Here is a 57,376-nt window from a genome sequence, read left to right as displayed (position 1 = left end):
ATACGAACATTTCAGTCGCATCGGAAAAGCCGAATCGCGCCGGAATCCAGAGCGTCCACCAGTTCCAGGGAACGTGGGCGATATAGATGATGAACATCCCGATCCCGCGGAAAAAGTCGAGCCGCGGGTCACGGGGGCGTTTGGTATGAGGCTGGGAAGTCACGTTTGTCACATGGCAAGTGTAAATGAAATCGCCCGCCGGATCATTGGCGAACCGTCAGTAACTGTTCGTTGCACGCAGGCTGTCGGCCTGCATCACCTTTTCTGCACGCCGCATTTTCTGGCAAGTTTCAAGGCGTTGTTCCGCGAACCGATCAAGCGCACCGCGTTTGCGGGATCGGTCCTTGATAAGGGTCTCTGCTTCTACAGGCAATCCGGCACGCAAGGCGGCATCAATGGTAATCCGCTCGAAAACATCGCGTTGGGCGTGCGACCCGCCAATCCGGGGCATGTTGCTTCTGGCCGATGTGAGCAGTGTAAACGCCGATGCGTAATTGCCTTTTCTATATTGTTCCAAGCCGAGCCCGGCGGGCAGACCAGCTTCAGATGACACGTGCCCGATATCGGTTTCCTGGTCAGCGCGCTGCTTCAGTCCGGCGATGAGCCGGTCGGCCCCCATGCGGCGTCCTCCGTTCAATAGAGCCATCAAGTAATGCAAGTCCGCGAAAACGTTGCAGCCATCTTCTGCGCGTTTGTCCGAAATCAGCGCAAGCTCATCCCAGCGGCTGCCAATGTCGATCCCCTCCAGCTCAAGGCGCGCCAGCAGCGATGCGGCGTTCGAAATGTCGCGATAGTCGTCGGTCTTGTCTTTGCGAATGTCGCGGTCATACAGCATCAAGGCCTTCTCGGCTTGCCCCTGATCGAGATACATGAGCGCCAGATGCCACCAAACGTGATAGCCGAAGTTGTTGCAATGCGCCCACCCGTCCGGATGGTTTTCGAGCCAGCCGGCGCCTTCTTCCGTACGGCCTGTCATGTCATGAACATGCGCGACAGCGTGAAGTCCCCATGCATCGTCGCGGGCGTGTTCGAGACCGAGTCGGCCGGCAGCTTCAGCGAACCGGTATTCGCCCGTTTCTTCTAGAGAAAAGGCGCGGCATCCAAGAACGTAGCCATATGCCGGATTTTGCGGGTCATAGGCATCAAAAACGCCGTCGATTGAGGACCTCATTCCGGTGGCATCGCCGAGCACAAACCGGATTGCATGCACGAGTTTCAGGAGCAGCGCATCGCGCGGTGTCTTCAAAAGGGCCGCGTCCAGGAGATCTGCAGACCGGCTCGGGAATCCGTTGAGCCAGGCGGCCAGCGCTTCGACCATCGCGGTTTCGCGCTCGGTCACGGAACTGTTTGCAGCAGACGATCGGGCGATCGACAGGCACTCCCGCGCAGTCTCAACCAATTCCTTGCGGCCCAGCAGAAGGCAAAACAGTCCGCGTGTCGCATGACCAAGGGCAAAATTGGGCTCTTCGGTCAAACAGGTTTCCAAATGGGCTGGGGTTGTCTTGCCGTGGGCCAGAAACGCCAGCACCGTCTTGTCCCACGCTTCTGCGGCTGCAGGGCTGGTCAAGGTGAGATCGTATCCAAATTGATCGCTAAGACGCATGCTGAGCCTTTGTTGCTGTTCCGTTGAACGCGCTGACGTTTGCAAGAAAACGTGGCAGCACTGAGCCTCAACGAAGGTTACCGCTATTGCGCCCAAGATCCGCAGCTGCGTCCTGAACTGCAAAACACAAAATGGTGTTGGCGGCGTGTTGCCATGGTGGGGCTTTCCTTGAGCGTTTTTGGAAGATAGTGAGTGTGTGCTTGGTTTTGACCGAGTACCCTGATTTTTGAAGAGATAGCGACCATGGCCGTGTCACTGAAAAGTCCTCAAACTGCGATTGCAGTCGTCGCGTTTGGTATCATCGGGCTGATCTCGGTAGGTGCGTATGCAGCTGCGGGGCCCCGTCAGGGCATGGCTGTCCTGATTGGCGGGCTTGCCGGCATTTCGCTGTATCATGCGAGCTTCGGGTTTACCGCCGCCTGGCGGCGCATTGTGACGGAAAAACGGGGCGGCGGTTTGCGGGCGCAGTTCGTCCTCATCCTGCTTACAAGCGCTGTTTCCTATCCGCTGATCGCATGGGGCGATACTCTTGGATGGCCGGCGGGCGGTTTCGTCTTTCCGTTCGGCATCGCCGCTGCCATTGGAGCCTTCATGTTTGGCGCAGGTATGCAGCTCGGAGGCGGATGCGGCTCAGGGACACTCTTTACCGCTGGCGGTGGGTCCACGCGGATGATGATCACATTGGCCGCTTTCATTCTCGGGTCCGTGTTTGCGACGGCGCATCTTCATTTGTGGGGGCAATTGCCAAAATTGCAGCCGGTTTCGCTGATCCGCGAGTTTGGTCCACAAGGGGCATTCTTGCTGACCGCTTTGGTGCTCGGGTTCATTGCACTTCTGACCGTCTGGCTGGAGCGGCGCTCCCACGGCGATATCGCGCCTGCACGTAAAACAGAATCCGTTCTGCAAGGCCCATGGTCTCCGATGTTCGGTGCGGTCATGTTGGCGGTTGTCGGCATTGCAACATTTATCGTGGTTGGCCGCCCTTGGGGCATCACGTCAGCGTTTGCCCTTTGGGGCGCGAAAGCATTTCATTTCGTCGGGATCCCAGTGGAAACCTGGCCATATTGGACCTGGCAGAAAGGTGCGCTCGAAAACAGTGTCTTGAGAGACACGACATCGGTCATGAATTTCGGGATCATTTTCGGGGCGATGGCCGCGGCCGCACTGGCTGGAAAATATGCGCCGCTCTGGAAGCTTACCCGCCGCGACGTCTTGACGGCGATCGCCGGTGGTTTGTTGATGGGATATGGGGCAAGGCTCGCCTATGGCTGTAACATTGGAGCCTATCTTGGGGGGCTGGTATCTGGCTCATTGCACGGTTGGCTCTGGCTGTTGTTTGGCTTTTTGGGGTCGATGGTGGGGGTCCGGCTGCGCCTGAAACTTGGGATGGGTTGAGGGTCAGACCGCAAGCGGCACACCTGATTGTGAGACGTGTGTGAAAGAGCACTGGCTATTGTGCGCTCCACTCGATGTTTTCCAGTGGAGGATGAGCCCTTGCGTTTTATGTTTCCTATCTTGCTAACGGTTTTCCTGGGGCTCGGTCCCGTTCAAGCTGACAGCATTGCACCTCGTGAGGGGTGGCAGGTTCGACCAACATCCCAGTCCTACCAAGAGCTGGTTGACGGCCTTAAAGCAGCAGTGAAAGAGGCCGGAATGCTGCTTGTGACACAGGCAAGCGCCTCCGCCGGTGCAAAGGGCAGGGGGCTGACAATCCCGGGCAATCGTGTTCTCGGCGTGTATCGGAATGATTATGCGGTTCGAATGTTGGAGGCGTCCATCGCGGCTGGAATTGAGGCCCCAATCCGGTTTTATGTGACCGAGAATGCGGACAAGACAGCGACCTTGTCCTGGAAAACGCCGAGTTTAGTCTTCGCGCCGTACATGGATGAGGGCGGCGAAAAACTGTCCGGTTTGGCGGCGGAGCTCGATGGCGTCTTCCAAAGCATTGCTGACGCGGCTGTTGCACCTCAGTAACGGTCTGTGAATTTGCGTGTTTAGAAGGCAGGTGTGATCAGTTTTTGAGCTTGTGTCGCCGCTGATTCTCAAGAAAACTACAGGGTGTCTTCAACGTGAGAAAGGAGGTGTGCCCATGTCTAGTGAGTATCGGAATTTGGCCCTTGTATCTGGGCGAGATGAAGCGGTGCGAGAGCAGCCTCTGGTATCGAACAGTTTCGCCGGGATATAATCCGGAACAAAGGTCAAACGATCTCATGGGAGGGCCGCTCAGCGGCCCTCTTTTGATTCCAAAGACTTAAATCAAGCCAACAGCCTTGCGCACATCTTCATCGCGCAAGGAACAGTCAATACCGCGATACGTGTCGCCTGCCGGGGTGCAGAGCCAGCAAATCGTTTCACCAACCCATTCTGCGGGAATGTGAACGGACGGATCGAGCTGACTGACAGGATTTATCCCCGATGCCTTGATGTCGACTTGCATTTTTGTGGCAACGGTTCCAGGGCTAAGGCCGACAACCCGGACGCCCTTTTCTCCAAATTCTTTGTCGCTGCATCGGGTCAAGGAGAGTGCAGCGGCCTTGGACGAGCAGTACTGGCTCCAGCCTTCCAACGCGCTAACCGCGGCGCCGGAGCTGATGTTGACGATCGTGCCGGATCCTTTTGCGAGCATATGCGGGGCGACCGCGCGAATGCCGTGGTAGACACCTTTGACATTGATGTCGATTACTTGGCCCCACGCCTCTGGATCGGAGCTTTCGATGCGACTGATCGGCTCGATTATGCCAGCGTTGTTCACCAGGATGTCGATTCCGCCGAACGTGTCGATCGCGGTTTGGACCGCTTTTTCAACGTCTGCGTAAACTGCAACGTCGCAAGTTACCGCGACAGCCTCACCGCCATCTGAGCAGATTTCTTCAGCGATCTTTGTGATGCTGCCACTGGAGCGCGCCGCGAGAACAACCTTCGCGCCATATTTGGCAAGGTTGCGGGCGCCGGCTTCACCGATTCCGCGGCTTGCACCGGTCACCAGGGCAACTTGGCCTTTCAGATCGAACATTCATGAACCTCATTCTTGTCGCCGCATTGGGCAGGTTTTGTTGACGCGACCCTACTGCGCAGCGAGCGCAGAATAAACCGTCTCCCGTCATGGATGCCGTGCAATTTCTTCATGACTTGGGAAAAAGCAGCGTTGCACCAGCCAGTCAATTGACATTTCATCTGCGCTCTTGTCGGGTGAAAATGTGTCTTGGAATAGGTTGGCGGGCTTAAGGAATGGCAGAAAAATCGGATCTGCAATCGCGATTGCGTCAACTCTATTTTGGCCATTCCTATAGCGCGCGGATCTTTCGATATGTCCTATTGGCCTTCGATCTCATCACAATTGCGTATTTCATTGTATCCGCGATTGCCGACCCGGATCGCCATCACCACGAAGTCGATTACGCCATCGCTGCCGTATTGGCGCTTGACTATGTGGCCCGCCTGATCGCAGCAGGCTCCCGCTGGCGGTATATGGCGAGCTTCACATCCCTGGCGGATGTTGTTGTTGTTATCTCGCTGATCATTCCAGCGTTCTTTGAGAATTTTGCATTCCTGAGGGTCATTCGCATGCTGCGGTTGCTGCGCTCCTATCACCTTTTGAAGGAGCTGCGGGACACTTCGAAATGGTTCCGACGGAACGAAGAAATCCTCCAGTCGACAGTCAATTTGTTTGTTTTTATTTTCGTCATAACAGCGATCGTATTTGTGCTGGAGCACGATCGGAACGAGAACATCAACAACTATCTTGATGCGCTCTACTTTACCGTGACAACGCTGACGACGACCGGGTTCGGCGACATTACCATGACCGACACGGTCGGACGCCTGCTGACGGTCCTGATCATGATTTTTGGTGTGGCTTTGTTTCTGCGGCTCGTCCAGACTATTTTCCGTCCCTCGAAGGTCAATCTGCCATGCCCGGATTGCGGGCTGAGCCGTCACGATCCGGATGCCGTGCATTGCAAGCATTGCGGGCGGACACTGAACATCCCGACGGAAGGAACCTGGGACTAGGTCTCCGCAATCGCGCGCTTGTGATCCGGAAGGTGCTGGAAATCTGCGCGCGTTTGGTCACTCTCCAATTGGCAACGTCCAATATCGCCGGGAGCGCATTCATGACGCAAAAACGAAACTGGGTCCTTGGCTTTGCTGTCGCTGCAGCCATGATCCCACCTGCTTATGCCTTAGAGACGAGCTGCGGCGGCGAAACGCCCTGCACGTTGAGTGATGGTGCCTATTACGTCCATGTGCCGGAAGAGCGCGATCCGTCAAAACCGCTCGGTGCAATCCTTTATCTCCACGGACATCGCGGCAAGGCCGTCAACGCTCTGAAAAACGAGAGCTTCAAGCGCATGGCGGATGAGTTGGGTGTGGCGTTTGTGGCTGTGCAGGGCGTCAACGGGACTTGGTCTTTTCCAACGGCCCCCCGAAATCTCAGGGACGAACCGGTGTTTTTCGACAGCGTCCTTGAAGATCTGTCGGAGCGATTTGGAGTTGATCGTGAGCGCACCATGCTCACCGGCTTTTCCTCCGGCGGTTTCATGACCTGGTATTTGGCCTGCGAACAATCGGAGCGATTTTCAGGCTATGCGCCAATTGCTGGCGCCTTTTGGGAGCCGCTTCCGAAAGACTGCCCAACCGAGCCCCCGTACCTGTTTCATGTCCATGGTACCACCGACACTGTTGTTCCCCTGGAAGGGCGTTGGCTCGGCGGCGGGCAATGGAAACAGGGGGATGTTTTTGAAAGTTTCGATATCTGGCGCAATCAGACTGGCCTATCCGAGACCGCACCGGAGACCTTCACAGATGGGGCCTTGTCTTGTGAAAGATGGAAACCAGTCACCGGACTGCTGGAGTTGTGTCTTCATGATGGCGGCCACAGTGTGCGTGCGGAATGGATCGAGCGTGCATGGTCACTCTTGTCAAATATGCGCGGATGGGAAAGCTAAGATGAGCTGATCGCATCACTTTGCGGTGACAGGAAATTGAGACAAAGCGATCTGATCACAGGACCACCGGAGTTGACGGCGGCATGGCACTCATGCCCTTTTCCCGAAGTATCAGCAACAAGGTGATCCGTGCAGCAGACCGTTCCTTCCAAAGGAGCTCTTTCCGGGCTTCTGGTCCTCGACTTATCTCGCATTTTGGCGGGGCCGACTTGCACACAGATCCTCGGAGATCTTGGGGCCGAAGTCATCAAGATAGAGCGGCCCGTGCGCGGCGACGATACCCGTGGCTGGGGCCCGCCATTCTTAAAAAATGCGGATGGCGAAGAAACCTCTGAAAGTGCTTACTACCTCTCTTCCAACCGCAACAAGGACTCGGTGGCCATAGATCTGGCAAGCGAGGAAGGTCAGGATCTGATCCGGAAGCTGGCTGAAAAGGCCGATATTCTGGTCGAGAACTTCAAGGTTGGCGATCTCAAGCGGCGTGGGCTCGACTACGAGACGCTGAAGGCGATCAACCCGAAACTGATCTACTGCTCGATATCCGGGTTCGGGCAGACCGGGCCTTATTCACACCGTGCAGGCTATGACTTTCTGATCCAGGGTATGGGCGGGATCATGTCGCTCACCGGCTTTGACGATGAGGATGGCGGCACTCAAACCAAGTGCGGCGTCGGGATCGCGGATGTCATGTGCGGCATGTATGCAACCGTTTCGATCCTCGCCGCAGTTCATCACCGGCATCGGACCGGCGAGGGGCAATACATCGACATCTCACTGTTGGATGCTCAGGTCTCCTGGTTGATCAACCAGGGTGTTGCGCATCTGGTCTCTGGTGAAGTCCCTGGGCGGCTCGGCAACGGGCACCCCACCATTGTGCCCTATGAGACGTTTCCAGGGGCCGATGGACCTTTCATTCTCGCAGTTGGAAACGACAGTCAGTTTCAGAAGTTTTGCGACGTTGCCGGTGCACCGGAACTGGCCACAGATCCACTCTTTGCAAAAAACGCAGATCGGGTTCGAAACCGGAAGACACTGGTGCCAAAAATCCGGCGTCTGACAATCGAACGCGACGCTGCAGATTGGATACGGGATCTGGAAGCGGCTGGTGTGCCCTGTGGCCCAGTGAACGATTTGGGTCAGGTGTTTACAGATCATCAGGTTCTGGCGCGGGAGATGAAGATTACGTTGCCGCACCCGGTGAGCGGGGCGGTGGATTTGATTGGATCTCCAATCAAGATGGGCAAGACACCGGTAGATTACCGCAAAGCACCGCCGATGCTCGGTGCGGACACGCAAGATGTTTTGCAAAGGCATTTGGAATTGAGTGACAGCGAGATTGCGAAGCTGGCAGAGCGCGGCATCCTTGATCTTGGCAAAGACACACCGGCAAAAGGAAACTGAAATACCATGACCACCGGCGCTGACATCATTGCACAAAAACTTCACGGTGCAGGTTGCCGTCATGCCTTCGGAATTCCTGGAGGCGAAGTACTTGCACTAATGCAGGCGCTTGATGAAGCAGGTCTGAAGTTCGTGTTGGTGAAGCACGAAAATGCCGGCGGGTTCATGGCGGAAGGCGGCTGGCATGCCGACGGCGCACCAGGAGTGCTCCTCGCTACACTTGGGCCGGGAGCCGCAAATGCCATCAATGTCGTCGCCAATGCATGGCAGGATCGTGTGCCGCTGATCTTTCTGACTGGCTGCGTCGATCACGCCGAGGCGGAAAGCTATACCCATCAGGTCTTTGATCATCAGCAGTTGTTACGCCCGATCGTGAAAGCCAGCTTTTCCGGACGCCTCGGAGCGCTTGATGTGATGATGGAAAAGGCTTTGGCCATCGCTTTGGACGGTCAGCCCGGTCCTGTTCATATCGACGTCCCGATCAAGGTCGCCGAAACAGTTACGTCGGAAGCTTGGTCCTCAAAGTTCCGCTCAAGCCCTGCCGGGTCGGCACCTGTGTCAGGTTTGGGGTTGGAAACCGCACTTGAGTTGTTTGCAAAGGCGGAGCGGCCTATCGTCATTGCCGGGGTGGACGCAGTGAATGAGGGCGCCTCGCACGCCATTTCCGAGTTTTGCCGGACGTATAAAATTCCGCTTGTGACCAGCTACAAGGGCAAGGGGCTTCTGGATGAGAATGATCCGCTCGCGCTGGGCGGCGCGGGCCTGTCGCCAAAGGCGGACGGCCACCTTCTGCCGCTGATCAATCAAAGCGATTGCATCCTGTCGCTTGGCTATGACCCAATTGAAATGCGCATCAATTGGCGAAATCCCTGGCCTTCTGACGCTCCGGTTATTGATGTGACGCCGGTTTTGAGAACTCATGGCATGCATGAGGCTGCTGCCACGCTTCGCAGCGCCGTCGTTCCGGCGTTGAACCTTCTGGCCGAGGTGCGTGACACATCGGCTGTATCGTGGTCAGGCGGTGAGCCGGCCGCAGTCCGCAAGGATCTTGCAGAAGCCTTCGCGCCGGAGCAATCAGGCTGGGGGCCGGGCACAGCCTTCCACGTTCTGCGCGATGTGATGCCTGACAACACGGTTGCGACGGCCGACAGTGGCGCGCACCGGATTTTGGTCAGTCAGATCTGGCGCTGCTCTGGTCCAAGGCAGATGCTCCAGTCGTCCGCCTTGTGCACCATGGGCTGCGCCGTTCCCCTCGCAATGGGCCATCGATTGGTGGACCAGACGGCACCGGTGATCGCGTTTGTCGGCGATGCCGGGCTTGAGATGTGCCTTGGTGAACTCTCTACGCTTCGGGACCTGAAAATCCCAGTCATCATCTGTGTTCTGGTGGACACCAGCCTTGCGCTCATCGAACTCAAGCAGCGCAACAGCCAGCGGCCGAATGTCGGCGTCGATTTTGGCGAAACCGATTTCCCGGCTATCGCGGCGGCCTATGGAGGCTATGGCGTTTGGATCGAAAGTGCGGATGTTTTGCGTCAGGAAGCTGGGGCAGCCCTGGAGCGGGATGGCTTCACATTGCTTGCGTGCCGCATCGCGCAACGATCCTATGACGGTGCATTTTAGGCACGCAACCTGACTTTTTAGACAACTAACGGATACTGGACCTTCCAAGGCGGGGTGGCTATGTTGCACCTGCGAAAAGAATAAGGTCCCGACAAGGGATTGGGAGGAGAGCCAATGAGGATCTGCCGGACCAAGGCGGACATGCGTGCCCTCGTGCGCGCCTGGAGACAGAGCGGAGAAACCACGGCTGTTGTTCCGACAATGGGATATCTGCACGAAGGTCATTTGTCGCTGGTTCGCAAGGCAAAAATCGAGGCGGACCGTGTTGTCACTACGATCTTCGTCAATCCGACCCAATTCGGTCCGAACGAGGATCTGGCGACCTACCCGCGAGACGAAGACCGCGATCTCTCGCTCCTGCGCGCCGAAACCGTGGACGCTGTATTTATGCCGAGCGTCGATGAAATGTACGGCGATGGCGGTGATACTTATGTCGAAGTGCCTGGTTTATCGGCCATCTTGCAGGGGGCTTTGAGGCCCGGACACTTTCGGGGTGTCTCAACGGTCGTCACCAAGCTTTTCAATATCGTCACGCCGGATATCGCCGTTTTCGGCGAAAAGGACTACCAGCAGCTCATCCTGATCAAACAAATGGTACGAGATCTCGATGCGCCACTGGAAATACTCGGACATCCGACGGTGCGGGAAGCCGATGGCCTCGCCATGTCTTCGCGAAATGTTCGGCTGACGGAAGATCAACGTATAGAGGCGGTGGCACTGAGCCAGTCCCTGGATAAGGCCGAGCAACTGGCAGAGACAGCACCGCGGATTGATGACCTTGAAGCGGCCGTCCGCAGCGTCCTTTCGGACGCGCCGTCCGGACAGATTGAAAGCATTGACATCGGCGATGCCGAGACCCTTGCCGAGCTAAGCGGCGCGCTGGACAGGCCTGCCGTTATCCTTCTCGCCGTCCGCTTCGGATCCGTCCTTTTGATCGATCAACGCGTTGTCAGACCAGCAGCCTAAATCCAGCAATCGGTCGCTATTCTCAAGGAGCTCGGACCATGAGTACTCAGAAACAAATCCGCCGCATCAGCGCTCCGCAGATCGCCAAGCGCAAAGGCGTGGAGCCGATTGTCTCTTTGACCTCCTACCACGCGCATACTGCGGCGATTGTCGACAAATACGCGGACTTTATTCTGGTGGGCGACAGTCTTGGCATGGTCATGCACGGGATGGAGTCCACCGTTGGTGTTTCGCTCGACCTGATGATAATGCACGGCAAGGCAGTCGTTCGCGGGACACAGCGCGCGCTGGTCGTTGTCGATATGCCCTTCGGCACCTACGAGGAGAGCCCGGCCGAGGCGTTTCGCAATGCAGCCCGAGTTATGAAGGAAACCCAGTGCGGTGCCGTCAAGCTGGAGGGCGGGAGGCGCATGGCGGAAACGATCCGCTTCCTGACCGAACGCGGCATCCCGGTCATGGCGCATATCGGTCTGACACCTCAATCCGTGAACGTCATGGGCGGCTTCAAGACACAAGGGCGGGAAGAAGAAACCTGGTCGATCCATGAAGAAGACGCCAAAGTGGTGGCCGAGGCCGGTGCCTTTGCGCTCGTCCTGGAAGGCATGGTCGAACCGCTCGCAGCGAAGATCACAAAGCAGATCCCAATCCCGACGATTGGCATTGGCGCCTCGGCCGAATGCGACGGACAGATCCTGGTTCTTGAAGACATGCTGGGTCTCAATCCCACGCCGCCGAAATTCGTCAAGGTCTATGGCAATCTTGGTGGCCAGATCGAAGCGGCAGTGAAATCCTATGCCGATGAGGTCAAAGACCGCAGCTTTCCGTCAGAAAAACAGGTTTACCGCTAAGCTGGCCCCGCGTTTCAAATAAACGCCCGATTTCCGGCTGCACCGCTTCCAGCTTCGTCTTATGGTGCCGGAATGCTGAAGATCAGACCTGATTTCGATACACTTTATGAGGCGCTCCTGAACCGGGATCCGTCCTATGACGGGCGGATGTTCGTCTGCGTGGCATCCACCGGCATCTTCTGCCGGTTGACCTGTCCGGCCCGCAAACCCAAGCGCGAAAATTGCACATTTCATGAGACTGTCGCTGAATGCATCGATGCCGGTTTCCGGCCCTGTAAGCGCTGCAAGCCGACGACTCCGGAGGCTAGTGCGGATCCGGTCATCAAGGCATTGATATCGGAACTTGAAAGACGCCCGGCCTATCGCTGGGGCGAACCGGATTTGCACCGGATGGGGTTGGACCCGTCAACTGTGCGCCGGTCATTCAAGAGGCACTTCGGTATGACCTTCCTGGAAATGGCGCGCCAGCGGCGTCTTCAGGAAGGCTTCTCCGCCTTGGCGGATGGCGGCAAGGTGATTGAGGCGCAGGTCTCGGCCGGATTTGACTCTGCCAGCGCGTTCCGGGAGGCCTTTGCAAAAACCTTAGGTCAGGCACCAGGTGCGTTTTCGACAGATCCGCTTTTAAAGGCTGACTGGGTTTCGACGCCGCTCGGGCCCATGATCGCGATCGCGGATCAATCCAAACTGCATCTCTTGGAGTTTCTAGACCGGAAGGCCTTACCTTCGGAAGTCAAGAAACTGCAGCGCAATGCCAACGGCAGTCTTGGATTTGGCCGGACGAAAATCATCGACCAGATCCAGGATGAGTTGACGGGTTTTTTTGAGGGCAGGAAAGCAGTGTTCGAGACACCCTTGGCGCTGCACGGCACGCCCTTCACCCGGGATGTCTGGCGTGAACTCCTGAAAATTCCTGCAGGTGGTATTCGCAGCTACTCGGAGGTGGCGCATGCGCTCGGGCGGCCGGAGGCGGTGCGGGCCGTTGCGCGTGCAAACGGTGCCAACCAGATCGCTGTCGTCATTCCCTGCCACAGGGTTATGGGCGCAGACGGATCCCTCACCGGCTATGGCGGAGGCCTCTGGCGCAAACAAAAACTGATCGAGTTGGAACGCAGCTATCGGTTGGCTGATTCATAGCACGGCATTTATTTGCGTGGGAACGGGGGCAAAGTCCGTACCTGGAACCACGTGCTCAAGCAGCCAAAGGCGGTAGCGCAAGGATAAGAATGGCGGAGAGAGAGGGATTCGAACCCTCGGAACGCTTGCGCGCTCAACGGTTTTCGAGACCGCCCCGTTCGACCACTCCGGCACCTCTCCGCTAGACTTGAACGTTTGCTTGGGGCTCAAGTGGCGCGGAACATAATCAAGCCATCCTGTGGACGCAAGGGGGCAGAGTGAACGGGCCTTATATTTTCCTGAAATATAAAAAGGAGCGCTCAAAAGGGGCTGAGCTACCAACGGCCGCGTCAGCTGACGTCAGCGCGGGCCTGGGTTCTTTAACAAGTCTTAGCACTAAAGCGTTGACTCTAGGCTTTCTGCGAGTATATTCCGGCCAGCTCGGGAAAGATCATTTCTCGGGCTTTGTTCGTCGTTCAAGGCCTGCAGGGCTGTTCTGCTATCCAAGCAAACCCCGCGTAAAGTCCTTGTTCCTCTCAGGGAAACCTGACTGGGCAGGCGCCTCGGTTCGACAAGATAGGCAGTCACAGCAATACCGCTGAGGTCTGTTCAAAAACGAAAAGAAGGACGTGCGAGACATGTTCGCAGTGATCAAAACTGGTGGCAAACAGTATAAAGTTGCCGCTGACGACCTGCTAAGGGTCGAAAAACTCGACGCCGAAGCCGGCAGCACCGTAACGTTCGACGAAGTGTTGATGGTTGGCAGCGAGACTGACACGACTGTTGGTGCTCCGACCGTTGAAGGCGCCAGCGTTGTTGCAGAAGTGGTCGATCAGGGCCGCAACCGCAAGATAATCATTTTCAAGAAGCGCCGGCGTCAGAATTCGCGCCGCCGCAACGGCCATCGTCAGGCGTTCACCCTCGTTAAGGTGACCGACATCCTGACCGGTGGTGCAAAACCGGCCAAGAAGGCTGCGCCGAAAACGGCAGCGCCGAAGGCTGAAGCCAAGGAAGACGCACCGGCTGCAGACGCTGGCGCGGACGACCTGAAGAAACTGGACGGCGCTGGCCCGGCTGCTGTGAAAAAACTGAACGAAGCTGGTATCACGACCTTCGCTCAGATCGCAGCCATGAGCGCTGACGACATCGCTCGCGTTGAAGAAGAAACCGGCCTGAAGGGCAAGTTCGAACGCGGTAACTGGGTTGAGCAGGCGAAAGAACTGGCAGGCAACTGAGCCGCTGTTTCTTAAATCCTGACGTCTAACTATTCGAAGAACGAGGAGTTCTAACGATGGCACATAAAAAGGCAGGCGGTTCATCCCGCAACGGCCGCGACTCAGCTGGCCGCCGTCTTGGCATCAAAAAATATGGTGGCGAAGCCGTAATTCCGGGCAACATCATTGCACGTCAACGTGGCACCACCTGGCATCCTGGCACCGGCGTAGGCATGGGCAAGGACCACACCATTTTTGCGACCGTTGAAGGCAAAGTTGAGTTTCAGGCGAAAGCCAACAAACGAACTTTCATCAATGTGGTCCCAGTGGCGGAAGCTGCGGAGTAAAGCCGACGTGACGTTTCGAAGCGCCGGTGTCCCAACCAGACCCCGGCAATTCGAGACAGGTCAGCAACCAAGACCAGTCAAAGATCCAAGGGGAAGGTGGGGCACCATCTTTCCCTTGATTTGTTTTGGCTGGAGGAAAAAATGGTTGTTGAAAGTGATGGTCTGTTAGACGAGAGCAGTTTGTACGCGGCCCCGTTGCCGCAGGAAGCGGTTCATGTGCGGCTCGACACGCCGCGTGTGGACGATTTGGCAGATTTGGTGTTCCTGGCGAACAACAAACAGGTGGCGGCGAATCTGTCCACCATGCCGCATCCTTTCACGGCGCAGGATGGCCGCGCGCTGATCGAAAAGGCTGAGCGCAACCGTCCGCTGAACGCCGGGTTTGCGATCCGGTTGAAAAGCACGGGCCGCCTCATCGGCTTGACCCGCTATGCCAATGTAGAGCCGGATGGCCCTTTGCATATTGGTTATTGGCTCGGCGAACCCTTCTGGGGACGGGGCTATGCAACCGAAGCGGTTCATGCACTCGTTGATCATGCCTTCACGCATACAGACGCCGAAGAATTGCAGGGCTCTTGCCGGGTGACCAATCCGGCCTCGCGCAGGGTTTTGATCAAATCGGGTTTCCAGTATCGCGATCAGTCGATGATCCGGTCGCTTGGGGCGGGCGGGTCTGTGCCGATCGAGCGGTACACCCTTGAAAAAGCTGTTTGGAAATCTCTGAAAGGATGGGGGCAGGGCCGATGATTACGTTGCCAGAATTGAAGTCACGCCGTCTGGTTCTTCGGCCGCTGACCGCCGAAGACGCTTCGGCAATTGCACAGCTTGGCGGCAAGGATTTTGAAATTGTGCGCTGGCTGAGCGGTGTGTCCTGGCCGTTTGCGGAAGGCGAGGCAGAAGCCTATCTGGATACGGTTGTGGGCGTGGATCCGCTTACACACGAAGCGGCCTTCGCGATCACCCTGGGCGGTGTTTTCATCGGTGTTGTCAGCGTCATTGCGCCTGGTGATCTCGATGAACTGCCGGATGCGCCTTCAATCGGGTATTGGATCGGGCGGGCCTTTCAGGGGTATGGCTATGCTTCGGAAGCTGTTGAGACCGTTCTGGAGTGGGGTTTTGAAATTTATAAATCCGATGCGATTGGGGCGCGGGCATTTGAAGAGAACACCCGGTCCCGCGGTTTGTTGCGCAAGTTCGGGTTCAAGCCCTATGCCATGACCGAGCGGTATGCCAAGGCGCTTGACCGGAAGGTCTCGAATGTCGTCGTCTGCCTGGAGCGGTCTGACTACGAAGCCAGACGGCAAGTGGCATGATACCGTCAGAGATCCGGACCCGGCGGCTGGTGCTCCGGCCGCCGCGGAGGGATGACCTGAATGCCTGCGCTGCGCTTCTGGGAGACTTCGAGGTCGTCAAGATGCTGTCCCGGGTGCCGTATCCGTATGATCTGGAGGGCGGACGGGCATTTCTTGATAGGGCGGCTGCGAGCTGGAAGGCACCGGAGCAGGCCGATGAACTGCCCTTTCATATTGACCATGATGGTCAAATGATCGGTGCGGTGAGTTTTCGGAAGTTGCAGGAAACGCCCCGGATCGGCTATTGGCTGGGGCAGCCCCATTGGGGACAAGGGTTTATGAGCGAAGCCGTTCTGGCTGCGCTGCAATGGCTTTTCCGGACAACGGGTCACAACCGGGTTGTCAGTGAGGCAATGAAGACAAACGCCGCGTCGTTGGCGATTATGAAAAAAATGGGCTTTCGCCAGATTGGAGAAAGCCTCTGTGACAGTGCCGCGCACTCTGGGCCAGTGCCGACCTTGCAAACCGAATTGATGTGCGCAGACTTTACGACCGGTCATTGATCGAGACGAAGATCATGTCCTGGTCCAGGATGAAAAGAGTACGAAAATGAAATTCCTCGATCAGGCAAAGATCTATGTGCGATCAGGAAACGGCGGTGCGGGTTGTGTCTCCTTCCGCCGGGAAAAATACATTGAATACGGCGGTCCCGACGGTGGCGACGGCGGCAAGGGGGGTGATGTCATTGTCGAATGCGTTGATGGCCTCAACACGCTGATCGACTACCGCTACCAGCAGCACTTCAAGGCCGAGACAGGCATTCACGGGATGGGCAAGAACCGGACAGGCGCCCATGGCGGCGATGTAACTCTGAGGGTGCCGGTCGGAACGCAGATCCTGGAAGAGGACAATGAAACCATCATCGCCGATCTGACGGAAGTCGGCCAAAAGGTTCACCTTCTGAGGGGCGGCAACGGCGGTTTCGGCAACGCGCACTTCAAGTCTTCGACAAACCAGGCGCCGCGCCGAGCCAATCCGGGTCTTGAAGGCGAAGAAAAATGGATTTGGTTGCGCCTGAAGCTTATCGCGGATGCTGGTCTGGTCGGTCTGCCGAACGCGGGCAAATCCACCTTCCTGGCGACCGTCTCTGCAGCTAAGCCGAAGATCGCCGATTATCCGTTCACCACCCTGCATCCGAACCTTGGTATCGTGCAGATCGACGGCAACAGTTTTGCAATGGCTGATATCCCGGGGCTGATTGAAGGTGCCCACGAAGGCACTGGCCTTGGTGACCGGTTCCTGGGTCACGTGGAGCGCACCCGTGTCCTCCTGCATCTGGTGGACGGCTCCGGTGAAGAAGATCCCGGCGAATCCTATAAGGTTGTTCGCGGAGAGTTGGAAGCCTATGGAGCTGGACTAACCGACAAGCCTGAGATCGTGGCGCTGTCGAAATGCGATGCCTTGACTGAGGATATGATCGCTGAAAAAGCGGCGAACCTGGAAGCGGCTTGCGGTCAGAGACCCTTGATCCTGTCATCTGCAAGCGGTCTGAACGTTGACCGTGCACTGCGCATGATCGTGCGGGCAATCGACCGAGACAAGGAAGAAGCAGCCAACCAGGTCCCATCTCCCGAACAGGAGGGGTGGCACCCCTGATGTCGGCGCAGCGGTCTCTTAAGAACCACAGCCGGATCGTGGTCAAGATCGGCTCGGCGCTGCTTGTGGGCAATGGTGCGCTTAGGAAAGACTGGCTGGAAGCCCTGGTCGCCGATGTGGTTGATTTGATCGATGCCGGTGGTGAAGTGCTTCTGGTATCGTCTGGGTCAATTGCGCTTGGCCGCGGCATCCTTGGTTTGCCCAACGGACCGCTCAAGCTGGAAGAAAGCCAGGCGGCGGCAGCGACTGGGCAGATCGCCTTGGCCAAGGCCTATGCGGAAGCGCTGGACGCGCACAATCGAAGAGCGGGTCAGATTCTTCTGACGCTCGGAGACACAGAACAGCGCCGCCGCTACCTGAATGCTCGGGCCACCATTGGAACCCTGTTGAAGCTCGGTGCGGTGCCGATCATCAACGAAAACGATTCCGTTGCGACGTCCGAAATCCGGTATGGCGACAACGACCGGCTGGCCGCCCGCGTGGCGACCATGGCGAGTGCCGATTGCCTGGTTCTTCTATCGGACATTGATGGTCTTTACACCGCGCCGCCGCATTTGGATCCGTCCGCGGTGTTCTTGCCGGAAGTCTCCCGGATTACGCCAGAGATCGAGGCAATGGCCGGAAGTGCCGGGTCCGAACTTTCCCGTGGCGGAATGAAGACCAAAATCGATGCCGGGAAAATCGCAACAGCCGCTGGCACAACGATGGTCATCACATCGGGCAAGGAACTCAACCCGCTGAAACGCCTGAACGAGGGCGCACGGGCCACCTGGTTCCCCGCATTGGCGACACCGGCAAGCGCCCGGAAAGCCTGGATTGGCGGGACGTTGGAGCCACGCGGCGAAATCGTTCTGGACGCGGGTGCCGTTCGTGCCCTGAAGTCCGGAAAAAGCTTGTTGCCTGCCGGGGTGACCAGCGTTTCCGGCCAGTTCAGCCGTGGCGACGCGGTTAAGATCCTCGCGCCGGACGGTGCAGTGGCCGGGCGTGGTCTCATTGCCTATGACATGGATGAAGCGCAGCTGATTGCTGGCCGCAACAGCCGCGAAATCGAAGCAATTGTCGGATATCCGGGCCGGGCCGAGATGATCCACCGGGATGATCTTGTGCTCGAAGATGGCTTTTTGAACGGAACTAGCTAAAAACACCAATTCAAGATGGCGCTGATACGTGCGCCAAACGGGAGTTGAAGGAATGCTGGACAAGGTTGAGGCACTGTCGACAGAAGCTTTGATGGCGGAGATCGGCACGCGGGCGCGGGCAGCTGGCCGGGTGCTTGCCAATGCTCCAACCAAGGCAAAAAACAACGCCCTCATGGCGATGGCGAAAGCGGTCCGGGCTGCAACGCCGGAAATCCTTGAAGGCAATGCCAAAGACGTCGAAGCGATGAAAGCCAATGGCCAGACTGCTGCTTTTCTTGACCGCGGCACACTGACTGAAGAGCGCGTTGAGGCGATTGCCAAAGCCCTAGAGGACATTGTCGCGCTGGACGATCCGGTTGGGAGCGTGATTGCGGCATGGGAACGGCCGAACGGTCTCAAGATTGAACGGGTCCGCACACCGCTCGGTGTGATCGGTGTGATTTACGAAAGCCGTCCGAATGTGACCGCCGATGCCGGAGCGCTGTGCCTGAAGGCCGGCAATGCAGTCGTACTCCGTGGTGGATCTGACACCGTGAACTCCAACAAAGCCATTCACGCAGCGATGCAAAATGGTCTGAGTGAGGCCGGTTTGCCGGAAGATGCGATCCAGATCGTGCCGGTAACCGACCGGGCAGCCGTTGGTGAAATGCTGCGGGGATTGAACGGAAACCTCGATGTGATCGTTCCGCGTGGCGGGCGCAGCCTGGTCGAACGGGTTCAGACAGAGGCGCGTGTTCCGGTGTTCGCGCACTTGGAGGGACTCGTACATATCTTTGTCGACAAGGCAGCTGATCTCGAAAAGGCCGTGTCGATTGTGACGAATTCCAAGCTGCGCCGCACCGGGATCTGTGGCGCTCTGGAAACACTGCTGGTTCATAAAGACGTCGCTGAAAGCCACTTGCCGGCAATTCTGGATGCCTTGAACGCAAATGACTGCGAAATCCGCGGCGATGCCGAAGTCCAGAGCATTGGCTCAGGTGTCTTGGAAGCAAGTGAAGAGGATTGGTCAACGGAGTATCTGGACAAAATCCTCTCTGCGATGATTGTTCCGGATCTCGATGCTGCCATCGCGCATATTGCAAAATACGGGTCCAATCACACCGATTGCATCATCACCGAGGATCAAGCCGCCGCGGACCGGTTTCAGGCGGAAGTGGATTCGGCGATCGTGTTGCACAACGCCTCGACCCAGTTCGCGGACGGTGGCGAATTCGGGATGGGGGCGGAAATCGGGATCGCCACAGGGCGGATGCATGCGCGCGGGCCCGTTGGCGTCGAGCAATTGACAAGCTTCAAATACAAAGTGCACGGGACGGGCCAAATCCGTCCATGAGCAAATTGTCCTCCAGCCAGGGCCGTCATCAGGACTGGTTGAAATTGCCCCATTGTGAAGCGGGTAACCGGATCGGCGTTTTCGGTGGGTCGTTCAATCCGCCGCATTCCGGTCACAAGATGGTTGCCGACACTGTTCTGAAGCGTCTTGGGTTGGATCAAGTTTGGTGGTTTGTCACACCGGGTAATCCTCTGAAGAGCCATTCGGAGCTGGCGCCTCTTGAGATGCGGCTTCACTTGACGAGTGCGTTGTCCAATCATCCGCGGATGAAAGTCACCGCTTATGAGAAGGTGCTGGGCACACCCTACACCGCCAAGACACTGCAGGCACTGCGGTCTAGAAACCCGTCGGTCCGATTCGTTTGGGTCATGGGTGCTGACAATCTGGCAGGGTTTCATCATTGGCAGGATTGGCGAGGGATTCTCGGCACCGTACCGGTCGCAGTCGTCGACAGACCGGGTGCATCGCTGTCGGTGTTGTCGTCGCCAATGGCAAAAGCCTATGAAAAATATCGGCTTCCAGAAGAGGATGCGGGTCTTCTTCCCGATATGGACCCTCCAGTATGGACGTTTCTGCACACCCCCTTAGATCAGACTTCGTCCACGGAGTTGAGGCGCAAGAGGTGACAGACAAGCCAATCAGCCTCGTGAAATTTCCGTTGTCTTGAAATTGCCAACTCAGACGCGGTATTATGTGGTGTGGCTGCTAAAGGGGCGGCCGCACATTGGTCAACCGGCCTGTAGCCAAAACGGGTGACGTGCAAAGTCGGACAATCATGTTCGTGACGACGTTGGACACAGGCCATAAAGACAGCGAAAGGCATTCCACCTGACCATGTCCCTTGAAAGCGGGCGGACAGAAATGTCCACTCCTCTGAAGGCTTCCGTAAGTGCAGACCTTACGGCCGGCCTCCTCGATACGGTTCTCGCGAGTCTGGAAGACTCCAAGGCAGAGGACCTTGTTACTCTCGACATCGCAGGAAAAAGCTCCCTGGCCGATCACATGGTGATTGTGTCCGGCCGTTCACATCGTCATGTCGGGGCGATCGCGGATCATTTGCAACGTGACCTGAAAACTGCAGGACACGGCAATGCGACCGTTGAAGGGCAAACCACCTGTGATTGGGTCTTGATCGATGCCGGTGATGTGATCGTTCACATCTTCCGTCCGGAAGTCCGTGGTTTCTACAATCTGGAAAAGATGTGGGCCCCGGAAGAAGACGACGCACCGCAGTATATCGGCTGAACCGGGCACGAGGGTTCCTTCCAGGAGCTCCGTGATATTGTCGAAGCAGTAGTGGCACCGGATAATCGTCCGGCGGGGATCTGATGCGCTTCTCACTTATCTGCATTGGCCGCATGAAGGCTGGTGCGGACAAAGATCTTTTCGACCGGTACATGGACAGGGCGCGCAAGTCTGGCCGCGCGCTCGGAATTACGGATGTCGGTCTTTCAGAAATGCAGGAAAGCCGCGCTCAGCGCGCCGAAGATCGCAAGGCAGATGAAGCCCGGGCGATTGTGGCGTCTCTATCGCCTGGCGCAAAGCTGGTCGTGCTGGACGAACACGGCAAGAACCTTACCAGCCCGGCCTTTTCTGAGCGTTTGGAAAAGTGGAAAGATGACGGCGCGCCGGATATCGTTTTTGCCATAGGTGGTGCCGATGGGCATGGGCAAGAGGTTTTGGCCCGCGCCGATTTGAAGCTGGCCTTTGGGGCGATGACCTGGCCGCATCAAATTGCCCGCATTCTTCTTGCGGAACAGATTTACAGGGCGATCACGATCCAGTCCGGCCATCCTTATCACCGCGTTTGATAAACAGATATTCAGTCATGAAACGCAGCGCCAGCATATCGCCGCATTCTGCCGATAGTGCTCATCATGCTGCGATTGGTGGATAAGGGCGCGGTGTTAACGATTTGGCCACTACGGTAAACACTTCGTTAACGCCATGCCGGTATCGCAGATCGTATGGCGTATTGGAGATCGCGCAACTTGAGATCAGATCCGGGCAGGGGATTTAGAAAACGGCGTTGGAAGCAAGCCGGCCATCCGGCATTTCTCAGCGGCTTTTTCGCCTGCGCGTTTTTATGGCCGATGCCTGGGTATGTCACCGAGACGGTAGATCCATCCGAGGTTGCGGTCAGCTCACCGGAAATTGAAGCTGCAATTGAGAAAAAGGCGAAGCGGGAGCAGGAACTCGCTGCACTCACGTCAGACATTACTGTCTCTTCGGATCGACAAGCGGCAATCGCCCGCGAAATTCAGTCTCTTGACCGGGACCGCGACACCCTTAATGCGAAGATCATCAACACAGCAGACACAATCCGCGGGCTTGAAACAGAGCTGACAGACACCGAACGACGGCTGCGCAGTCTCGGCGAGAATGAAGATGCTGTCCGCTTGTCCTTGATCGCGCGCCGCGATGTCCTAGCTGAAGTGTTGGCGGCACTGCAGCGGATTGGCCGCCGGCCGCCACCAGCATTGGCAGTTCGCCCGAGTGACGCTCTGTCCGCGGTTCGCAGCGCGATTCTTTTAAATGCAGTCATGCCGGAGCTGCGGGTGGAGACGGAGGCATTGGCCGCTGATTTGGAGGAGCTTCAGCGCTTGAAAACGGTCATCGCAGATGAGGAACGCCGACTTCGCGGTGATGCCATGCGATTGGCTGAGGAAAAGTCACGGCTGGAACTTCTCTTGAGCGCCAAAAGGCTGGAACATACCGAAACTGTCCGCAGCCTTGAGGATGAAAAGCGACGTGCAGCAGAATTGGCGGCAAGGGCAGGTTCGCTCAAGGAACTGATTGCAGACTTGGAATCAGAGATCGAAAGCGCCAGCGTGGCTGCTGAGAAATCCCGGCAGGCTGCTTTGGATCAAAACAGGACGCCGCGAGATACCGATCCGTTCTCGGATCCTGGCCGCTTGGCGCCTGCAATTGCTTTTGAGGATGCCAGGGGGCGTCTTCCTCAACCCGTATCCGGCACTGTGCTGAAGGATTACGGTCAAGAAGATGAGTTTGGCGGTGTGACGGAAGGCCAGTCAATCGCCACGCGCCCCGGATCGAATGTCACATCGCCAGCAGATGGATGGGTGGTGTATTCTGGTCCTTTCAGGTCGTATGGCCAGCTCTTGATCCTGAACACAGGTGACGGCTACCATGTGCTCCTGGCCGGAATGGACCGGATCGATGCGGAGCTTGGACAATTTGTTTTGGCCGGAGAACCGGTCGGTGTAATGGGCGCTACCCAATGGGCAAGCGCATCAACATTCGGTATGGGCTCGACCCAGCCGATATTATATGTTGAATTTCGGAAGGACGGCCGTGCGGTCGATCCCACACCATGGTGGGCACGCACAGAAGAAGAAAAGGCTCGCGGATGATACGGAAAGCTTCCTTGCTGCTGGCAGGTGCCCTTTTGGGGGCCGCGGCTGTGACAACCCTGTCCCAAATGCCATTCCATGTGTCAGGCGCAGCAAATGCTGCGGCCACAGACACATACCGGCAGCTGAATCTGTTTGGGGATGTGTTCGAGCGGGTTCGGTCGGATTATGTTGAAGTTCCCGACGATGCACAGCTTATCGAAAGCGCCATCAATGGCATGCTGACATCGCTTGACCCGCATTCCAGTTACATGTCACCGAAAAGCTTTCGCGACATGCAGGTGCAGACCCGCGGCGAGTTCGGCGGTCTTGGTATCGAAGTGACCATGGAAGACGGTCTGGTGAAGGTCGTTTCTCCGATCGACGAAACACCTGCGGCCAAGGCTGGTGTGTTGGCGGGTGACCTGATCACCTATATCGACGGCGAACAGGTTCAGGGTTTGACCCTGAACGAAGCTGTTGAAAAAATGCGTGGTCCGGTCAACACGGATATCGTGGTCACCATCCGCCGCGAAGGTCAAACACAGCCGCTTGATATCACGATTACCCGTGACATCATCCGCATCCGTTCGGTACGTTGGCGGGAAGAGGATGATGTTGGCTACGTTCGTGTAACCCAGTTCAACGAGCAAACCTTTGATGGCCTGAAAAAGGGACTTGAGGAAACCGCCAAAAATATTGGCGAAGAAAACCTCAAGGGCTTCGTGATCGATCTTCGAAACAATCCGGGTGGCCTTTTGGACCAAGCAATTGCTGTGTCCGACGCGTTCCTTGATCGTGGTGAAATCGTCTCCACCCGAGGCCGGGAAGCAGATGAAACCCAGCGCTATAACGCGCGCGCCGGTGACATCACAGAAGGCAAACCCGTTATCGTACTGGTTAATGGCGGCTCCGCGTCAGCGTCTGAAATTGTTGCGGGTGCATTGCAAGATCACCGGCGGGCAACAATTCTTGGGACCCGCTCCTTCGGGAAAGGCTCCGTCCAGACAATCATTCCGCTGGGTGCCAATGGAGCGATCCGCTTGACCACGGCGCGCTACTACACGCCATCAGGGAATTCAATTCAGGCCAAGGGCATCGTCCCGGACATCGAAGCTCTTCAGGAACTTCCAGAAGAACTCGTTGGCCGGGTAGAAACCCGCGGTGAGGCAGGTCTTCGCGGCCACCTTGAAGCCGAGGGTGAAGAACAGTCCGGAAGCCAGGCTTATATTCCGCCGGACCCGGAGGACGACACCCAGTTGAACCTGGCGCTTGATCTTCTTCGCGGCGTTCAGGTGAACAGCGCGTTTCCACCGATTGCTGACACTGCGTCGGTCCCGAAGAACTAAAACTTCAAGGTGCGCCGGACACGGCGCACTTTTCTCACTCGTTCTGCGTATCCAAAAACAATGATCATGCCGGCGCGTTGCCGGCGTAAAGGCACTGGACGATATGTCGAGCGAAGATCTCACAGCTCCCTTAGGAATGGGAAAGCGGCGGCTTGTCAGGCTGCCGTTTGGCCTCATTGGCGCAGGACTGATAAGTGTCGTCTTAACAACGGCGCTTATTTGGATTCTGGTGGTTGACGATCCGTATGGCGGGGAGCCGTTTGCTGTCTTGCCGCTTGATGAGGTTGTTGAAGGGATTACCTCCCAGGACATCGAGGTCGTCGAAATCCGCCCAACCGTGGGCGATGATCTCGGCCCAAATCTCCGCCAACAGTCCAGCGGTGACTATCTTGGTCCGCGTTATGAAATGATCATCCGTCCCGATGGGTTGGGGCCGGAGGCGCCAGTGACCGGATTGGCAATCAATCCAGATCCACGAGTGAGTGAACGCTCCGACTACGGCTTCCTGCCGATGGTCAGCGACGCTGGTGTGCGGCCACTGGATGCTTACGCGCGGCCAATTCAAACGCAGTTCACGTCTATTCCAAAAATCGCCGTCGTTGTGACCGGGCTTGGGCTGAGTGAGGCGGGGACGCAAAACGCGATCGACAGTCTTCCAGCTGATGTCACATTTGCGCTTGCGCCATATGGTTCGGATCTGGACCTCTGGATGCAGCAGGCCCGGATGAAAGGGCACGAGCTACTTCTCCAGCTGCCGTTGGAACCATTTGATTTCCCCGACAACGATCCTGGCCCGCACACCCTCCTTGTCAGCCTTCAACCGACCGAGCTCTTAGACCGGCTGGCGTTTTTGCTGACCCGCGCCACTAACTATGTCGGCGTGATTGGCGAAATGGGAGCCCGCTTCTCTTCGACCCGGCCGTCCATGCAGTACCTTCTGGAGAAACTTGAAACCCGAGGTCTGATGTTCGTCGACAACGGTACGACCTCGCGCAGTATTGCTGACGAGGTTGCTGGTGAGCTCAGAATGCCGTTCAGCGGTGTCGACGTTGTGCTCGATGAAGTGCCGCGGGAAAGCAATATCGACGCCAAACTTTTGCAGCTTGAAAGTGTCGCCCGTGCGCGCGGATATGCCGTGGCTGCTGGGTCTGCGCTACCTGTTACCGTCCGACAGCTGCAAGAATGGGTGCAGGATCTCGAGCAGCGCGGTTTGCAGCTTGTGCCAGTAAGTGCGACGATCGATCGCGACGAGTAGTATACGCGGCAGCGTCGAATCCACGGTTTTCTTTAGCGTATTGAGTGAGGTTTCTCGTGACAAAACTGGATCTTGGACCGGGTTATCCTGAAAGCGTGGATGGCCTGCCCTACCGCCCTTGCGTCGGGATCATGCTGATCAATCGGGACGGAAAAGTCTGGGTCGGCAGCCGGTCTCCGGAAGCCAACAAAAATGGCTACGATTACAAGTGGCAGATGCCCCAAGGCGGGATCGATGCCGGTGAAACGCCGGAAGAGGCCGCCAGGCGGGAACTCTATGAGGAAACGTCTATTCACTCCGTGACGCTGTTGGAAGAAGCGCCGGAGTGGTTCACCTATGACTATCCGGACGAGATTGCGCGTTCGAGCCGGAAGGGCAAGTATCGGGGGCAGGCTCAACGCTGGCTTGCCTACCGGTTTGAAGGATCAGATGGCGAGATCAACGTCTTGACCCCACCCGATGGGCATTCAGCCGAGTTTGAAGAATGGCGCTGGGAGGATGTAGCCCGGCTGCCAGAACTGATCGTCCCCTTCAAACGCCCGGTTTACGAGAAGGTTGTCGCCGCCTTTTCGCATCTGACGATATAAACCCAGAGCCCATGTTTTCGTCGGGTCTGTTGTTCCAAAGCGTCAGCTTTGGGATCGCGGTTGTCGTTTTTCAAACAGACAGGCCTGAGATCGCTGGATAACATCCGGCCAACGAAATCATTCTGGGAGTAAACGCCAATGTCTTTCGGCAAGGGGCTATCACGCAAGCCGTCCCAGCCAAAAGGGCGTCAATTGGAGGATGCGGCACTTACAGAAGTGCAGGCGCTGCTTGGAGAGGAGCCGCGCCGCCGCGATCTGTTGATTGAGCATCTGCACAAGATCCAAGACGCATATGGGTGTCTGGAGGCGCGCCGTCTGCGTGCGCTGGCAGAGGAAATGCGTCTTTCTCAGGCCGAGGTCTATGAGGTCGCGAGCTTTTATCACCACTTCGACATTGTCCGCGAAGGAGAGGTAAAACCAGCACCGGTGACTGTCCGGGTGTGCGACAGCATCACGTGCTCGCTCAAAGGCGCGGATGCCTTGGCGGCTTCCTTGGAAAGTGGCGTCGATCCGAGCAAGGTTCGGATCCAGAAAGTGCCGTGCATCGGTCGCTGTGCAGCAGCCCCGGCCGCTCAAGTGGGTAAGCGCGCCGTTGATCATGCAAATGAGATGTCTGTCCGCTCTCTTTTGTTTGAGGGAACTGTTGCACCGGATATCCCGCAATACACCGGCTTTGAGGCCTATCGTGCATCAGGCGGTTACAAGGTTCTGGAGCGGGTAAGGTCTGGCGAGCTGACCGCTGTATCCGTGGCAGATCTGGTTCTGGCCGCCGGTCTGCGCGGCCTTGGTGGCGCTGGTTTTCCGACCGGCACCAAATGGAAAATTGTCCACGATCTTCCAGGGCCGAAATTCCTGACGATCAACGGCGACGAAGGTGAGCCGGGGACTTTCAAGGACCGGTACCACCTGGAGAGCGATCCACACCGGCTCCTGGAAGGAGCTCTGGTTGCTGCCCATGCGATTTCTGCTGATCGGATCTATCTCTACATGCGGGACGAGTACCCTGCCGTTCTGGAGATTTTGAACACGGAAATCGAGGCACTGCGGTCAGCCGGGATCATAACTACGATCGACATCGAGATTCGACGGGGAGCTGGTGCGTACATTTGCGGCGAAGAAAGTGCGATGATTGAGTCGATCGAAGGCAAGCGTGGTTTGCCCCGTCATCGCCCGCCGTTCATTGCCCAAGTCGGTTTATTTGGCCGCCCAACCCTCAACCACAATATCGAAACACTTTTCTGGATCCGCGACATCGTCGAAAAAGGGCCGGAATGGTTTGCCGAACAAGGGCGTCGGGGTCACAAGGGTTTCCGGTCTTTCTCGGTATCGGGCCGTGTCAGGGAGCCGGGCGTGAAACTGGCTCCGGCGGGGATCACCATGAACGAACTGCTCGAAGAGTATTGCGGTGGTATGGAAGACGGCCACATCTTCAAGGGCTATCTGCCGGGCGGCGCATCCGGTGGGATCCTGCCAGCTTCGCTCGCAGATGAACCGCTTGATTTCGGCACGCTCGACAAGCATGGCTGCTTCATTGGCAGCCACGCGATTGTCGTTTTTTCCGATCAGGATGACATGCGCGATGCGGCCCTCAACCTGATGCGGTTCTTCAAGCATGAGAGCTGCGGCCAGTGCACACCGTGCCGATCTGGCACCGAGAAAATGGAAAAGCTGCTCGCTGATGGCGATTGGGATACGGACAAGATTGCTGATCTGGACGCAGTCATGCGCTCAGCGTCCATTTGTGGTCTTGGACAAGCCGCCAGCAACCCGGTGGCGTCCGTGCTAAAATTCTTCTCTGAGGAGTTTGAAGTATGAGCAACATCACCTTCTCACTCGACGGGAAAACCGTAACGGCCGAAGACGGCGAAACCATCTGGCAAGTCGCCAAACGCGAAGGCGTTGGCATTCCGCATCTCTGCCACAAAGATGCGCCGGGATACCGGTCTGACGGAAACTGCCGGGCGTGTATGGTCGATATTGAGGGCGAGCGCACTTTGGCTGCGTCCTGTATCCGCACACCCTCCGAAGGCATGGTTGTCCAGACGGCCACGGAGCGCGCGTCCAAGGCGCGCGAGATGGTGTTCGAGCTGCTCGCGTCTGATCAGCCGAGCCGCGATCAGCACCCGGACCCGCAGAGCGATTTCTTCAAGTGGTCCGATGCGATTGGTGTCACCTCCAGCCGTTTCGCGCCGTGCGAAAAGCCGGCTCAGGATGTGTCTCATCCCGCAATTGCCGTCAATCTCGACGCTTGTATCGCCTGTAATTTGTGCGAGCGAGCCTGCCGGGAAGTTCAGGTGAACGACGTTATCGGTATGGCAGATCGCGGGTCCCATACGACTCCGGTCTTTGACCTTGCCGATCCCATGGGCCTGTCCACCTGTGTTGCCTGCGGCGAGTGCGTCTCGGCCTGCCCGACCGGCGCGCTGATGGAGAAGAGCCTTCTCGATGCGGACGCGAAGACCCGGGAAGTCTATGCGGACAAAACCATCGACAGTGTGTGCCCGTTCTGCGGTGTGGGCTGTCTGACATCCGTTTCGGTCAAAGACGGCAAGGTCGTGAGCGTTGAGGGCCGCAACGGCCCAGCCAATGAAAACCGGCTGTGCGTTAAGGGCCGGTTCGGATTTGACTACGTGTCGAGCCCGGAGCGTCTGACAAAACCTTTGGTCCGCCGGGATGATGCCCCGAAGGATGTTGGCATTTCGCTGACCATCGATAACTATCTCGAGGTCTTTCGGGAAGCGAGTTGGGACGAAGCGTTGGATCGGGCGGCAATCGGCCTGAAGGCAACCTTTGAAACAAAAGGCGGTGCGGGCATCGCCGGATTCGGGTCTGCAAAAGGTTCAAATGAAGAGGCATACCTTTTTCAGAAATTGATCCGCCAAGGGTTCCAGACGAACAACGTCGATCACTGCACTCGGCTTTGCCATGCCTCGTCTGTTGCGGCGTTGATGGAAGGCATCGGCTCCGGGGCAGTCACGGCACCATTCAACGCGGCGGAAGATGCTGACTGCATGATCGTGATCGGCGCAAGGCCCGAACAGAACCATCCGGTCGCCGCGACCTACATCAAGCAGGCGGCAAAGAACGGCACCAAGCTGATCGTTATGGATCCGCGCGGTCAGGGGCTCATGCGCCACGCCGATTACGGGCTCAAGTTCAAGCCCGGGACGGACGTTGCCATGCTCAACGCCATCCTGAATGTCATCGTGACCGAGAAGCTCTATGATGAGCAGTATATCGCGGCGCATGTGGATGGCTTTGAAGCTCTGAAGGAAAAGATCCAGGACTTCACCCCGGAAGCGATGGAACCGGTTTGCGGCATTGATGCAGGCACCTTGCGCGAAGTTGCCCGGCTTTATGCGACCAGCCCGCGCTCGATTATCTATTGGGGCATGGGCGTTTCCCAGCACGTTCATGGCACCGACAATGTCCGCTGCCTGATCGCCATGGCTCTGACGACTGGTCAGATCGGCCGTCCGGGCACCGGGCTCCACCCGCTGCGTGGCCAGAACAACGTGCAAGGCGCCTCCGATGCGGGTCTTATCCCGATGGTTTTCCCGGACTACCGGTCCGTGGAAAACGTAGATATCCGGGCAGAATATGAAGATGCCTGGGGCCGTACACTGGACCCGGTTCGCGGTCTGACCGTCGTTGAGATCATGGACGACATCCTGGCTGGCGGCATTGAGGCCATGTACATCCAGGGCGAAAATCCGGCAATGTCCGATCCGGACCAGAACCATGCTAGAAAGGCTCTTTCCAGCCTGAAGCATCTGGTGGTTCAGGACATCTTTTTGACCGAAACCGCCTGGCATGCCGATGTGATCCTTCCAGCCTCCGCACACGCGGAAAAGCTCGGCACCTACACCAACACCAACCGTCAGGTTCAAATCGGCCGCCCTTGCGTGCCGATGCCGGGCGAAGCCCGCGCTGATTGGGAGCTGATCATCGCAATCGCCAACCGTCTCGGTCTCGACTGGTCCTATGATGGTGTTCCTGCGATCTACGAAGAAATGCGCTCCCACATGGCGTCCATCCAGAATATCTCCTGGGAGCGTCTGGAGCGCGAAGGCACGGTGACCTATCCGGCAGACAGCCCGGACAAGCCCGGCAACGAGATCCTGTTCGGTCAGTCGTTCCCGACGGCTGATGGCCGAGGCAAGATCGTGCCAACAGACTTGGTCCCGCCGGATGAAACGCCGGATGCGGACTTCCCGATGGTCCTGACCACCGGCCGGATGCTGGAGCATTGGCATACCGGTGCGATGACCCGCCGGGCGGCAGTTTTGGATGCGATCGAGCCGGAACCGGTTGTCTCGATGAACCCGCGCGACATCAAGCTTCAAGGCCTGGAGATCGGCCAACAGGTGACTGTGGAAACACGCCGGGGGGCGATCACCCTGACACTTCGAGCAGACCGCGACGTGTCGACAGGGATGATGTTTGTGCCCTTCTGTTTTTATGAGGCGCCGGCGAACTTCCTCACCAATCCGCAGCTCGATCCGTTTGGCAAGATCCCGGAATTCAAGTTCTGCGCGGCCCGGATTTCCGCGGCCGAACACCAGGAAGCTGCAGAATAAAACTCCAAACACCAAACAAAAAAGGGCGGCCCTGCGGCCGCCCTTTTCGTTTCTGCGTTTCCCGAAGTCTCAGTTTGCCTTGACCTGGACGTTCAGGAGGTTCGGCAGGGTCTGAGGTGCTGCCAAGCTGCCGACAATTTGCGCCAGCGGGACAGGTGCCTGAGGTTTGAGGCTCAAAGTGATCTCGCCTGGATTTTCAAGAAACTCTGAAACCGCCGATCGAACCATCTCGGTGAAAGCAGCATTTTGGATTGGCGCCGTCATTTCAGCTGCCTGCTCCGTCAGAGCCTCGCGGAATATATTGACCGGAATGTTCTGGTCATTGGCGATGTGAGCGAGACCGTTTTCGGTAACGCCGTCGTCGACAAACCGGATGCGTGCGTCGATGAACTGGGCAACGATCAATGCCATCTGACCCTGGCCCTCAGGATCTTCAAAAAGCTCTTTCGGAACATTGCCGAACCGCGCCGAAGCTTCTGCCCGTCCAACACCTTGCATTTCGAAAGTAAGCCGTTCGAGGTTGAGTTCCTTTGTGGCTTCGTCCCAATAAAGACGCGTTTCATCAGACCAGATGATCTCGGAGATCCCGAGCGCTTCCAAAAATGCTTCCACTTCCGGATCACCCAAAGCCTTCGCAGGGATCTGAATACCGTCGTTCTTGGCATAATAGCTAGTAGGGATGGGTGGCACCGTTGACGACATTCGCATTTCGGCACGGTTCACACTTGTGACACCGGCATCCGGCACCGCGACCTTAAGCCCCTCCACTTCATACGAAATCGAGTGCGGCATGAAGGCCCGAAGGACGTCCAAAGGGTTTTCCTCGCCATAATCGGGATTGTCGATCAAGGTTGCGATCATGCTTTCCATCGGAGCGAAGTCGGCAAATTCAATATCGCCAAGCGCGGCCCACTCCAGAGACATGGCTGCGCCCTCCGGCAGATCAGGGGCGGCAACACCGACAAGCATCATTTCCCCGATGCCATCAGAACTGACATTTGTCAGCGCGGCTTCTTTGATGGCCACCTTTGCCGGTGTGTCCACGCCTGCTTGCTCAATGCTGACGTCAACTCCGGAAACACGCGCGTCTGCGATAGCAAATGAGCGGTAGATCTGGAAAACATTGGTGATGATGTCGACAGGCTCCGGCCGATCTCCGGCGATCATATTGTCCATCAGGTCGAGGAAATCATTTTCGCGTTTAACGAAGGTCAGATCATCCATCGAGGTTCGATTGATCTTGAAGGCGATTGTGGTCCCATCGCCCAGATCCTGCCGGCTGGCATAATCAACCGCAGAAGCTGTTCTGATAACTGTGACTTCATCACCGGTCTCCGGAACATCCGGATCGAGCAGCGCAATCAGGGCGTTGGCATCCATGTCCTCGTAGACAGTCTTTCCCTGGGACGTTTTTTGGGTGAGCGCCTGCCCGCTGGTCTCATCGCGGGTTTCGAGGGTCTGGGTCATCTTGTCGAGCGAATAACGTGCGATCTTTCCGTTGACCGCACCGGCCATGAGGTACCCGTCCAGTTGAACGGTTCCAGACATGACCTGAGTTTCGGTCCCGTCTTCGTCAGCATATGCTTCCAGCGTCATGGCTGTCGTTTCGACCCGAACTTCATCATAGGAAGCTTGCAGGAGGGTTTTGAAAAACGGCAACCATCGGCTGGCTTGTTTATCCGGTTCTTCGGCAGGCAGTGCCGGTATGGTGAAACTGTAGTTTTCAGCTTTTGCCCCGGCCAGCCGTGCGTCAGCCAAAAAACGGCCTTCACCGTCAATGGCGGCTGATATGCTGAGGCTCGTGTCGTCTGAATATGACCAGCGGCTCGCGGAGAGAACGTTGTTGTCTTCGCTCAAACCTTCAATTGTCACCGTGCCCGATGACAAGGACAGGTCGTAGGAAAGGTTCGTGTTTTCGGAGGCATCTGCGTCAGCGTTATCACCGTCAAATCCCTCGGCAGGAAGGTCTGTGATAACGCCTTTGAACCCGAGACTGGCGTCCGAGATCGTGAGTGTATCTGTGGTGCCGTCATAGTTGATGGCACCGTCCTCAACGGTAAACCCAAGATCCCTCAGGCCGGCAACATAAGCGTTATAGGCTTCGAGCCCGGATGTTTGTGCGGTGGCCATTCCAGGCGCAATCGCGAGAGCAAAACCGGCCGAAAGCACGGTCGTTCTCATGGGCGCCAGGTAGGCGGGGCGGGGGCATTTGGAGAGAGGGCTGGAAAAATACAACATCTTGGCTCCGGTATCCGGGATAGAGGTCCGGCATATCCGAGGAAAAACACCTCTTGCCGTGATGACCTTTCAATAAACTATAGACCATACTCACGAGAAGATGGCCCAAAGCTGGCGATCACTTTTTATCCTTGCTTTTGCCACTCTGTGCGAACTTCAGCGCTGGTTTCAGATAGAAGCGCGGCGTGGCTCTTTTGCTTGAACCTGTCGGTTGAAACAAGTTGGCGCCAGGCCCAGACCGCGGTGCCACGCACGGTTTCATCCGGATCATCCAGTAGCCGCTCAACAGAGTTCACGAGCTCCGGCTTTGCTGAGTTCCCTGCTGCAATCAGAACATTGCGCAGGAACCGGTTTCGGCCAATCCGTTTGATCGGAGATCCGGAAAAGAGTTTCCGGAACGCTGGATCGTCCAGTCTTAACAAGTCGGCGAGCCGCGGAGACTTCAAATCCTCCCGGGCCACCAGTTTTGCCTCGCTTGCCGCTTGAGCGAATTTGTTCCAGGGACAGGCCGCCAGGCAATCGTCACAGCCATAGATCCTGTTGCCGATGGGTTTTCGGAATTCATCTGGAATGGGACCGGCATGCTCGATGGTGAGATAGGAAATGCAGCGCCGCGCATCCAGCCGGTAAGGCGCCGGGAAAGCATCTGTCGGACAAGCATCGAGGCACGCCTTGCAGGACCCGCAGTGATCGGTCTCCGCGCCGCTTTCGGGTAATTCCAGTGTCGTAAAGATAGAGCCGAGGAAAAACCAGGATCCGAGCTCCCGGGAGACCAGATTGGTGTGTTTGCCCTGCCAGCCAAGCCCGGCCGCCTGACCCAAAGGTTTTTCCATGACGGGCGCGGTATCGACGAACACCTTCACATCTCCGCCCGCACGCGAGATTAGAAAACTGGCAAGCTCCTTAAGGCGCCCTTTGATGATGTCGTGGTAATCGCGATGTCGGGCATAAACCGAAATGCCGCCAGCGCCCTTGTCGCTCAGATGCGCCAGTGGATGGTTCTCCGGGGCATCGTCGGGGCCATAGTTCATGGCCAGCATGATGACGGAATTCACCTCAGACCAAAGCGCTTTCGGTGCCGCTCTGCGTTCGGCAGTTTCGGCCATCCAGCCCATCGAACCGTGGTAGTTTTTTTCAAGAAACGCGTTCAGCCGCTCTTTCGCGTTTGGAATGCTGTCGGCGGCTGTAATGTTTAAGGCATCAAACCCGAGTGCGGTTGCCTTTGCTTCCAAAGCAGTAACAAGTTTTTGCGTCTTGGTATCCAACTGAGGCCCCAACGGTGCTCAAAAGTCGAGATCCGCATAGGTCGATGCGGGTGGCATGCCCAGTACCTTTTCTCCCAGAAGAGGCCTCATGCTGGGGCGCGATTTTACCCGCGCATACCAGTTCTTGATATCCTCTTCGTTGTTCCATTTCACCTCGCCGAGATAGTCGGCGCAAGATAGCGCCGCAGCCAGCGCAAAATCCGCAAAAGAGAGGCGGTCGCCGGCAAGCCAGCGGCGGGACGCAACGAGGTAATGAAAGTATTTCAGGTGATGGTCGATGTTGGCCCGGGCGACTCGAAGGGCCGCAGAATCAGGCTCGCCCCCACCGGCGGATTTTGGCATGATCTGTTTGTAGATCCGCTCCCGCACCAGATGACCGATTACTTCGACGTCGAATTTTGCCAGTGCCCAATCCACCAGTCTGCGGGTTTCCGCACGTGCATCGGGATGATCCGGCATCAGCCTGCGATCGCCGATTGCATATCCGCGGGTCTCATCAAGGTACTCCATGATCGGACCAGGGCCACAAATTGCCGGACCTTCATTCTCGACCATCACCGGAATTGTGCCTGCAGCGTTCAGGATGAGCAATTCCTGAGGCCGCTCCCACGGGTTTATATGCCGCTCCTCGAACGCCGCGCCATACTCGCTCAAGATCAGGCGAATAAACCGGGAGGAAGGTGAAAACGGGTGGTGATAAAGGGTCAGCATGAAAGCGTATAGAGCCTGAACTGTGGCAAGACTATGCCCGATGGCCGTGGCAGACGAGAAGTTTGCCTCAGAACTGGTTATCAAGGGTTTGACGGAGGTCTCCGGGTCCGGCAAATAGGCGGTCGGAATGCGTCGCGACAGTTAGCGGATCAACCCGCCCGTCATCAAGGCTTTTGGAGACCTGATACACAATGGATGGCCAAACGATTGTAAATGCTCTCATTTTGGGAGTGGTTGAGGGTCTGACCGAGTTTATTCCGGTTTCCTCGACAGGGCATTTGCTCCTCATTGGTCATTTTCTAGGGTTCGAGAGCACCGGCAAGACGTTTGAGGTGCTGATCCAGCTTGGAGCGATTCTGGCGATTCTTTCCGTTTATTCGGCGCGCCTGTGGCAGCTCGCGACGTCTTTGCCCAGCGATGCGACCAGCCGCAGGTTTGTGTTTGGCATTTTGATTGCCTTTCTTCCGGCCGCGGTCATCGGGGTCATGGCGCATGGCTTCATCAAAGAGGTGCTGTTTGAAACCCCAGCACTCGTCTGCACGACATTGTTGGTTGGCGGTATCATCTTGCTGTGGATCGACCGCCTCGAGCTTTCACCGAAATACACCAACGTGATGGACTATCCGTTGTCTCTTTGCCTGAAGATCGGGTTCTGCCAGTGCCTGGCAATGGTCCCCGGTGTTTCCCGGTCAGGAGCAACCATTGCCGGATCGCTGTTGATGGGCACGGACAAGCGGTCTGCGGCCGAGTTTTCCTTCTTCCTCGCCATGCCGACCATGGCCGGGGCCTTTGCCTATGATCTTTATAAAAACCGGAATGTGATTTCGACGGACGATGTTGTCCTGATCAGCATCGGATTTGTCGCCTCCTTCATCGCGGGCTTTTTTGTTGTCAAAGGGCTCCTCGATTTTGTCTCCCGTCATGGTTTTGCACCTTTTGCCTGGTGGCGCATTTTTGTCGGCCTAGCCGGTTTTGCGGGCCTTTATTTTCTAGGCTGATTTTTCAAGCCGGGATGAGCTGTGCTCGTTTGCTAGCGCCGCAAACTCCGATGCGATTTTCTGGCGCAGGTGCGCCGGTTCGAACAGTTCAGCACCGGGTCCCAACCAACGGACAAGTGGCAGGATCCGTCCCGGGTCGACACTCGGGATGCTGATCAGGATTTCACCGTTGGCAATCGGTGTGAAAACCGCGTGGCGGTAATACCAGTCCGCACTCAGTCGTTTGGCTTGCCTTGCAGTCAAACGGATCTTGCTGATCTTGTCTTCCTGTTCCCAGCGCCGCATTGCATGTGACAGCCACGCACCGCCCAAGAGGGACTGGATCGAAAAGTCTTTTGGCGGGCGGAACCGCAAACCGCTGATTTCAAGATCATGAACACGGTCTGCGCGGTAAACTTTCAAGGTATCTGTGTCGACGCAGCGGCCGGCAAGATACCAAAGATCCCGGTCAAACATGACGCCTTGCGGCTCGACATCATGGGACTTGCGCGTTTGCCGCGACGGATTGACGTGATCGAACCGCACCCGTCTTGCCTCCAGGATGCCCGTCATGAACCCGTCGAGCGCGCTTTGCCATGCGTCGGTTGCTTCGGCTTTTGTACCGGAGTGAAAGATATCGGGCGGGATCGGTTCGATCCCGACAATCCGTTCGGCATCCTTCAATAGTCCGTGGACCGCCTTTGGAAGTGTCGCCAGAAGTTTTTGTTCCGCTGAGGAGAGGTCGTTTGCCAACGGAACGGTCCTGCTTGACCGGACGAGGGCCATTGCTGTGAGAAGTGCCGCTGTCTCGTTCCGGGTAAGCGCGACAGGCGGCTGCAAATATCCCTTGGCCAGCCGGTAACCGCCTTCAGCCCCGCGTTCTGCGTCAATCGGCACACCAAGGGCGATCAGCCGGTCGATATCACGGTAGACCGTTCTCAAGGAGACGTGAAACCGTTCAGCCAGAACAGTCGCGGGGACGAGTTTGCCGCCGGTCAACAGCAGCAAAATGCCGAGTGCGCGTTCAATCGGGTTCATGAAACAAGACTCTTCAGAGTTGTAGCGAAAAAAATCATATCCTGAGAACAGAACAAGATCAAACCTGACTCCCTGCTGTCAGGATTGCCCTGCCAGGATGGTTTCATCCCCGGAACAGACGGGGTGACAATGATCCCGGAGAAGAGAGATGAGCCTTGAGATTGATACCGTTTTCCGCCGCCGTGCCCATAACCGCAGTCTGTTCCTCACTGCCATTCGTACTTTGGCCGCAAGCGTTCAATTGTATCTGCGCCGCAGGTCATCTGAGCGCGCTCTTGCGCGCTTGAGCAATCAGGAACTTGATGACATCGGTCTTGTGCGAACGAATCGCGGATATCGCGAGCTGCACCATGACCGCCTTGGCGCGAGCTATTGGAATGACTGAAGAAACAAGAAGTCCGGCGCTATTTCATGCGCCGGACTTCCGTGTCAATGATTTGATCTCGGGCCGGTTCCAGACAATGAACATGACGATGAGTGCGATAATGGACGCGGCCATCACGGTGAAGAATGGCAAGTCCAGATCAATCGCAATCAACCGGCCGCCCAAGAGTGAGATAACTCCAGCGACCAATGTGAAGACGGCGATTGTGACACCCATGATCCAGCCCTGTTCTTCGTCAGTCACCGCCGCCGAATACAGGCCGAGGAACGTCGGATAGGCGATACCGAAGACGAAATAGAAACAGAAAACCGGTACGAACGTCAAAATTGGGTGAGGCGCCGCCACAAACGCAGCTGCCGATATCGCCCAGACGACAAACGTCACGCTCAAAATGGCCTCTTTGGTTAGTCTTTTCTGGACCGGAACAACAAGGAACGTGCTGGAAAAGGCCAGCGCCACACCGATCGTCAGCATAATCATGCTGCCACCTAGCGTCCCATATCCAAAGCGGCTTGTCAGATAGTTGTCGACGAAGATGTAGAAGGACAGGTTCGCGATGTGGAAGAACAGGAACACCACTGAAAGCCGGACAACAACGGGATAGTTTTTGATCCTCCATAGCAATTCAAAAATCTCTGACGGCTTGAAAACAAACGGCGCAAGATCCTGCTTTTCATCCTTAAAGAAGAAAAGAACCAGGACAATGGCAATCGCGACCAGGACAAAGCAGGCATAAAACGGCATCTGCAAGCTGGCGTAGCTCCCCAGGATAACTGGGTCTGAGAGAAATCCGCCGATCAAGGGGCCTCCGACCAAGCCGAAACTGACGCCGGTAATGATGTAGCCCATGTTCCGGTTGCGATCCTCTTCATCAACGCTGCCATCTATCATGGCCGCTTGCGCAATCGGCTGATTGCCGGCGGTCAATCCCGTGATCGCTCTGCCGACAATCAGAAGAGTGAAGCTCTTCATGTAAAGCGCAGCAATGGTCAGCGCGTAGCCTGCAAGTGCTCCGACGAGGCAGATGAGGATTGCGTTTTTGCGGCCGATGCTGTCGGAAAGTTTCGAGATGTAGGGAGCTCCGAAAAACCAGCACAAGAAAAAGACGCCAATGATCAGGCCATAATCAAAATGCCGAGTGGCCTCAGAGGTTGCGGCCGGGAGCAGTGCCGTATCGGGGTTCATGATCAGGTTGTTGATGATTGGAAACACCAAGCCTTGTCCGAGCAAGTCGACAAACACGACAAACAACAAGGTGATCTTGGCAACAACCGGCATGAATCCGCCTCCACTTAGTCAGCCTATGTGCAGCACAGGATGACCGCAATGCATTGAAAACAAAAAAAGGCGGGCCAAGCCCGCCTCATCGTGTGCTTGAAGCCTGACCGGCTTTAGGTGCGATTGGCCTTGTGGGCGTCATACTGGCCATGTTCCCGGAACCGGTCGAGATAAGACGGCAGAATGGCGGCCAGGGTCGTCGGTTCGATGCCAATGCCGGAAAGGGTTCGGCCTTCGGAGATCGCAGCTTCAGACACCACATTGTCTTTCTTGAGCAATTCCACCTGATCTGCCGTGAGCGGGGAGCCGGGCATATACTGCATGACCTTGCCCATGACTTCGGAAACAGGGAAGGGGATCGGCAGCAGAACGCGGGACCGCTGTGTAACCTCCAGCATGTCTTCCAGGCAGTCCCGGAAACTCTTGATCTCCGGTCCGCCGAGTTCATAAACGGAGCCGGGCTGAAGAGTGCCGTCAACCGCACGGGCAACAGCTTCGGCGATGTCACAGACATAGACCGGCTGGAATTTGGTCTCACCGCCGCCAACCAAGGGTAGGACCGGAGAAATTCGGGCCATCCCGGCAAACTGGTTGAAGAAATTGTCTTCCGGCCCAAAGACGATCGAGGGCCGCAGGATGATGCTGTCGGGCAGCGTTTCCAGAACACCGGTTTCGCCGACGGCTTTGGACCGTGCATAGGCAGATGCACTCTCGGGATCCGCGCCAATTGCTGAAATGTGGGTAATGCCGTTCAGTCCGGCCGCACGGGCAGCCTCGGCGATGGCGCGGGGCCCGAAGGCCTGAACGGCATCGAAACTCTGCTTTCCGGTTGGGGCGAGGATGCCGACCGCATTGACAACAGCGTCGGCCCCTTGAACGGCGCGATCGACGGACCAGCGGTGCCGCAAGTTGGCCTGCACCGCCATGATTTGCCCCGGTGCGCCGAGCGGCTGTAGATGGTTGGCGAGATCGGGCCGCCGCACGGCCGCCCGCACGCGGTAGCCGCGTTTGGACAATGCCTGAACGATATGCCGGCCGAGGAAGCCGGATCCACCGAAGACTGTGACGAGTTTTCCGTTAAGGGGTGTGGACATCGTGAGAAGGCCCTTTGTCGCGTCCAAAAGCTTTACCCGGCAAAAAGGCCGGGACTTTCCAACAGTCTCTTAGACCGTTGCGTCCGGTGTGTGAAGGGCTGGAGGAAAAGGAACGAAAAAAGTATAAGACGACGATTGACAACCTGTGGGCTGCCCCTTAAAAGCCCCCCTCACGGCCCAGGTGGCGGAACTGGTAGACGCGCTAGCTTCAGGTGCTAGTGCCCTTACGGGCGTGGAGGTTCGAGTCCTCTCCTGGGCACCAAACATACGTTTCAGATCATCCAGTTCGATCCGAAACACATCGAAAAAGCTCCGGTTTCCGGGGCTTTTTTCGTTTTCAGCGTCCGGTTTTCGCTCTGCTTGTTCAGGTATCGGGAACAATGTTCGCCTGGCTTCCGCCGGCTCCATGATAGTCGGATTTTTCTTGCAGCACTTTCAGCAGCATTTTGAACACGTTTTGTGTCTTGCAGGGTATGCAATGTGTACCCCGCATGCGCTTTTGTTTTAGGCATCGAGTGTTCAGTCATATCTTGTTTTTGACGGGTTTCGGACGCTGGGCTCGATGTTCCGTAAGGGGAGAAAACGTCGATCTGCCCAACCGTTGCTTGGTCATGTGATGTGGCAGTACGGTGACGCGGTCTGCCGTTCCAAGGCAATCATGAGTTGATGAAAAAAGTATTTTTAAGGTTCACCTTGACGAACTAGGTAGAATGTCCGTTTGCGAAATGCAGCGAAGTATAAAACAAAAAAAAATTAGAAAAATCGTAAAAAATATAAAAATGCAAAAAATTAAAACATAAATCTCGACAAGAAGTCGCAAGAACGCTGTTCAATTTAAATAGTCGGCAAATTAATTGTCATATTTTTGATGTAATATTGATAAGATGGTAATATTACATGAAATTATTCATCAAAAATTCAAAAAATACTACATTGTAACTCTCCAGTCAGAAGTTAATAAACCGTTAATGAAACGGTCCGGCGGCTCGCATTCTTATCGAAGCTGCCGGTCTCTTTTTGTCTCGCGTAGGGGATCGCACGATGTTGCAGTTTAATGAATCTTTTTACCAAGCCCAAAATCCGGACGTGGCCGCGGCCATTGAAGCTGGCGTGATCGGCAGCGCCGAGGAGCACTTCAACCTCTTTGGTTTTCAAGAAGGTCGTGATCCAAATGCTCACTTCGACACCTCATTCTATCTCGGGCAGAACCCGGATGTTGCGGCTGCAGGTGTGAATCCGTTCGATCACTACAATCTGTTGGGTGAGAGCGAAGGCCGGAGCCCAAACTCCTTATTCGACCCTGTTTTTTATGCAGAGCAATACCCGGATGTCGCTGCGGCCGGTGTCAGCCTGTTTGAACATTTTATCAATTTTGGCGCGTCCGAGGGGCGTTCGCCGAATGCAAGCATCGCGTCCCAGCTCGAAAGCGGTTTTGATACCGAAGCCTATCTGGCTGCGAACCCGGATGTCGCCGCGGCGATTGAAAACGGCCTGTTCGCATCCGCCTATGAGCACTGGGGCCTGTTTGGTTTCAAAGAAGACCGGTCTGGCGCCCAAAACACAAATGGTGATGTGATTTCAATTGGTGACGGCGCCCCGGGAGATAATCCTGATGCCGCACCAGGTGATGAGGACGGTGGAACCGGAGGCGGCGGCGGTGGCGGCACGCCAACCCCGGAACCATTTACGCTCGAGCTTTTGCATTTCACGGATCAGGAAGCAAACGCTGCAACCATCGACAACATCGATAATCTTTCCGGGGTTCTGAATGCCCTGCGTGAAGAAGACCTTGGGAACGACGGCGAGGTTGACAACACCCTGACACTATCCTCCGGCGATGCCATCATCCCGGGCCTGTTTTTTGATGCGTCGGAAGCGGTCTTCGGATCTGCGGGTATTGCGGATATCCAGATCCAAAACGAACTTGGTGTTCAGGCGATCGCGCTTGGCAACCACGAGTTCGATCTCGGGACTGGCTTGCTGGCGGGCCTGATTGACGGTTCGGCAGGGCAGAATTTTGGCCAAGAGCTTGATGATGATAACAACGTCGTCTCTCCGGCCGTCCCGAACTTCAGCAATCCGCTATTCAGCGGAACGGATCTGGAAGGTGCTGATTTCGGTGGCGCGATGTTCCCGTACCTTTCCGCGAACCTCGACTTCTCAACCGATGCCAACCTTGCTCCGCTTGCCGTTGAAGGTGGCCAGGACACGGCAACTCTTGAACACGTCGTGACGTCGTCCAGCGTCTCCGATGTCAACGGCGAGCTCGTCGGTATCGTCGGTGCGACCGTTCCGACAATCCGCGCAATTTCCAGCCCGGGCGCGGATCTGGGTATCTTGCCAGAAGACTTCGACAGCAATCCGACACCAGAGCAATTGGATGCGCTGGCCGCAGTTCTGCAGAGCGAAGTGGATGCGCTGCTGGCTGCAAACCCGAGCCTGAACAAGGTTATCTTGCTCAGCCACATGCAGCAGATCTCCATCGAGCAGGAGTTGGCTGCTCGTTTGACCGACGTTGACATCATCGTTGCTGGTGGCTCGAACACCCGCCTCTTCGATGACAATGACCGTGCGCGTGACGGCGACAGCGATCAGGGCCAGTACCCGATAATGGTCGAAAATGCTGGCGGCACCACGACGGCGGTCGTCAACACCGACGGCAATTACAAATATGTCGGACGCCTTGTTGTCGACTTTGACGAAGACGGTCACATCATTGCGGACAGCTATGATGAATTGGTTTCCGGTGCTTATGCCACCGATGATGCCGGTGTTGCAGCTCTCGGCGCTGAGAACCTGATCGATGCTGAAGTCGATGCGATCACGGACGCCATCCAGGCGGAGATCGTGGCGACAGAATCGAATGTGTTCGGTGTTTCCGATGTGTTCCTGAACGGCAACCGCTCCGGCACCTTCACCGAAGAGGATCCGGACGGTGTCCGCACCCAGGAAACCAACCTTGGCAACCTGACTGCAGATGCGAACCTTGCCTATGCCAACCAGATGATTGCAGAAAATAATCTGGGTGAAGCGGTTGTGGTATCGATCAAGAACGGTGGCGGCATTCGCGCCAACATCGGTGAGATCGTTGTTCCTGCTGGCGGCACGGAAGCCATCCGTTTGCCGAACTCGCAGGTTCTTGATGAGAACAATCAGGTCGTCAAGCCGACCGGCGGTATCAGCCAAAACGACATTGCCACAACACTGGCCTTCAACAACGGCCTGACGCTACTGGATATCACCAAAACGGAACTGGTGGACTTCCTGGAAGGCGCCGTCGGCGCACTGCCGGGCAACGCCTCTGGCGGCTTCCCGCAGATCTCCGGCCTGAAGTTCTCCTTTGACGAAACACAGCCAGAAGGAAGCCGCGTGGTCTCTGCCGGGATCTTCGACGGCGACAAACTGGTTGCTGAGCTGGTCCGCGACGGAGATATCGTCGGTGACGGTTCAGAGAGCTTCCGCATTGTGACACTCAACTTCCTGGCCAACAGCGGCGATCCGGTTCTGTCCAACTTGTCCGATCCGAACCGGGTGGATCTGATCGACCTAGACGGCGACGACGAAAACGATGGCCTGTTCTCAGGTGATGCGATCTTCGCTGTCAATGGCAGTGAGCAAGATGCTCTGGCCGAATACCTGGAAGACAACCACAACCCGGAAAAAGGCGGAACGGCCTTCAACGAAGCCGACAGCGGTCCTTCCTCCGATGACCGTATCCAGAACCTGACATTCCGTGAAGACGATGTGCTTCCCCAGGAGACCGCACCGCGGATCAACGAATTCCATTACGACAACGATGGTGGAGATGTGGGAGAGTTCATCGAGGTGCGGGTGGACAATGGTTACGACGTCTCAACGCTCTCGGTCGAGTTGTACAACGGCAGCAATGGCACTGAATACCGTACTATTGACGTCTCGTCCGGCACTCAGTTTTCTGATGACACCTTTGATTATTATGTGATGGAACTGCCGGCCAACGGCATCCAGAACGGAAGCCCGGACGGACTTGCTCTTGTCGACGGAACTGAAGTCATTGAGTTCCTCAGCTATGAGGGCGCCATGACCGCAACGAATGGCACTGCCAACGGCCTGACGTCCACGGACATTGGTGTGTCTGAACCAGGTTCAACGCCTGCCGGGCAGTCCCTGCAGCGTTTGGATGACGGTTCTTGGTCGGCCCCCACAGAGGAGACTAAAGGCACTGCCAACACACCAGGCGGAGACAACGGTGGTGAAGAGCCAACGTTTGAGCTGATTTCGTCCATCCAGGGCACAGCCACAGGATCTCTGCTGGAAGGTCAGCGAGTGACTGTCGAGGCGATTGTCGTTGGCGACTTCCAAGACGGTGGCAATGGTGTCGACGGTGACCTCAACGGGTTCTTCCTTCAGGAAGAAGACAAGGATGCGGATGACAATGCCGCAACGTCCGAGGGCGTCTTCGTCTTCGACGGATTTGAACCGGGTCTCGATGTTAAAGTTGGCGACCTTGTTCGTGTTACCGGGACGGTCACGGAGTTCTTTGGTGAAACGCAAATTGGCGATGTCACCGATATCCAAGTCGTGAGTGCCGAAAATACGGAGCCGACGGCCGCTGAAATCACCTTCCCGGTCGCAGATGTTATCCAGAACAGCGATGGCGAGTTCATTCCGGACCTCGAGGCTTATGAGGGTATGCTGGTGACGATCCCGGAAACGATGACCGTTGCAGATCTGTTCACCCTGGGCCGTTTCGGTGATATTGGTCTTCAAGCAGACGGACTGCTCGAAACCTACACGCAAGGCAATACGCCAAGTGTGGAAGGGTTCAATGCATTCATCCAAGAGGCCGTCAGCAACTCCATCCTTCTGGATGATGGCTTCACCACACAGAACCCGGACACAATCCCGTTCGAAATCTTTGGTGAAAATGGCAATATTGCCGGTCAGTTCGATGCAGGCGATGCATTAAGTGCTGGCGACACCGTTTCTGGCCTGACGGGCGTGCTCCGCTTCGGTACTGGATCCGGTGAGTTCGGAGATGCTGCCTTCCGCATCAATCCAACGGAAACACCAGAATTCGCGGACACTGCGCCACGTGACTCTGAGGTGCCGGATGTTGGTGGCTCATTGAAAGTTGGCTCATTCAACCTGCTCAACTTCTTCACCACGCTTGATCAGACGGGTAACACATCTGGACCGAGCGGTTTGGATCCGCGTGGTGCAGAAAGTGCTGCCGAATTCGAGCGCCAAGTTGACAAGATGATTGCAGCCCTCGCCGAAATGGATGCCGACATCATCGGGCTTCAGGAACTGGAAAACGAGTATGGTGACCAGAACGGTGACGGTCAGTTCGCACTTCAGTATCTGGTGAATGCCCTGAACGAGGCAACTGGCCGGAACTACACCTTCGTTGATCCAGGTGTCAATTATGGCGACACCAGCGATGCGATCATGGTTGGCATGATCTACGATGCTGACGCGGTCGAGATTGCTGATGGCACTTCTGTCGCCAGATTGACCGACGCGGACCTTGCTGGCTTGGAAAACCTCACTGATCTGAATGTCGATCCGGGCCATGCAGTGTTCGATGGTGCTGGCACCAGCCGCGCACCGCTCGCTGTCACTTTCACGGAGTTGGAAACCGGCGGGGACATCACAGTAGCGGTCAATCACTTCAAGTCGAAAGGCTCGGTAAGCCCGTTCGGCAACAACGAAGGTATTGGCGATGGCACTGGAAACAACAACGAGGCACGCCTGCAGGCTGCAGAGGCTCTCGATGCTTGGCTTGCGACCAATCCTACCGGATCCGATGACACGGATATCCTGATCTTGGGAGATCTGAACTCCTACCTCATGGAAGATCCAATCCAGTACCTTCTGAGCCAGGACGACGGATTGATTGACTTCAATCTGTTGGGTGGTGACAACCAGACATCGTTTGGTTTCCCGGTCGATCTGGGTACGGCGCCGTCTGTTCAGTCCTTCGGTGCGCTTGACTTCGCGCTGGCCAGCAACAGTCTGCTAGACCAAGTCACTGGTGCTGAAGAGTGGAACATCAACGCGTTTGAAGCTTCGGCGTTGGACTACAATACGAACTTCAAACCGGATAGCCAGATCTCCGATCTCTACGCCGCAGATCAGTACCGGGCATCTGACCACAATCCGATGCTCATTGGCCTGGATTTGACCGCGGATACGATCCAGTTCCTTGGCTGATTGTAGAGAGCTCTAGAACGTTGAAACGGCCGGGCACTGCCCGGCCGTTTTGTTTACATCGACCCAGGCGGTCGATGTTTTCAAAGCACCCTCGATCAGCCGAGCGGAGTGCTTGACCTTCCCGTGGCTGGAGGGTTTAAAAATAGAAAGTGAAGTTGCATTTAAGGGCTAACGTAGCAAGTCAATGACGCCGGTCCCAACGCAGCTGTTGGCGTTTCAAAAACCGGCCGGAAACACTATGAGGCTCTGGCCAACACTCGAGGTCGCCAGAAGGTTTGCGTCATAAATGGTATAAGTTGTGAGGGTGCATTCATGAACATTGGTGATGCTGCAAAACAGTGCGGGCTGCCCACGAAAACGATCCGATACTACGAAGACATCAAGTTGGTCGCACCAATGCGCTCTGAAAATGGCTACCGGGATTACTCGGAGACGGATGTCCAGCGTTTGGCGTTTATACAGCGATCGCGAGGTCTCGGCTTCACCATTGATCAATGCCGTGAGCTCTTGTCACTTTATGATGATCGCAATCGGGCGAGCGCAGATGTCAAAGCAATCGCACGCCTGAAGATCGACGAAATTGATGCCAAGATCAACGAACTCAAATCCTTAAAGAAAACCCTGAAATCCCTGGTGGCGAGTTGCCAGGGTGATGATCGTCCGGACTGTCCGATCATTGATGACTTGGCGGGTGCAACTTCGACCGGTTAAACAGAAACCGATAGCAATAGTTGCAAGGTGGCAGCAGTCTTTGGTGGGTATCATGTCAATTCCACCGACGAAACACCGCCCTTTAGCGAGCTGATAGAGTTAGAAAGTGGAGGGCTCATCAATGACTGTCAGAAAGACTGCAGGCATTTCCGCGGTGATGTTGGCCGTAAGTGTTGTACTGGCATTTGCGCATGGGGGCGCGACGGGAATTGTCAAAGAGCGGATGGAGGCCATGGAGGAGATCAGCGCCAGCATGAAACAAATTGGGCAGATGCTTCGGGGTCAGAAGCCCTTTGATGCATCGGAAATCGTTGGTGCTGCAGGGATAATCGCGGGCCACAGCGGTGACAATCTGACACGGCAATTCCCGTCGGAAAGCCTGATGCCGCCAACTGAAGCGAGCCCGCTCATTTGGGAGAAATGGGAACAGTTCTCAGGCACTGCAAATGATATGGAAACCGCGGCGATGAGCGTTGCGGATGCAGTTCAAGGGGGTGCGGACCGTGACCAGATAGCAACCGCGTTTGGTCGTCTCGCCCAAACCTGCAAGACTTGCCACGAGACGTTTCGCGTCAAGAAATAACACAACAGTTTTCGGTCGACGTATCATCCTGCCACTTGCGCCCGTTCGCGGCATGTTTTACGTGACGGGAAGTGATGGCATGCGCGTATGATTTGTGCGCGTATTCGGTCCGAGAAAACTCCAGAAGGAAATGGCGTTATGACAATCCGCTACCACAAAGGCGACTTGCCGGACTTGAGTGCCTATGAGACGGCATCCGCCGTGGCAGTAGATTCAGAAACGCTTGGATTGAACCCCCACCGGGACCGTTTGTGTGTTGTGCAGCTCTCACCCGGCGACGGGTCTGCCGATGTGGTGCAGATTGCTCGCGGGCAAACGGAAGCGCCCAATTTGGCGGCACTGTTTACCGATGCGGCCAAACCGAAGATTTTCCACTTCGCGCGGTTTGACGTGGCTGTTCTTCGTCACTATCTGGGGATTCATGTAACTCCGGTCTGGTGTACCAAAATCGCTTCGAAACTGGTGCGCACTTACACAGACCGTCATGGATTGAAAGATATCACCCGCGAGCTTTTAGGGGTTGAATTGTCGAAGCAGCAGCAGAGCTCAGACTGGGCTGCTGAAACACTATCGGATGCGCAATTGGCCTATGCAGCATCAGACGTATTGCATCTGCATGATCTGAAGGCGAAGCTTGAGATGATGCTTGAGCGCGAGGAGCGTACGAATATTGCTGAGGCCTGCTTTAGCTTCTTGCCGGTTCGTGCGGAACTCGATCTGAAGGGCTGGGAAGAAAACGACATTTTTGCTCATTCCTGAGGAGCCTTCGCCGCCGGAAAGCTGCGTTACTGAGTTCGGGAGTGCTGGAGTTGCCTTTGAGCGCAGTAAACCAACAGTTCGGCGGGCTAAGACCACGCGACATGGAGAGCCGGGTCCAGAGATCCGCACGGCGGCACAGCACTCTTGTGCGCGTTCTGCGCTTTCTGTTTCCCGCAATAGGGCTGCTCATCTTGGCCGGCATGATCGGCGCTGTGGTGTTGTTCAATGTTCTCGGGTCGTTCGGCGCTGCCAATCTCGTTTTGACCAGCGACGGGATCGTGATGGATCACCCAAAACTGTCCGGCAATGATGGCGAGCGCTCCTATCAAGTGACAGCACGCAAGGCGATCCAGCGCCTTACCGATCCGAGGATCATCGATTTGGAGGAAATTCGCGCCGATATCGTGCTTGCACCGGACGAGGGCGCGCGGATAATTTCCCTTAAAGGCATATATAATAACGCTGCGGAAACCTTGCGCCTATATGAGGGGGTGCAGCTGAACTGGAGCGAAGGGTATACAGTGGATGTTGAGACGGTCGACGTTGACCTTAAAACAGGCGCGATATCGTCCGACGATCCTATTACCATTGGTTCCGGCGAGGCTCAGTTGACCGCCGGCAAAATCGATTACGACAAAGACAAGCAAATCGTTTGGTTTAAAGAGGGCGTCAAGCTGATCCTTTACCCGGCGACCGAGGACGAAAACCAATGATGAAACCGGTCTTTAAACGCGGCTTGGTCGCTTTTTCAGCGTTGATGCTGGCAATTGCGCCTCTTTCCGCGCAAACTTTTTCGGATTCTTTCGCCGGATTTGGGTCAAGCGACGGTCAGCCAATCGAGATCGAGTCAAACGAACTCAAGGTTGAAGACCAGACCAAAGTCGCGACTTTTATCGGCGATGTCGTGGTGATCCAGGGAGACACCCGTCTTGAAACGTCGCAGCTGAAGGTTTTCTACGACGGCGATGGTCAGAGTTCTGAGGGCGCGGACACAAGCAATGGCGCTGTTCCAGCCCAGCAGGAAATTTCGCGGCTCGAGGCGAGTGGTGGCGTTCATATCTCCTCTGAAGATCAGACGGCAACAGGAGACGAAGCAAACTTCGATATGAAAACCGAAGTCATGGTTATGACGGGCAAGGAAGTCGTCTTGAAACAAGGCGGCAATGTTGTCGTTGGCAATCGTTTGACGGTAAACCTGAAGACCGGTCAGGCCAATTTGAACGCCCCCGCTGACGATGGGCGTGTAAGGGTGCGTATCCTTCCCAATTCAGCGCCCAGCACGCAGCAGTAGTGCCGGATGTCACCGGTAACATTTGTCGTATCTAATGACTTCAACAGCACCCGATTGCGGTGCAAACGGATAGACCATCAGTGAACCGGCCTCCTATGGACAATTACGAATTTGAACATGGCCTTACTGGTGCCGTGGCACCAGCTGAAGATCTGTCCAACGCACTCGTGGTTGACGGTATTGGCAAAACCTATGGCCGCCGTCAGGTGGTAAAGAATGTTGGCTTGATGGTTCGCCCTGGGGAAGCGGTTGGTCTGCTCGGCCCGAATGGTGCCGGCAAGACAACGACCTTTTATATGATCACGGGCTTGATCCGGCCCGACCAGGGCAAGATCTATCTTGAAGGCTTCGACATTACCCGTATGCCGATGTACCGCCGGGCCCGGCTTGGGATTGGGTATCTGCCCCAGGAAGCCTCTATCTTCCGTGGATTGACGGTGGAAGAAAACATTCGTGCGGTCCTTGAGGTGATCGAGCCGAACCGGAAACAGCGCAAGGAAGACCTGGATTCCCTACTGGCGGAATTCGGTCTGACCCACTTGCGCAAATCTCCAAGTATAGCACTTTCTGGTGGTGAGCGCCGACGTGTGGAAATTGCCCGCGCTCTGGCAAGCCGTCCATCATTCATGCTGCTCGATGAACCGTTTGCGGGGATCGATCCAATCGCTGTCGGTGACATTCAGCAGCTTGTACGTCACCTCACAAAGCGCGGTATCGGGGTCTTGATTACGGATCACAATGTCCGGGAGACGCTCGGTCTGATCGACCGCGCCTATATTATTGCTGCCGGAGAAGTTCTGACCGAAGGGCTTCCGCGGGACATTGTGTCAAATCCAGATGTCCGTCGACTTTATCTTGGTGAGCAGTTTACCCTTTGATGACAACGGGCGTGCAAGTTTGTATCTTGTGATCATAAGCAAGAAGCAGACCAACCGAACCTGACGAGCGCCCGGGACATCAATGGCAATATCAACCAAATTGGAGATGCGGCAGAGCCAGTCTCTTGTCATGACGCCGCAGTTGATGCAGGCGATCAAGTTGCTGCAGATGTCCAATCTTGATCTGGTTGCCTATGTCGAGGCTGAGCTGGAACGCAATCCGCTTCTGGAAAAAGGGGAGGCCGATGCAGTTTACAACGCTCCCAGCGACGCCAATACCCAGTCCGAAGCACCCGGTGATGCCCGCTCGGAACGGTCAGAAAAACCTCCGGGCGGCGATAGCGAACCTGGCAGCGGCGACTGGATGCAGAGCGATTTGGAAACCGGTGCGGAGGCTATCGCCTCGCGGATGGACACAGATCTCAGCAACGTATATCCGGATGAGCCTGGCGTGCCGGCCTCTCCGGATCCGGCTCAGCTGAAGGGTGGTGACAGCTACAAGAATGCCGGATCAAGCGCAGCCTCAGAAGACTATAATCTTGAAGCGTTTGTCGCCGAAGAGGGGTCTCTGACCACCTCCTTGGAGGAGCAGATGAACCTCGCTATATCCGATGACGTGGACAAGTTGATTGCCGGACACCTGATCAACTCATTGGATGAAAACGGATATCTCTATATCGATTTGATTGAAGCCGCCGAGCAACTCGGTGTTGAGCCGGAACGGGTTGAGAGTGTTCTGAGTATCTTGCAAACGTTCGAGCCGGCCGGCGTTTTTGCCCGAAACCTGGCTGAGTGTCTCAAGCTCCAGTTGATTGAGAAGAACCGGTACGACCCGGCGATGGAAGCTTTGATCGCCAATATCGAGTTGCTTGCCAAACGCGAGCTGGCAGCACTGAAGAAAATATGCGGCGTGGACGAGGAAGACCTGAAGGACATGATCCACGAGATCAGAGCCCTTGATCCAAAACCCGGCTCTGTATTTGGCGGTGCTTTGGTCCAGCCAATGGTGCCGGATGTTTTCGTCCGCCCGGCCAACGATGGCACTTGGGCGGTTGAACTTAACTCCGACACGCTTCCGAAGGTTCTTGTCAATCAGACATATTTTGCGCGTGTTGTGAAAACTGCCCGCAATGAAACCGAGAAAGAATACCTGACTGAGTCGCTACAGACGGCGAATTGGCTCGCGAAAAGCCTAGACCAGCGGGCCAAGACAATTCTAAAGGTCGCCACCGAGATCGTGCGTCAACAGGATGGTTTCCTGACTTACGGAATTGCGCACCTCCGCCCGCTAAATCTGAAAACGATTGCTGAAGCGATCGAAATGCATGAGTCGACGGTCAGCCGGGTGACGTCCAACAAATACATGGCGACACCGCGTGGCATTTTTGAACTTAAGTACTTTTTCTCCTCGGCAATCTCCGCGACAGTCGGCGGCGACGCGCATTCGGCCGAATCTGTGCGCCACAAGATTAAACAGATGATAGACGCGGAAGATCCGAAGGCGATTCTCTCCGATGACACCATCGTGAAAGTCCTCAAAGACGAGGGCGTGGATATTGCGCGCCGCACGGTCGCAAAATATCGCGAGGCCATGAAAATCGGCTCTTCCGTTCAACGGCGGCGGGAAAAAAACGCAAAGATGTGACCGTCCGAGGGATCAGCCGAACTCCTTCTGGTTTTGTCAGCCTGAACTGTAAGAAACGTCAGTTTCTTTTGCATTTCTCGCAATATTACCCCGTTTTCTTTATTGGTTTTGTCGGATTCTTTCCCATTTCATGAGACGATTGACTCTCATGCAGGCGCCGATTATAGGACCGCCCTTGTGACTATGAGGGGGATGGCACTTTAGCGCTGACTGGTCCATTGTGTAGGCGTGAAACGTTTCTCGTTTCCGCACCGGCGGTTCCGCCGGTGACCTGTCGGTCAATAGAAAAAGAAGAGGTCCCCATGGCTTTGCGGATTTCGGGTAAAAATGTTGATGTTGGTGACGCAATGCGTGTCCATATCACAGACCGAATCGAAGACGCCCTTTCGAAATACTTCACGGGCGGTTTCACTGGCCACGTCACGCTGAGTAGGGAGGGCACGGGTTTTAAATCCGAGTGCACCGTGCATCTGGACACTGGAATTGTGCTGCAAGTGTCAGCTCAGGATCAGGATCCAAGAAACAGCTTTGATCAAGCTGCTGACAAGATCGAAAAACGATTACGCCGTTACAAGCGTAAACTGAAGGATCATCACAGTCACAACGGCAATGGCCGCGAGGCGTTCGAAGCAGCGTCCTACGTGTTGGCCTCGCCGGAGGAAGACGAGGAAGTCCCGGCAGATTTCAATCCGCTGGTAATTGCAGAGACATCTGCAAAAGTGAAAACGATGACCGTGGGCATGGCCGTTATGGAGCTTGATCTAACGGAAGCGCCGGTTGTCATGTTCAAAAATGCGGCAAATGGTGGTGTCAACGTTGTCTACCGCAGGGCGGATGGCAATATAGGGTGGATAGACCCTGCACTGGTGGCAAACGCCGCCGCAGAATAACACTGTTGCGCTAGGGTCCGGCTTCCTTGTAAGCGGGAAGCCGGCGCCCGAAACGGATAGGCGAAGGAATGGATCTTAGTGATCTTCTGAGCAAAGACGCGGTAATCTCCAAGCTTAAAGCCAAGAGCAAAAAGCAGGCGATCCAGGAGTTGGCGGCCAAGGCGGCTGAACTGACCGGTCTTTCTGAGCGGGAAGTCTTTGATACGTTGCTGCAGCGTGAGCGGCTTGGCTCCACCGGCGTCGGGCAAGGTATCGCAATTCCACACGGCAAACTTATCCGTCTAGATCGCCTTGTCGGAGTATTCGCGCGTCTGGACAAACCTGTTGATTTTGATTCACTTGACGAAGAACCGGTGGATCTTGTGTTCCTGCTGCTGGCGCCTGAAGGGGCTGGAGCTGACCACCTAAAGGCCCTTGCCCGCATTGCGAGGCAATTGCGCGATGCAACGGTCACTGAAGGGATCCGGTCTGCAGCCGAAGCTGAAAACATCTACGAACTTCTCACCCAGCCAATAGCATCGTCCAACGCTGCCTGATCGGCCATGCGTGGTCGCACTGAGAAACTGCGACCTCAGAGCGGCCGTGTGTGTTTGATCAGCGGGCTTCCGCCGTTTCAGGTTCTGCTGCAGCTGTTTGCAAGTCCTGCGGCTGAAATTCGGCCCCTTTGCCCTTTTGCAAAGCCGGCAGATGAAGCTGCAACAATTCCGCAGGAGGCGTGGTCTCCTCCGGGATCCGCCAGAGTGTGGACCGTATTGCCAGGGTGCCTAGCGTTTTTGTCGACGTCATCACAGCAAGCATCGTTGCAAGCAGAGGCCCCACTGCGACAGGGATAACCGGCCAAACCAGGCCGATTGGCTGCTGAACGATCCAGGCAAGGCCAGCTGCCCCGAAAAGGGTCTGCGGCCAGAGTTTGGAAGCGACAAGCATAACAGGTAAGCGGGCAACACCCCGCGCTTGCGCACCCCAACCAATAGACTTTCCGAAAGCAAGACCAGCCATGAAAACGGTGTGAGCAACCGCCATGATTGGCGCAAGCATGGCCGCATAGACGATCTCAGCCATCACGCTGAGCAGAATCCGAATAGGCCCGCCAAACGCTTTTCGAAGATCCGCGCGTGCAATGATGTCCGCGACAGTCGCCAGCTTCGGAGCGAAAACCATCGTCAGCACAGAGAAAAACAAAACTGCGCCGGTGTCCGCCCGGTAAGGGGCGTAATCCGTGGTCATTCCAAGGGTTGCGGCGCCAACCATAAATCCGATCCATGCGGGTGAGCCGAGAAACATCAGGATGGCGAGCACCAATTGAGCCCGGCTAACGGGCTTGAGGCCCTTGAGACCGAGCAGTTTGCGGTATTGCAGATTGCCCTGGCACCAGCGAAGATCACGTCGGATGAACTCCAAGAGATGCGGTGGGTTGGCTTCATAACTCCCACTTTCTTGCGGCAGGACACGGACTTCATATCCGGCGCGGCGCATCAGAACAGCCTCAACCTGGTCGTGCGATAGAACAGGACCGCTCAACGGGCCTGTTCCGGGCAGAATTGGCAGCTTGCAGTGCTCCTTGAACGGCTTTAGCCGCAAGATGGCATTGTGCCCCCAATAGGGCCCGCAATCTCCCTGCCACCACGCGCTGCCGATCGTGTAGGAGCGCATTCCGAGACGCATCCCAAACTGGAAAACCCGTGCAAAGGCGCTGTCTGTCGGCAACCCAACCACGAGGCTTTGAAGGATGCCGATCTGCGGATTGGCTTCCATGCGCCGTACCAGATCGATTATGGCTGAGGCAGACATGTAGCTGTCCGCATCCAGGACGATCGCAAACTCGTGGCGATCTCCCCAACGTTCGCAAAAATCTTCGATGTTGCCGGCTTTGAACGCGGTGTTTACGGCCCGGCGACGATAAACGACATCCATTTGCCCAGAAAACCGTGCAGACAGCCGGGCCGCCATTTGCTGTTCTTGCTGCGCTGTGTCGTCCCGGGACGTATCGCTTAAAACATAGAGCGTGAAGTTATGGCCGGAGCCTGCACGGATCAGATTGCTGGCCATCGCGGTGAGATTGGTCTCCAGCGCGTCGACGTCCTCATCCTTGATACAGGAGAGAAGCGCTGTGGAACTGGAGATCGATTGAGACGCGTCTCCGGCGCCAATCGGGCATACGGCTGCGACAGGGTCCTTGGAAAAACGCATGACCAGCAGACCGATCACAGCGTTCCAAAAGCCAATAATGGTCCACGGAAGTGTGACCATGAAACAGGCAAGGATGAAGAAGTCCAAGGGCGTGTGACCGCCGGGAGATAATGTCACGAACATTAACGCCGACAAGGCAACGAAACTTGCCGCCAACAGGAAGGCGAACAGAACCCTGCGACCGGTCATGGACGTTTTGGTCAATGCCGGGTTAGTTTTATCAAAGACTTGCAACATTTTTCGGACTTTCAATCCTTGCAAACATGGCATGAATGGGCGTAGCGATAATTGGGTGTGGTGGCAAAAGCGTGTCAGGGTTCGGAGAAATTGCAGAATGCCAACTTCCTCTAAAGAAGCTGATCGCCATGAAGCTCATGCCATTTGGTATGTCGGCGGCGGCGAGTGCGCGGTGAAGCCGGCTATGCTCTCGCATCCGCAGCCGGGAGAGGTTCTGATCAAGGCCTTGAACAGTGCGATCAGCCGGGGAACTGAAGGGCTTGTGCTTCGCGATGCGGTTCCGGAAACAGAATGGCATCGCTTGCGTGCGCCTTTTCAGGAGGGACAGTTTCCCTTTCCGGTCAAGTACGGCTACGCCAGCGTTGGAACCGTTATCGACGGAGACGCTGAACTTGCAGGTAAGCTCGTCTTTTCGCTCTTTCCGCATCAAGATCTCTACACTCTCCCGTCGGATGCCTGTGTCCCTGTGCCTGTTTCCATTCCGGCCAAGCGGGCGACGCTTGCGGCCAATTTAGAAACCGCTCTCAATGCTTTATGGGATGGAAAACCATCACCTGGGGATCACATCTGCGTGGTCGGCGGCGGTGTCGTCGGACTACTGACAGCTTACGTGTGCAACCGTATCCCCGGATCAACTGTGACTTTGGTGGATATCAATCCGGCCCGCACTGAGATCGCATCCGCCCTTGGATTTCGTTTCAGCCTTCCAGGGGATGCGCCGCGAGACCAAGACCTTGTATTCCACACAAGTGCGAGCGCAGCCGGGCTGACAACGGCGCTTTCCAGCGCTGGTGATGGCGCCTCGGTCATAGAAATGAGTTGGTACGGCGATCAGACCGTCGGGGTGCCGCTCGGAGCGGATTTTCATAGCCGCCGGATCAAATTGATCTCAAGCCAAGTGGGCACAATTCCGGCTGAACGGCAGGCGCGCTGGACTTACCGGCGGCGATTGGAATTGGCGCTTTCCCTACTGGATGATCCACGTCTGGATCTTCTGATCAGCCACAAGATTCCATTTGAAGACGCCGCGGTGCGCGTTCCCGAAATATTGAACAAGGCATCAGATGTCTTGGCTGCGGTCATCGTTTATGACCAAGCCGACGAGGCGTGATGCCAGCTTGGCAGAAAACCCAGGAACTTAGGAAGACAAATATGTTTGCTGTAGAAGTTCGCGATCACGTGATGATTGCCCACTCCTTTAAAGGGGAGCTGTTTGGTCCGGCACAGGCGCTGCACGGCGCGACATTTGTTATAGATGCGTCTTTTTTGTCCGAAGATCTGGATGAAAACGGGGTTGTGATCGATATCGGCCGGGCGCATGAAGCGCTCAAGGAAGTGCTGGCACCGCTCAACTACAAGAACCTTGATGAGGTGCCCGAGTTTGCCGGGATCAATACGACCACGGAATTCCTGACCAAACACATTCATGGCTATTTGGCCGAGGCAGCGCGGCAGGACCGGCTCGGCCGCAAGGGCGGCGAGCTTGCGGCCATACGGGTGACGATCTCTGAATCCCATGTTGCCCGCGCGTGGCACGAGGCAAAGATCTGACATGCCGGATAAACGGCTTGTCTTTGCTTATCCCGGTGATCTCGAAACACTGACAGGCGGATATGGGTACGATCGGCGCGTGATCGCGGGTCTTGCTGCCAACAGTTGGGACGTAAGGCTGCTATCGCTTGGACCGGGATTTCCTTTCCCATCACGGAAAACCCTTCAGACCGTCGACGAAGCTCTTTCCGCTCTCCCGGACGATACTGTGGTCATTATCGATGGCTTGGCCTACGGCGTTGTGGATCAGGCCGCCGGAAAGCACGGCAAGAGACTGAGGCTGATCGCCCTTGTTCATCACCCGCTCTGCCGGGAAAACGGCTTGTCCAAGGACGTTGCTGAGCGCCTGCTTGCAAGTGAAGGTGCGGCTCTCAGCCATGCCCGCCACGTGATCGTGACAAGTCCGGCGACGGCCGTTCAAATCGAGGACCTGTTCGGGACCCCAAAGGATACTATTAGCATTGCACTTCCGGGAACAGAGGTTCTAGAGCAGAGGCGCAATGCGTCAGAGGGTGCAATACGGTTGCTATCCATTGGAACTGTGACACAGAGGAAGGGCTACGATCTTCTCTTTGAGTCGCTGGGCCACTTGAAAGAGATGGATTGGCATCTGGATATCGTTGGCGGACTCGAAGCAGATCCAGGTTGTGTCGTAGCTCTGAAGAACCAGTTAGACACTCTTGCGCTCACCGGCCGCATCACGTTCCATGGGGCGGTGCCGCAAGAAAAGCTTAGCGATTATTATTGCTCGGCGGACGTTTTCGTTCTGGCGAGCCGCTATGAGGGGTACGGCATGGCGTATACGGAAGCGCTTGCGCATGGTTTGCCGGTGATCGGCAGTGGCGCCGGAGCAGT

General features: G+C 56.2%; 51 protein-coding genes and 2 tRNA genes (2 of these 53 running past the window's edge). 42 read left to right on the top strand and 11 right to left on the bottom strand.

Features of this window, described 5'->3' with window-relative positions; translation table 11 throughout:
- Positions 1 to 97: the start of an OpgC family protein gene (locus SADFL11_RS15295; protein ID WP_008193973.1), read on the bottom strand. Its footprint begins 1,115 nt before the window's first position; only the first 97 of its 1,212 coding nucleotides appear in the window; its start codon is at positions 95 to 97; the stop codon falls past the left edge of the window.
- Between the two features lie 120 nt (positions 98 to 217).
- Complete coding sequence (locus SADFL11_RS15290; RefSeq protein WP_040451367.1) at positions 218 to 1,603, bottom strand: tetratricopeptide repeat protein; 1,386 nt, start codon at positions 1,601 to 1,603, stop codon at positions 218 to 220.
- A 243-nt stretch (positions 1,604 to 1,846) separates the two neighbouring features.
- Between SADFL11_RS15290 and SADFL11_RS15285 the strand changes: the two genes are divergently transcribed.
- A complete protein-coding gene (locus tag SADFL11_RS15285; protein ID WP_008189700.1) occupies positions 1,847 to 2,998 on the top strand; it encodes a YeeE/YedE family protein in 1,152 nt (383 codons plus the stop codon).
- Between the two features lie 108 nt (positions 2,999 to 3,106).
- Positions 3,107 to 3,577, top strand: a complete 471-nt coding sequence (locus SADFL11_RS15280; protein ID WP_040451369.1) for a DUF302 domain-containing protein — start codon at positions 3,107 to 3,109, stop codon at positions 3,575 to 3,577.
- A gap of 277 nt (positions 3,578 to 3,854) precedes the next feature.
- On the opposite strand, the gene SADFL11_RS15275 is transcribed toward SADFL11_RS15280, so the two are convergent.
- Positions 3,855 to 4,616: an SDR family oxidoreductase gene (locus SADFL11_RS15275; RefSeq protein WP_008189443.1), complete on the bottom strand. Its 762-nt coding sequence runs from the start codon at positions 4,614 to 4,616 to the stop codon at positions 3,855 to 3,857.
- Positions 4,617 to 4,831: 215 nt separating this feature from the next.
- Between SADFL11_RS15275 and SADFL11_RS15270 the strand changes: the two genes are divergently transcribed.
- From SADFL11_RS15270 to SADFL11_RS15240, 7 genes are all read left to right on the top strand, one after another.
- Positions 4,832 to 5,614 (top strand): ion transporter, encoded by a 783-nt coding sequence (locus SADFL11_RS15270; RefSeq protein ID WP_008197159.1) that lies wholly within the window; start codon positions 4,832 to 4,834, stop codon positions 5,612 to 5,614.
- Positions 5,615 to 5,715: 101 nt separating this feature from the next.
- The gene (locus SADFL11_RS15265; RefSeq protein ID WP_040452770.1) at positions 5,716 to 6,549 is read left to right on the top strand and encodes a CE1 family esterase; all 834 of its coding nucleotides are present in this window, start codon (positions 5,716 to 5,718) and stop codon (positions 6,547 to 6,549) included.
- Between the two features lie 129 nt (positions 6,550 to 6,678).
- Positions 6,679 to 7,950, top strand: a complete 1,272-nt coding sequence (locus SADFL11_RS15260; protein ID WP_008194750.1) for a CaiB/BaiF CoA transferase family protein — start codon at positions 6,679 to 6,681, stop codon at positions 7,948 to 7,950.
- A gap of 6 nt (positions 7,951 to 7,956) precedes the next feature.
- Positions 7,957 to 9,573, top strand: a complete 1,617-nt coding sequence (locus SADFL11_RS15255) for a thiamine pyrophosphate-binding protein (protein WP_008190850.1) — start codon at positions 7,957 to 7,959, stop codon at positions 9,571 to 9,573.
- A 114-nt stretch (positions 9,574 to 9,687) separates the two neighbouring features.
- Positions 9,688 to 10,539 (top strand): pantoate--beta-alanine ligase, encoded by an 852-nt coding sequence (gene panC, locus SADFL11_RS15250; protein WP_008189702.1) that lies wholly within the window; start codon positions 9,688 to 9,690, stop codon positions 10,537 to 10,539.
- A gap of 38 nt (positions 10,540 to 10,577) precedes the next feature.
- Positions 10,578 to 11,387, top strand: coding sequence for a 3-methyl-2-oxobutanoate hydroxymethyltransferase (panB, locus tag SADFL11_RS15245; protein WP_008196380.1), 810 nt, complete (start codon positions 10,578 to 10,580; stop codon positions 11,385 to 11,387).
- Positions 11,388 to 11,459: 72 nt separating this feature from the next.
- A complete protein-coding gene (locus SADFL11_RS15240) occupies positions 11,460 to 12,521 on the top strand; it encodes a bifunctional transcriptional activator/DNA repair enzyme AdaA (protein ID WP_008191014.1) in 1,062 nt (353 codons plus the stop codon).
- A gap of 90 nt (positions 12,522 to 12,611) precedes the next feature.
- Here SADFL11_RS15240 and SADFL11_RS15235 read toward each other — a convergent pair.
- Positions 12,612 to 12,701 (bottom strand) — tRNA-Ser (locus SADFL11_RS15235).
- A gap of 437 nt (positions 12,702 to 13,138) precedes the next feature.
- On the opposite strand from SADFL11_RS15235, the gene SADFL11_RS15230 reads away from it, so the two are divergent.
- The 17 genes from SADFL11_RS15230 to fdhF all read left to right on the top strand — a co-directional run bounded on the left by SADFL11_RS15230 (position 13,139) and on the right by fdhF (position 30,605).
- Complete coding sequence (locus tag SADFL11_RS15230) at positions 13,139 to 13,735, top strand: 50S ribosomal protein L21 (protein ID WP_008190592.1); 597 nt, start codon at positions 13,139 to 13,141, stop codon at positions 13,733 to 13,735.
- A 56-nt stretch (positions 13,736 to 13,791) separates the two neighbouring features.
- Positions 13,792 to 14,061 carry a 50S ribosomal protein L27 gene (gene rpmA, locus SADFL11_RS15225; RefSeq protein ID WP_008192734.1) on the top strand — a complete coding sequence of 90 codons (270 nt, stop codon included), beginning with the start codon at positions 13,792 to 13,794 and terminating at the stop codon, positions 14,059 to 14,061.
- A gap of 141 nt (positions 14,062 to 14,202) precedes the next feature.
- Positions 14,203 to 14,808: a GNAT family N-acetyltransferase gene (locus SADFL11_RS15220; protein ID WP_040451371.1), complete on the top strand. Its 606-nt coding sequence runs from the start codon at positions 14,203 to 14,205 to the stop codon at positions 14,806 to 14,808.
- Positions 14,805 to 15,374: a GNAT family N-acetyltransferase gene (locus tag SADFL11_RS15215; protein WP_040452771.1), complete on the top strand. Its 570-nt coding sequence runs from the start codon at positions 14,805 to 14,807 to the stop codon at positions 15,372 to 15,374. Before SADFL11_RS15220 ends, SADFL11_RS15215 begins: the two co-directional genes overlap by 4 nt.
- Positions 15,371 to 15,916 (top strand): GNAT family N-acetyltransferase, encoded by a 546-nt coding sequence (locus tag SADFL11_RS15210; protein ID WP_008188584.1) that lies wholly within the window; start codon positions 15,371 to 15,373, stop codon positions 15,914 to 15,916. The genes SADFL11_RS15215 and SADFL11_RS15210 overlap by 4 nt, the downstream gene beginning before the upstream one ends.
- A 46-nt stretch (positions 15,917 to 15,962) precedes the next feature.
- Positions 15,963 to 17,009 (top strand): GTPase ObgE, encoded by a 1,047-nt coding sequence (gene obgE, locus SADFL11_RS15205; RefSeq protein ID WP_008191334.1) that lies wholly within the window; start codon positions 15,963 to 15,965, stop codon positions 17,007 to 17,009.
- Complete coding sequence (gene proB / locus SADFL11_RS15200; protein WP_040451373.1) at positions 17,009 to 18,148, top strand: glutamate 5-kinase; 1,140 nt, start codon at positions 17,009 to 17,011, stop codon at positions 18,146 to 18,148. Before obgE ends, proB begins: the two co-directional genes overlap by 1 nt.
- Positions 18,149 to 18,200: 52 nt before the next feature.
- Complete coding sequence (locus tag SADFL11_RS15195) at positions 18,201 to 19,481, top strand: glutamate-5-semialdehyde dehydrogenase (protein WP_008195335.1); 1,281 nt, start codon at positions 18,201 to 18,203, stop codon at positions 19,479 to 19,481.
- Positions 19,478 to 20,107 carry a nicotinate-nucleotide adenylyltransferase gene (locus SADFL11_RS15190; RefSeq protein WP_008192911.1) on the top strand — a complete coding sequence of 210 codons (630 nt, stop codon included), beginning with the start codon at positions 19,478 to 19,480 and terminating at the stop codon, positions 20,105 to 20,107. The genes SADFL11_RS15195 and SADFL11_RS15190 overlap by 4 nt, the downstream gene beginning before the upstream one ends.
- 235 nt (positions 20,108 to 20,342) lie before the next feature.
- A complete protein-coding gene (rsfS, locus tag SADFL11_RS15185) occupies positions 20,343 to 20,726 on the top strand; it encodes a ribosome silencing factor (RefSeq protein WP_050776181.1) in 384 nt (127 codons plus the stop codon).
- A gap of 83 nt (positions 20,727 to 20,809) precedes the next feature.
- Positions 20,810 to 21,292: a 23S rRNA (pseudouridine(1915)-N(3))-methyltransferase RlmH gene (gene rlmH / locus SADFL11_RS15180; protein ID WP_040451375.1), complete on the top strand. Its 483-nt coding sequence runs from the start codon at positions 20,810 to 20,812 to the stop codon at positions 21,290 to 21,292.
- Positions 21,293 to 21,574: 282 nt separating this feature from the next.
- On the top strand, positions 21,575 to 22,855 hold the full coding sequence (locus tag SADFL11_RS15175) for a murein hydrolase activator EnvC family protein (protein ID WP_008193151.1): 1,281 nt from the start codon (positions 21,575 to 21,577) through the stop codon (positions 22,853 to 22,855).
- Positions 22,852 to 24,183, top strand: coding sequence for a S41 family peptidase (locus tag SADFL11_RS15170; protein ID WP_040451378.1), 1,332 nt, complete (start codon positions 22,852 to 22,854; stop codon positions 24,181 to 24,183). Before SADFL11_RS15175 ends, SADFL11_RS15170 begins: the two co-directional genes overlap by 4 nt.
- Positions 24,184 to 24,286: 103 nt before the next feature.
- Positions 24,287 to 25,438, top strand: coding sequence for a divergent polysaccharide deacetylase family protein (locus tag SADFL11_RS15165; RefSeq protein ID WP_209002618.1), 1,152 nt, complete (start codon positions 24,287 to 24,289; stop codon positions 25,436 to 25,438).
- Positions 25,439 to 25,494: 56 nt separating this feature from the next.
- Positions 25,495 to 26,025, top strand: coding sequence for an RNA pyrophosphohydrolase (locus tag SADFL11_RS15160; RefSeq protein WP_040451382.1), 531 nt, complete (start codon positions 25,495 to 25,497; stop codon positions 26,023 to 26,025).
- A gap of 138 nt (positions 26,026 to 26,163) precedes the next feature.
- Positions 26,164 to 27,840 (top strand): NAD(P)H-dependent oxidoreductase subunit E, encoded by a 1,677-nt coding sequence (locus SADFL11_RS15155; RefSeq protein ID WP_008189663.1) that lies wholly within the window; start codon positions 26,164 to 26,166, stop codon positions 27,838 to 27,840.
- On the top strand, positions 27,837 to 30,605 hold the full coding sequence (gene fdhF, locus SADFL11_RS15150) for a formate dehydrogenase subunit alpha (protein ID WP_008192275.1): 2,769 nt from the start codon (positions 27,837 to 27,839) through the stop codon (positions 30,603 to 30,605). The genes SADFL11_RS15155 and fdhF overlap by 4 nt, the downstream gene beginning before the upstream one ends.
- Positions 30,606 to 30,674: 69 nt before the next feature.
- Here fdhF and SADFL11_RS15145 read toward each other — a convergent pair whose 3' ends face one another.
- The 3 genes from SADFL11_RS15145 to SADFL11_RS15135 all read right to left on the bottom strand — a co-directional run bounded on the left by SADFL11_RS15145 (position 30,675) and on the right by SADFL11_RS15135 (position 34,819).
- Positions 30,675 to 32,786, bottom strand: coding sequence for a hypothetical protein (locus tag SADFL11_RS15145; RefSeq protein WP_008191063.1), 2,112 nt, complete (start codon positions 32,784 to 32,786; stop codon positions 30,675 to 30,677).
- A 182-nt stretch (positions 32,787 to 32,968) separates the two neighbouring features.
- Positions 32,969 to 34,108, bottom strand: a complete 1,140-nt coding sequence (queG, locus tag SADFL11_RS15140) for a tRNA epoxyqueuosine(34) reductase QueG (protein WP_040451384.1) — start codon at positions 34,106 to 34,108, stop codon at positions 32,969 to 32,971.
- Between the two features lie 18 nt (positions 34,109 to 34,126).
- A complete protein-coding gene (locus SADFL11_RS15135; protein ID WP_008193981.1) occupies positions 34,127 to 34,819 on the bottom strand; it encodes a glutathione S-transferase family protein in 693 nt (230 codons plus the stop codon).
- Positions 34,820 to 35,010: 191 nt separating this feature from the next.
- Between SADFL11_RS15135 and SADFL11_RS15130 the strand changes: the two genes are divergently transcribed.
- Positions 35,011 to 35,817 carry an undecaprenyl-diphosphate phosphatase gene (locus SADFL11_RS15130; protein ID WP_040451386.1) on the top strand — a complete coding sequence of 269 codons (807 nt, stop codon included), beginning with the start codon at positions 35,011 to 35,013 and terminating at the stop codon, positions 35,815 to 35,817.
- Here SADFL11_RS15130 and SADFL11_RS15125 read toward each other — a convergent pair.
- Positions 35,809 to 36,834 (bottom strand): helix-turn-helix transcriptional regulator, encoded by a 1,026-nt coding sequence (locus tag SADFL11_RS15125; protein WP_008192979.1) that lies wholly within the window; start codon positions 36,832 to 36,834, stop codon positions 35,809 to 35,811. The two genes, SADFL11_RS15130 and SADFL11_RS15125, sit on opposite strands and share 9 nt — an antisense overlap.
- Positions 36,835 to 36,982: 148 nt before the next feature.
- Between SADFL11_RS15125 and SADFL11_RS15120 the strand changes: the two genes are divergently transcribed.
- A complete protein-coding gene (locus tag SADFL11_RS15120; RefSeq protein WP_008194887.1) occupies positions 36,983 to 37,219 on the top strand; it encodes a YjiS-like domain-containing protein in 237 nt (78 codons plus the stop codon).
- Between the two features lie 24 nt (positions 37,220 to 37,243).
- Here the strand turns inward: SADFL11_RS15120 and SADFL11_RS15115 are convergent, their stop codons facing one another.
- Positions 37,244 to 38,497: an MFS transporter gene (locus SADFL11_RS15115; protein ID WP_008193108.1), complete on the bottom strand. Its 1,254-nt coding sequence runs from the start codon at positions 38,495 to 38,497 to the stop codon at positions 37,244 to 37,246.
- A 113-nt stretch (positions 38,498 to 38,610) separates the two neighbouring features.
- Positions 38,611 to 39,591: a complex I NDUFA9 subunit family protein gene (locus tag SADFL11_RS15110; protein WP_008195775.1), complete on the bottom strand. Its 981-nt coding sequence runs from the start codon at positions 39,589 to 39,591 to the stop codon at positions 38,611 to 38,613.
- Positions 39,592 to 39,766: 175 nt separating this feature from the next.
- Here SADFL11_RS15110 and SADFL11_RS15105 point away from each other — a divergent pair.
- The 11 genes from SADFL11_RS15105 (at position 39,767) to ptsN (ending at position 53,079) form a co-directional block, all read left to right on the top strand.
- Positions 39,767 to 39,853: transfer RNA gene (locus tag SADFL11_RS15105), tRNA-Leu, on the top strand.
- Between the two features lie 779 nt (positions 39,854 to 40,632).
- Complete coding sequence (locus tag SADFL11_RS25470; RefSeq protein ID WP_050776029.1) at positions 40,633 to 45,786, top strand: ExeM/NucH family extracellular endonuclease; 5,154 nt, start codon at positions 40,633 to 40,635, stop codon at positions 45,784 to 45,786.
- Between the two features lie 312 nt (positions 45,787 to 46,098).
- A complete protein-coding gene (gene cueR / locus SADFL11_RS15090) occupies positions 46,099 to 46,497 on the top strand; it encodes a Cu(I)-responsive transcriptional regulator (protein WP_008190552.1) in 399 nt (132 codons plus the stop codon).
- A 121-nt stretch (positions 46,498 to 46,618) separates the two neighbouring features.
- Entirely contained in the window at positions 46,619 to 47,080 is a 462-nt protein-coding gene (locus SADFL11_RS15085) for a c-type cytochrome (protein ID WP_050776030.1), read from the top strand.
- Between the two features lie 138 nt (positions 47,081 to 47,218).
- Positions 47,219 to 47,839, top strand: coding sequence for a ribonuclease D (locus SADFL11_RS15080; protein ID WP_040452779.1), 621 nt, complete (start codon positions 47,219 to 47,221; stop codon positions 47,837 to 47,839).
- A 56-nt stretch (positions 47,840 to 47,895) separates the two neighbouring features.
- Positions 47,896 to 48,552 (top strand): LPS export ABC transporter periplasmic protein LptC, encoded by a 657-nt coding sequence (gene lptC / locus SADFL11_RS15075; RefSeq protein WP_209002616.1) that lies wholly within the window; start codon positions 47,896 to 47,898, stop codon positions 48,550 to 48,552.
- Entirely contained in the window at positions 48,549 to 49,130 is a 582-nt protein-coding gene (locus SADFL11_RS15070) for an LptA/OstA family protein (protein WP_008195281.1), read from the top strand. Before lptC ends, SADFL11_RS15070 begins: the two co-directional genes overlap by 4 nt.
- Positions 49,131 to 49,225: 95 nt before the next feature.
- On the top strand, positions 49,226 to 50,008 hold the full coding sequence (gene lptB, locus SADFL11_RS15065; RefSeq protein WP_008193657.1) for an LPS export ABC transporter ATP-binding protein: 783 nt from the start codon (positions 49,226 to 49,228) through the stop codon (positions 50,006 to 50,008).
- 82 nt (positions 50,009 to 50,090) lie between these two features.
- On the top strand, positions 50,091 to 51,653 hold the full coding sequence (rpoN, locus tag SADFL11_RS15060; RefSeq protein ID WP_040451387.1) for an RNA polymerase factor sigma-54: 1,563 nt from the start codon (positions 50,091 to 50,093) through the stop codon (positions 51,651 to 51,653).
- 302 nt (positions 51,654 to 51,955) lie between these two features.
- Complete coding sequence (hpf, locus tag SADFL11_RS15055) at positions 51,956 to 52,543, top strand: ribosome hibernation-promoting factor, HPF/YfiA family (RefSeq protein WP_040451389.1); 588 nt, start codon at positions 51,956 to 51,958, stop codon at positions 52,541 to 52,543.
- A 68-nt stretch (positions 52,544 to 52,611) separates the two neighbouring features.
- Complete coding sequence (gene ptsN / locus SADFL11_RS15050) at positions 52,612 to 53,079, top strand: PTS IIA-like nitrogen regulatory protein PtsN (RefSeq protein WP_008189682.1); 468 nt, start codon at positions 52,612 to 52,614, stop codon at positions 53,077 to 53,079.
- Positions 53,080 to 53,137: 58 nt separating this feature from the next.
- Here the strand turns inward: ptsN and mdoH are convergent, their stop codons facing one another.
- A complete protein-coding gene (mdoH, locus tag SADFL11_RS15045) occupies positions 53,138 to 54,970 on the bottom strand; it encodes a glucans biosynthesis glucosyltransferase MdoH (protein WP_050776031.1) in 1,833 nt (610 codons plus the stop codon).
- Between the two features lie 97 nt (positions 54,971 to 55,067).
- On the opposite strand from mdoH, the gene SADFL11_RS15040 reads away from it, so the two are divergent.
- The 3 genes in view from SADFL11_RS15040 to SADFL11_RS15030 are tightly spaced (at most 41 nt apart) and all read left to right on the top strand, a layout consistent with a single transcriptional unit that may run on beyond the window.
- Complete coding sequence (locus SADFL11_RS15040; protein ID WP_008193265.1) at positions 55,068 to 56,081, top strand: zinc-dependent alcohol dehydrogenase; 1,014 nt, start codon at positions 55,068 to 55,070, stop codon at positions 56,079 to 56,081.
- Positions 56,082 to 56,122: 41 nt separating this feature from the next.
- The gene (locus tag SADFL11_RS15035; RefSeq protein WP_008192075.1) at positions 56,123 to 56,521 is read left to right on the top strand and encodes a 6-pyruvoyl trahydropterin synthase family protein; all 399 of its coding nucleotides are present in this window, start codon (positions 56,123 to 56,125) and stop codon (positions 56,519 to 56,521) included.
- A 1-nt stretch (position 56,522) separates the two neighbouring features.
- Positions 56,523 to 57,376 carry the 5' portion of a glycosyltransferase family 4 protein gene (locus SADFL11_RS15030; protein ID WP_008192926.1) on the top strand. The gene runs 205 nt beyond the window's last position, so the window shows 854 of its 1,059 coding nt (coding positions 1-854); its start codon is at positions 56,523 to 56,525; the stop codon falls past the right edge of the window.

This window comes from Roseibium alexandrii DFL-11, from assembly GCF_000158095.2.
In the GTDB taxonomy this organism is placed as follows: Bacteria; Pseudomonadota; Alphaproteobacteria; order Rhizobiales; family Stappiaceae; genus Roseibium; species Roseibium alexandrii.
Note: the sequence above shows the minus strand (reverse complement) of the source record. Positions and strands in the feature narration are given on the sequence as shown.

What these genes read in the sequence shown, in the direction of transcription:
- rsfS (WP_050776181.1), top strand. Translation starts at nt 20,343, where the DNA reads ATGTCCACTCCTCTGAAGGCTTCCGTAAGTGCAGACCTTACGGCCGGC.
- SADFL11_RS25470 (WP_050776029.1), top strand. Translation starts at nt 40,633, where the DNA reads ATGTTGCAGTTTAATGAATCTTTTTACCAAGCCCAAAATCCGGACGTG.
- cueR (WP_008190552.1), top strand. Translation starts at nt 46,099, where the DNA reads ATGAACATTGGTGATGCTGCAAAACAGTGCGGGCTGCCCACGAAAACG.
- panB (WP_008196380.1), top strand. Translation starts at nt 10,578, where the DNA reads ATGAGTACTCAGAAACAAATCCGCCGCATCAGCGCTCCGCAGATCGCC.
- SADFL11_RS15275 (WP_008189443.1), bottom strand. Translation starts at nt 4,616, where the DNA reads ATGTTCGATCTGAAAGGCCAAGTTGCCCTGGTGACCGGTGCAAGCCGC.
- SADFL11_RS15085 (WP_050776030.1), top strand. Translation starts at nt 46,619, where the DNA reads ATGACTGTCAGAAAGACTGCAGGCATTTCCGCGGTGATGTTGGCCGTA.
- SADFL11_RS15290 (WP_040451367.1), bottom strand. Translation starts at nt 1,603, where the DNA reads ATGCGTCTTAGCGATCAATTTGGATACGATCTCACCTTGACCAGCCCT.
- rlmH (WP_040451375.1), top strand. Translation starts at nt 20,810, where the DNA reads ATGCGCTTCTCACTTATCTGCATTGGCCGCATGAAGGCTGGTGCGGAC.
- SADFL11_RS15120 (WP_008194887.1), top strand. Translation starts at nt 36,983, where the DNA reads ATGAGCCTTGAGATTGATACCGTTTTCCGCCGCCGTGCCCATAACCGC.
- SADFL11_RS15115 (WP_008193108.1), bottom strand. Translation starts at nt 38,497, where the DNA reads ATGCCGGTTGTTGCCAAGATCACCTTGTTGTTTGTCGTGTTTGTCGAC.
- obgE (WP_008191334.1), top strand. Translation starts at nt 15,963, where the DNA reads ATGAAATTCCTCGATCAGGCAAAGATCTATGTGCGATCAGGAAACGGC.
- SADFL11_RS15240 (WP_008191014.1), top strand. Translation starts at nt 11,460, where the DNA reads ATGCTGAAGATCAGACCTGATTTCGATACACTTTATGAGGCGCTCCTG.
- SADFL11_RS15080 (WP_040452779.1), top strand. Translation starts at nt 47,219, where the DNA reads ATGACAATCCGCTACCACAAAGGCGACTTGCCGGACTTGAGTGCCTAT.
- SADFL11_RS15285 (WP_008189700.1), top strand. Translation starts at nt 1,847, where the DNA reads ATGGCCGTGTCACTGAAAAGTCCTCAAACTGCGATTGCAGTCGTCGCG.
- hpf (WP_040451389.1), top strand. Translation starts at nt 51,956, where the DNA reads ATGGCTTTGCGGATTTCGGGTAAAAATGTTGATGTTGGTGACGCAATG.
- SADFL11_RS15210 (WP_008188584.1), top strand. Translation starts at nt 15,371, where the DNA reads ATGATACCGTCAGAGATCCGGACCCGGCGGCTGGTGCTCCGGCCGCCG.
- SADFL11_RS15035 (WP_008192075.1), top strand. Translation starts at nt 56,123, where the DNA reads ATGTTTGCTGTAGAAGTTCGCGATCACGTGATGATTGCCCACTCCTTT.
- mdoH (WP_050776031.1), bottom strand. Translation starts at nt 54,970, where the DNA reads ATGTTGCAAGTCTTTGATAAAACTAACCCGGCATTGACCAAAACGTCC.
- SADFL11_RS15175 (WP_008193151.1), top strand. Translation starts at nt 21,575, where the DNA reads ATGCCTGGGTATGTCACCGAGACGGTAGATCCATCCGAGGTTGCGGTC.
- SADFL11_RS15125 (WP_008192979.1), bottom strand. Translation starts at nt 36,834, where the DNA reads ATGAACCCGATTGAACGCGCACTCGGCATTTTGCTGCTGTTGACCGGC.
- lptB (WP_008193657.1), top strand. Translation starts at nt 49,226, where the DNA reads ATGGACAATTACGAATTTGAACATGGCCTTACTGGTGCCGTGGCACCA.
- SADFL11_RS15170 (WP_040451378.1), top strand. Translation starts at nt 22,852, where the DNA reads ATGATACGGAAAGCTTCCTTGCTGCTGGCAGGTGCCCTTTTGGGGGCC.
- SADFL11_RS15280 (WP_040451369.1), top strand. Translation starts at nt 3,107, where the DNA reads ATGTTTCCTATCTTGCTAACGGTTTTCCTGGGGCTCGGTCCCGTTCAA.
- SADFL11_RS15135 (WP_008193981.1), bottom strand. Translation starts at nt 34,819, where the DNA reads ATGCTGACCCTTTATCACCACCCGTTTTCACCTTCCTCCCGGTTTATT.
- SADFL11_RS15070 (WP_008195281.1), top strand. Translation starts at nt 48,549, where the DNA reads ATGATGAAACCGGTCTTTAAACGCGGCTTGGTCGCTTTTTCAGCGTTG.
- SADFL11_RS15195 (WP_008195335.1), top strand. Translation starts at nt 18,201, where the DNA reads ATGCTGGACAAGGTTGAGGCACTGTCGACAGAAGCTTTGATGGCGGAG.
- SADFL11_RS15220 (WP_040451371.1), top strand. Translation starts at nt 14,203, where the DNA reads ATGGTTGTTGAAAGTGATGGTCTGTTAGACGAGAGCAGTTTGTACGCG.
- SADFL11_RS15145 (WP_008191063.1), bottom strand. Translation starts at nt 32,786, where the DNA reads ATGAGAACGACCGTGCTTTCGGCCGGTTTTGCTCTCGCGATTGCGCCT.
- SADFL11_RS15215 (WP_040452771.1), top strand. Translation starts at nt 14,805, where the DNA reads ATGATTACGTTGCCAGAATTGAAGTCACGCCGTCTGGTTCTTCGGCCG.
- SADFL11_RS15165 (WP_209002618.1), top strand. Translation starts at nt 24,287, where the DNA reads ATGTCGAGCGAAGATCTCACAGCTCCCTTAGGAATGGGAAAGCGGCGG.
- SADFL11_RS15190 (WP_008192911.1), top strand. Translation starts at nt 19,478, where the DNA reads ATGAGCAAATTGTCCTCCAGCCAGGGCCGTCATCAGGACTGGTTGAAA.
- SADFL11_RS15230 (WP_008190592.1), top strand. Translation starts at nt 13,139, where the DNA reads ATGTTCGCAGTGATCAAAACTGGTGGCAAACAGTATAAAGTTGCCGCT.
- fdhF (WP_008192275.1), top strand. Translation starts at nt 27,837, where the DNA reads ATGAGCAACATCACCTTCTCACTCGACGGGAAAACCGTAACGGCCGAA.
- panC (WP_008189702.1), top strand. Translation starts at nt 9,688, where the DNA reads ATGAGGATCTGCCGGACCAAGGCGGACATGCGTGCCCTCGTGCGCGCC.
- rpmA (WP_008192734.1), top strand. Translation starts at nt 13,792, where the DNA reads ATGGCACATAAAAAGGCAGGCGGTTCATCCCGCAACGGCCGCGACTCA.
- SADFL11_RS15255 (WP_008190850.1), top strand. Translation starts at nt 7,957, where the DNA reads ATGACCACCGGCGCTGACATCATTGCACAAAAACTTCACGGTGCAGGT.
- SADFL11_RS15040 (WP_008193265.1), top strand. Translation starts at nt 55,068, where the DNA reads ATGCCAACTTCCTCTAAAGAAGCTGATCGCCATGAAGCTCATGCCATT.
- proB (WP_040451373.1), top strand. Translation starts at nt 17,009, where the DNA reads ATGTCGGCGCAGCGGTCTCTTAAGAACCACAGCCGGATCGTGGTCAAG.
- SADFL11_RS15110 (WP_008195775.1), bottom strand. Translation starts at nt 39,591, where the DNA reads ATGTCCACACCCCTTAACGGAAAACTCGTCACAGTCTTCGGTGGATCC.
- rpoN (WP_040451387.1), top strand. Translation starts at nt 50,091, where the DNA reads ATGGCAATATCAACCAAATTGGAGATGCGGCAGAGCCAGTCTCTTGTC.
- ptsN (WP_008189682.1), top strand. Translation starts at nt 52,612, where the DNA reads ATGGATCTTAGTGATCTTCTGAGCAAAGACGCGGTAATCTCCAAGCTT.
- SADFL11_RS15265 (WP_040452770.1), top strand. Translation starts at nt 5,716, where the DNA reads ATGACGCAAAAACGAAACTGGGTCCTTGGCTTTGCTGTCGCTGCAGCC.
- SADFL11_RS15155 (WP_008189663.1), top strand. Translation starts at nt 26,164, where the DNA reads ATGTCTTTCGGCAAGGGGCTATCACGCAAGCCGTCCCAGCCAAAAGGG.
- SADFL11_RS15130 (WP_040451386.1), top strand. Translation starts at nt 35,011, where the DNA reads ATGGATGGCCAAACGATTGTAAATGCTCTCATTTTGGGAGTGGTTGAG.
- SADFL11_RS15270 (WP_008197159.1), top strand. Translation starts at nt 4,832, where the DNA reads ATGGCAGAAAAATCGGATCTGCAATCGCGATTGCGTCAACTCTATTTT.